This is a genomic window from Xenorhabdus sp. Sc-CR9, from assembly GCF_963897815.1.
Classification (GTDB): domain Bacteria; phylum Pseudomonadota; class Gammaproteobacteria; order Enterobacterales; family Enterobacteriaceae; genus Xenorhabdus.
Map to the genome: position 1 here is coordinate 1 of NZ_CAWQTY010000055.1, position 56,706 is coordinate 56,706.

The window sequence follows — 56,706 nt, forward strand, 5'->3', positions numbered from 1 at the left end:
TGAGGAATCAGCTAGAACTGATGCTACTCGATGGGCTGATTTCCTATTGCGGCAAAGGTTCATTACCTAAGTTAAGGATAAGCATCGTGACTACAGCATTAACTTTTAAAGAGCACGAAATCGTTCCGTTTGATAACGGCGACAGCAAGATTTGGTTTACGGGTAAACAGATGGCTGAGCTTCTGGAGTATGCTCGTGAAGATTCAGTTTCAAGGATTTATGATCGGAACAAAGATGAGTTTTCACCGGATATGACCACGGTCGTCAATTTGACGGTCAGCGGTGAAATCAATGGGTTACAGCATAAAGCAGTCAGGATTTATTCACTGCGTGGTGCTCACCTTGTAGGAATGCTCTCGAAAACCAAAGTCGCTAAAGCTCTTCGCAAATGGTTACTCGATCTGGCAGAGAAAGAGCATAAACCACAGGATTTAGCCCTGATGGATATGGAGAGTCTAAAAGAGCTGACTATTGGTGAGATGCAAAATCGTTTGGTGTCTGCCAATAAGTGGTCATATGAAAACTTTGGTCAGAAAGGCAGTGATTTAATGAACCTGCGTAAACGTCATCTTAAGAAAATCCGCAAGGCAGAAAAGGCCATCCTTGAATTATCACAGCTTACATTACCCGGCTTTGATGATTTTTCCGATGAAGGCGAACCCGCATGAACAATGAACAATTTATCGCGAAGAACGTACAGGCCGAGTTAACCAAGCTCGGCTTTTCTTCATCTATTGCAGGAATGGCGAGTGATAGAGCCGTAGAACACTATCACCGCTCGGGGTCAGCCAGCAGGAAAGGCAAGGCGTTTGATGATTGTCTGAATGTTGCCAAGGCATGGGCCAGTAAGTATTCAACAGAAAAGCCGAAGAGCAAGAGGGCTTGATGCAATTGCTCCGCAATTGTATCAGAGAGAACAGAACGAAAATTAAACGGAATACAAAATTCTCCAAAGCATCCTTTCGCGGGTGCTTGACAGAGGTTTGTATAAGTTTTGGGCTTCGGTGGTATCGCCCCGATAGGGGGTTATATAAATCGAACCAGTTGTTTGTTCTGAATCCAATTAAGGAGATAAGCAATGGCACAAAAGAAAACCGGTCGCCCCTCTGATTATTTACCGGAGGTGGCTGACGATATTTGTGCATTGCTCGCCGAAGGTGAAAGTTTAAGGAGTATTTGCCAGCGTCCGGGGATGCCCGCCAAGGCTACTGTGTTCAGATGGCTAAGGGAGCATGACAGCTTTCGAGACCAATACGCGCACGCGCGTGAGGTTCAGGCAGAAACGCTAATCGAAGAAACACTTGAGATTGCTGACGATTGCATCGCTGATCCGGCGGAGGTCGCTAAAGCAAAATTACGGGTCGATACTCGCAAATGGTTCATCACAAAAGTTGCACCGAAGAAATACGGCGAACTGGTGAAGCAGGAGATTGATCATAAGTCCAGCGATGGCACTATGTCCCCGAACAATATCGACCTCAGCCACCTGAGTTTTGAGCAATTGCAGGCACTGAGAAAAAAGCGGGAAAAGTAGTCCTATTTAACATAATGGCGGTTAGGCGAACACCCGGCTTTCAACTCAGGCAAATTTGCTATCCAAACGGGGAAAAGTCGCCATCTACTTACTTAATTCAGGGGTTTTATTTGTTACTCATTTGTTAACGAAAACGCGAAAATCATTTCATGGTGATTTTGGTGCGAACGGCTCATTTCTCTCACTTTTGGTGCTGACATGGATATTGATAATGCAATGCTGGATGACGCTATTGAGAGGGAGATTGCCCGACGCAGTTTGCACGAGTTCATTCAGTACATAAACCCTGAATACATTACCAGTGATTTCTCTCGGCAGGTTTGTGCGGCGCTGGACGAGTTTCTCATTGATATGATGGCGGGTGAGCGTCCGATCCTGATATTGGGTGCGCCCCCTCAGCATGGGAAATCGGATATTGTCTCGCGTTACCTGCCTGCGTATTTCTTCGGAAGGTATCCAGACAAACGTGTCGCTGGCCTGTCTTATGGTAAAGACCTTGCCTCAGACATGAACCGTGATGTTCAGCGTATCATGATGAGTGATGAGTACCGCAACCTATTCCCAGCATCATCGCTCAACCCGAAACGAGTTGTAACTATTGAGACGATGGCAAAGCGCAACAGTGACACGTTCGAAATTGTAGGTAATAAAGGCTCCTATATTGCGGCGGGTGTCGGTGGGCCATTAACGGGTAAAAAGGTTGATTTGGGTATTATTGATGACCCCATCAAGAACTCAAAAGAGGCATTGAGTCCGACGACCAAGAATGCCATTTGGAACTGGTATGTTTCTACCTTTAAAACCCGCTTGTCGAAAAACAGTGGAGAGATCATTATGGCCACCCGTTGGGCAACCGATGATCTCTCCGGCAAAGTAATTGAAATCACCCCCAAAGCTAAGGTGCTCGCCTTTCCTGCCATTAACGAACACGGTGGGGCACTCGTTCCCGAACTGCACCCGATAGACAAGTTGTTAGAAACGAAAGTCATTCTGGGTGATTACTTCTGGTCAGCCATGTATCAGCAGTCACCGAAACCCTCCGGTGGGACGATTTTCAAAGAGGACTGGATTAACTACTACCTGCCGAAAGATCTGCCTGAGAAGTTCGACAAGGTTATCCATAGCTGGGATATGACCTTCAAGGACAGTGAAGGCACGGACTATGTGGTCGGTCAGGTCTGGGGCAAAAAAGGTGCTAATGCCTACCTGTTACATCAGGTTCGGGCACGCATGAGCTTCACTGCTACCCTGAAAGCGGTTAAAAAGATGGCAGGTGATTTTCCCGAAGGCCGCCGTAAGCTGGTGGAAGATAAAGCCAACGGAACAGCGGTTATTGATACCCTCAAAAGCACGGTATCCGGCTTGATTCCCGTTGAGCCAGACGGCAGTAAGGTCGCCCGTGCCCACGCAGTGACCGCAGAGTGGGAAGCAGGAAATATCTTCTTGCCCCACAAAGACATTACCCCGTGGGTGACGCAGTTCGTGGAAGAAATCACCGCCTTCCCTGTGGGCGCGCATGATGATGTGGTGGACGCCATGACACAGGCACTGCGCGACCTGTACCAGAAGAAAGGGAGTTTCTTTACAACCAAGAGGTAATTTTTATGTGGCCGTTCTCAAAACGAAAGCCCGCCGCACTCCCCATTAAAAAATCAGCATTTTCAACAGACCTCTATCCGCGACTGGCAAAAGAGCGCGGTTTTAAGGGGCTGGACTTACCCCAGCCCACGATGGCAGGCGTAGCGATGGATTCCATTGATGGCACTATCCCGTCATTCAAAACCGGCAGCGTTTACGGCGTTCCCGAAGCACAAGCGGCGTGGTATGCCAATCAGATGTTTATCAGCAACAACATGTGTGCGGTGATCGCCAAGCACTGGCTGGTGGACAAAGCCTGTAACATGCCTGCCCGCGATGCCATCCGGCAGGGGTATGAAATCGACTGTGAAGACAGCGATGTTATCGACCAGTTGAAAAAGCAGGATAAAAAATACCGACTCCATCAGGCCATGAAAGAGTTGATACACTTCGGGCGCGTGTACGGTGGGCGTATTGCGTTATTTGTTATCGAGACGTCCAACCCCAAGGACTTCTACGAAAATCCGTTTAACCCCGATGGCATTGCGCGAGGCTCGTATAAGGGCATTAAGCAGATTGATCCCCAGTGGGTGACACCGGAACTCACCGCCGATAACGTGCAAGATCCGGCGTCGCTGAACTTTTATGAGCCGACTTACTACCAGATAGGCGGGCGGCGTTATCACAAGTCGCACCTGATCAAGTTCGTGCCGTTCCCTGTGCCGAATGTGCTTAAGCCGACTTATAACTATTTCGGCGTGTCGGTGCCTGAGCGCGTCTACGAACGGGTTTATGCCTCAGAGCGTACCGCCAATGAAGCTCCCCAACTGGCGATGACCAAGCGATTATTGACCATTGGTATGAATGATGCTGTAAACGCCGATAAAAACGTGATCGCGGAAAACATCGATTACTTTACTGCAATGCGCGATAACTACGGCGTTCAGGTCACCGGCAGTCAGGATACGGTTCAACAGTTCGATACCTCACTGGCGGATTTGGACGCGACCATCATGACGCAATATCAGTTGGTGGCGGCGGCGGCGAACGTGCCTGCCACTAAGTTGCTGGGAACGACACCCAAAGGCTTTAATGCCACCGGCGAATACGAAGAGGCCAGCTATCGCGAGGAACTGGAAAGTATCCAGGCTAATGACTTGGAAGATCTGTTACAGCGGCATTATGACATTTTGCTGCGCAGTGAGGGATTGCCGGTGGTGGATATCAGCATTTCATGGCAGCCACTGGATAGCCCGACGGCGGCGGAGTATGCCGAGATTGAGCTGAAAGACTCCCAGACCGCGGTTAACTACGCCAACGTGGGCGCGATTGATGGTCAGGATATCCGCCAAAAGCTGGCGGCGGATAAGGAATCCAGTTACTTCGGTTTAGAGATTAATGAGGATGAGTATGGCGAAGAAAATCCGCCTGAAATCGAAGCGGGAGCGCTGGGCAGTACAGCGACAGGCGGTCATGAAGGGCCAGCCGCTGCATTATCCGGCAGCCTCAGCCGACCGTTACCAGCGTGATTTGTCACGATTAATCAAACGGATGCTTAAGGATTACGAACAGGCATTAACCCAATTACAGGACGACTTCGAACCCGTGGCGACGGATGCCAGTATTGCCAGCCAGACCCGTATCTGGCTGAACCGGCTGAAACGTCGCTGGGACAGCATCTTTAACAAACAGGCCAATCGAATGGCTGATAAGTTTGTGAGTCAGGTCGATTTGAACACCCAGCGCAATCTGGAGGATTCCCTTAAGCAACTCTCCGGCGGACTGACCATCAAAACCCCTACGATGCCGGAGGCGATGAAAGACCGGATCACAGCAGCCACGGCGGAAAACGTCGCCCTGATTAAATCCATCCCTGAACAGTTCCACTTTCGTATTGAAGGGGCGGCGCTGCGCTCTATTAGTCAGGCGGGGGAAGGTTCGAAAACCTTGCTGGAGGAAATCCGGCACATTGGCGGCGTAACCGAAAAACGGGCGCAGTTTATTGCGGTAGACCAGACCCGCAAAATTACCACCGCCGCTAACTATGAGCGCATGAAGTCGGCGGGTATCCGTAAGGCCGTCTGGCATCACTCCGGCGGCAGTGCTGAACCCCGTCAGTTGCATCAGAAACTGGACGGCCAGATTTTCGATCTGGATAACCCGCCGATTATTGATGAACGGACAGGCCAGCGCGGTTTGCCCGGCGAATTGCCGAACTGCAAATGTTTCTGGACGCCGGTTGTGGATTTTGGAGAGAACGCATGACATGAGTAAACGAACCTATGACCTGAACGGCTGGCTGGAAGTGAAAGACAACCCCATTTCAAAAGTGGGGGTTTTTGATTATCTGGGGGCAGAAATTGGCGCGCCGAACCCTGACCAGTTGTATCGGGTACTCCGCCCACAAGCAGAACTGGAGAGCGAGGCCACCCTGAACTCGTTCAGACTGATGCCGTTTGTGGATGAACACGAAATGCTGGGCAGAGACGGCACACCCGCCGAGAAGAAAGGCATTGAGGGCGTGATCGGAGAAAACGTCTACTTCGATTACCCCTACCTCAAGGGTAATATCAAAATTTTATCCAATGCCGCCCTGAACCAGATTCAGAATGGCAAGATTGAGCTGTCACCGGGCTATCGCTGCCGTTATGAATTCACCTCCGGCCTGTTTGAGGGCGAACATTATGACGCTATCCAGCGGGATATCCGGGCGAATCACCTTGCACTGGTTGATGAGGGGCGAACAGGCCCCGATGTTGCCGTGCAGGATCACGTTATTACTATCGATACGAGGGAGTTAGTCACTATGGCTACCGAAGAGCAAGACAAGAAAGAGAACACCACTGACAACGGCTTTACACCGGAGCAACTCGAACAGTTACAGGCCTTGATTGCTGCGGCTGTCGCAGGTCAGGCACCGGCGAAAGATGAAGACCCCGATAAAAAAGAAGTCAGCGACGAAGATCCTGAACAAAAGCAGACGGATTCGGACGAAGAGAAAAAAGCCGAAGATGCGGTAGAAGAAGCCGAAACTGCCGCCGAAGCGGCCGAAACGGGTGAACCGGCCGCGGTGGAAAATGCCGAGATTGCGATTGAAGCGGCAGAGCAGGCGATCGAAGAAGTCAAAGAACATCTTGACCAAGCCACCACAGACAGCCTGAACCGTCGCGTTAAACGTCTGCGCCGGGGCATTCAGGCAATGGATGATATTGCCTTGCTGAAACGCAAAATGAACCGGCTGGAAAAAGCCAAGCCCACTCTGGACACGGGCGAGATGATTAAGCAACTGGCGGGTCGTGATGAACTGGCGCACAAGCTGATACCGTTTGTCGGGGTATTTGACCACAGCACCATGACCAAGAAGGGCGTGGCGGAATACGGCATAAAACAGCTCGGTATTCCCTGCCAGAAAGGGCAGGAAACCATTGCGCTGGATGCGTGGATGCACGGTCGTGTCCCCGATTCACAAAAACCCACCACGGCAATGGATGCAACAATCACCCAGCAATCGATTAAAGACAAGTGGAGTAAACAATAATGGCAATACCTAAGAGTATTCTCAACGGACTGGTTAGCGGCGTGGTCGGGGAAACCTCCCATTCTGGCCCCATCCGCGCAACCAGTGCCGTACTGTCCTCCCGGGATGAAACCAAGAACCTGTTCGGGCTGGCCTACACCTACCGCGATTTCAATGTTGAGTCGGTGCGGGTGGGCGGCAATGGCCCGTTTGCCGGGATCATGATTAACCCGAAAGCGTACCGTATTGGTGAGCTGTATGCACGTAACGGCACCACCGGCGAATTTCTGACGATGGGCGAAGTCAATGTGGTATTAGAAACCGGCATCTCGCGTATCAATGCCCCTATCATCTTTGATACCGACGGTAAATTACACGCCAAAGAAACCCCAGCCACCGGAGATCGGGTTATCGGCTTTGTGTCCCGTCATCTGGAGTCAGCCGAAAGCCCGCATCTGTGTGCTATTCGTCTGACTGAAATTCCATACCCAACCGCAGCAAAAGGAGAATAACATGGCGGTCAGTCAAGAGAAGTTTTATCTGTCAGGCAGAGAGATCCGCGCGAATGGCCCGTTGAATGTGACGGCTGACCAGAAGTGGACGTATGGCGAGCTGGCGCAAATCGGTTTTGGTGGGTTACATGCAATGGATTCGGCCTTAACCGGGCCAGCCGCCGCGGGGGGCTTTATCCAGCGCCATATGTTGCAGCATGTGTTGCCGGGACTTATCCGCACCGCGACCCGTATCCGCATTCTGGATGAAATCACGGGGGTGATGACGGCGGGAGAATGGCACCACGAAGAGATTATTCTCAATGTGTCCACACCTGTGGCGAAAGCCGAGCTGTACGGGGATCACACCAATATTCCGTTTGCCAGCTATGAAAACGATATTGAAAATCGCGGTATCGTGCGTTATGAGCAGGGTTTCAGGGTTGGCAAGCTGGAAGAAGCCCGCCAGAGTGCGGCCGGGTTTGAGTCAGCCGCCGAAAAACGCCATGCCGCCACTGAATCACTGGAAATGTCCCGTGAACGTACCGGTTACTTTGGTTTTAACAGTGCAGAAACACGGGTATTTGGTTTGCTCAATGATCCGAACCTGCCCGCCTATGAGACGGCCAAGAAGAAATGGCCGGCGGCGACCTTTGCCGAGATCACCGCCGACATTACCGCCATGTTCTCCCGGATTGAATTGTCATCGGGTGGACGCATCAAGGATGATACCGCGATTACGCAAGTGTTGCCGCTGGGGTATCGCTCAGTGCTGAATATTGCCAATCCGGTGGCGCGGGGGGAAACGGTGATGCAGTGGGTCAAAGAGAACTACCCGAACCTGCGATTTGTGTTTTCGCCAGAGTTCCGCGAAGCCAACGGCGGCGCGAACATTACCTACCTGTTCGCGGACAGCGTAGACGATGGCTCGACGGCAACCAATGCCACTCTGTTACAGGTGGTTCCGGTCAAATATCAGCTGCTCGGCTCGGAAAATGGCATCAAAGGCTATCTGGAAGATGCCACCAATGCCACGGCCGGTATTTTTGTGACCCGTCCATGGGCGATCACCCGCCTGACCGGTATTTGAATGGCGGCCCTCGTAAGGGGGCACGCTGTTTTTCAATTCAAGAGGAGTCTTTCATGTCCCAATCCCTCTATGTCTATTGCACCCTGTCCAACGACCAGAATTACGCGGTACGTGACGGGACAGTATTTATTCACGGTCAGGCCAATATCATGACCAAGGCCATGCATACCCCGCGCGGGCGGGTGACCGAAGTCAGTGCGGAACAGTACGCGCAACTGAAAGACAATCATGTTTTCCAGTTACACAAGGAAAATGGCTTTATCACGGTAGAGAGCCGTAAAGCTGATCCGGAAAAAGTGGCGTCCGATATGGAAGCCAGCGACCAGTCAGCGCCGGATACGCCGGAATCACTGGAAGCCGAAGGTAAGGACACACCGATAGCCAATAAAGGTAAGGGCAAATAATGACAACGGATACTTTCCCCCTGAAAGCGTTTCGGGTGTTGTATCCGCAGTTTGAATCCGCACCCGATGATGAAGTTTTTATTATTGCTGACTCTGCCCGTCACTACTTCTCGCCCTGCCGGAGAGTCTGTACCGATGAACTGTGGAGGCTGGTGGTGGCCCACATGCTGCAACTGCGGGCGCTTATCGCACAGGGTGAATCGCCTACGGGCGTCGTGACGGCTGCCACCATGGGCAGTGTTAACGTTTCGTTTACGGCACCGCCGGTGGGGTCGAACACGTCGCACTGGTTTAATCTTACGCCTTTTGGTCAGCAGTATCTGGCGTTGCTCAATCGCTGTGGCCGTGCGCCGTTCTATGTCGGCGGCGGTGGCGAGCGTTCAGCATTTCGCAGCGTGGGCGGGCGTTTTCCCAATCACGGGAGGGTATTGCGATGAACCCGAAACTGGCGCATTTGAAACAGGTGTATGACGAACTGGCTCGCAAGCAACTGAAAGTCGGTTTTTTTGAGAATGCCAAATACCCCGATGGCACCCCGATCGCTTACGTAGCCGCCATTCAGGAACTGGGCTACCCCGAAGGCGGCATTCCGCCCCGTCCCTTTATGCGTCCGGCGATGAGCGAGAATCAGGCCAAGTACGGTAATTTACTGTCACGTGCAGCTCAGGCGGCCATTAAGGGTGATATCTCGGTATCTGACGGGCTGGTACAGGTCGGCAGTGTCGCCGCCGGAGATATCAAGCGGGCTATTCAGGCGGTTGCTACCCCGCCGCTGAAAGACAGCACGGTCGCAGCCAGAGCGGGACGTCACAGCAAGGGCAAAGCGACGAATAAGCCGCTGGTGGATACCGGACAGATGCTACAGGCAGTGACATTCGCTGTGGAGGACAAATAATGTTTGGCAATTTACACCGGATAGCCTCGCGCTATATCCCGCAACAGACGGCGAGCTGGTATCGATTTAAGGCGCGTCAAGTAAACGATCTGGGGCAATGGGAGAATGTTTACCATGAACCTGTCACTGTTCGCGGAAGCTGGCAGGCGGTGGATACGCAGGATGTGCAGGAAATGGGGCTGGATACGGCGAAAGTCTACCGTAAGCTCTATACCTCCCATGATATCAGTAACATTCAACGGGGGGCGGCACCCGATTATCTGGTGTTTGCCGGGCGCCGCTATGATGTTATGGGGGATGCCGACTGGTACGCACAAGACGGCTGGAAATCAGTGATCTGCATCGAGGCCGGTGACCATGACGGATAACGAGGTCTATATTGCCATTCGCGCACAACTGCTAAAACAGTTAAATGAGGCCGGGATCGCTGTTCCGGTGGTGGCGGGCTTCCAGTCCACCAAGCAGGGGCGGGAAGACAGCTTTGTGATGTTCTTTCCCATTGAGGAAGCCGCACAGGGCTGGCAGGGGCGAAATTATCACGTTGTCGGGCGCGACGCCAATCACCGCGAAACCCAGTGGGTGGAGAAAACGCTACAGGTACAGGGGGTCGGCACGGTTCAGGCATTGACCGCCAATGATATCACCGCGACGGTACGCATGATGGTTAACTCGCTGCCTTTTGTGGAAGCGCTGCGCAAACAGCATATTGGTGTCCAGCGCGCCGGCAACCTGCGCACCCCGTTTTTTATTAACGATCAGGGTAACTATGAAATGTCACCCTCCTTTGATGTGAAAATCACCCATTCACGCGAAATCAAACCTAACACAGCCGCCGTTAACGCGCTGTATCCCGATATTTACCGAATCTAAACTCATAAGGTTTCGTTATGCCCATTAAACAAACCCGATATGTCGATATCGCCAGTGCGGTGATCGGCGCATCCAGCGTACCCATGCGTAAACTCACGGGTCGGCTTTTTTCGACTCATCCCAAAATTCCGGCGGGCAAGGTACTGGAATTTTCCAGCGGTCAGGTTGATGAACTGCTGGGTGCTGGCTCGCTGGAAGCCAAGTTCGCACGTCAGTATTTCAGTTACGTCAGCCCCGCGCCGGTGAGCAAGCCGAAAGAATTGCAGATTGCTGCGTATGAGCCGATAGGCCGTGCACCGGCTGTCTATGGGGCTAAAGCGGCCCCGTTGGAAGAACTTAAGACGCTGGTGGACGGCACCATCACCGTGACCATCGGCGGGATGATGAAGGTGTTCAGTGACATTGACTTGTCCAAAGTCACCTCTTACGCCGATGTCGGCTCCGCCGTACAAGCTAAGCTGAACGCCGAGAAAACGCCCCAGTTCGCCAATGCCTATATCACCTTTAATGCGATGGACAGCGCCTTTGTCTTGACTGGCGGTGTGCAGGAAAAAGCGGACATCGATGTGATTTACTCCGTGCTGGCGGAGGCGATGGGGCTGTCTTCCGGTCAACGCTCCTTCGGCAATGCGGCACAATCCCCTTTGGATGCTTTTATGGCGGCGGAAAAAGTATCTGACTCCTTCGGCAGCGCTACGTTCCTCACGGAACTGGCCTTACCGCAGGCGGCAGAGCTGGCGCAATACATCGCCGGGGAAAATGTCAAATATCAGCTACATTTGACTGTCACTGCTGAAAAAGCGGAGGACTGGAGCGCGGCATTGATGGGGACGGCTTCAACAGGGCTGAACCTAAAAACCGACGATGACCACTTTGTACAGGCGTTACCCATGGCGATCATGGCAGCGACCGATTACGACCGCACTAACGCCACCACTAACTATATGTACCGTCAGTTTGGGGTGACATTCCCGTCACAAATCCGTACCGATTTGGATGCCAATAAGCTGGATAAGCTGCGAGTGAACTATTACGGCGAAACGGCGGTGGCGGGGTCGCAAATCCGTTTCTACCAGCGCGGCTTTTTGTGCGGCGGAGCGTCTAATCCGCTGGATATGAGCGTCCATGCCAATGAGCAGTGGCTGAAATCCTATATCACCCAACAATGGTTCTCTCTGATGATGGCGACGCGCGGTATCCCGGCCAATAAAGACGGGGAAGCCCGTGCGCTGGCCGTCATTGCGGGAGCGGTGACCAAGGCGCTCAATAACGGCACGATTTTACCCGGCAAAACCTTAACCGAAGTGCAGAAAATCGCCATAGCGGATGCCTCCGGTGATGATTTGGCGTGGCACGACGTGCAGGACAAAGGCTACTGGTATAACACCCAGATTGTGGAGAACACGGGCGTCTCCGATTTACCCGAATATGTGATGAAGTACATATTAATTTACGGCAAGGGCGACTGGGTGCGCAAGGTCGAAGGCGCTCACAACTTGGTATAAGGAACAGAGAATGAATGATGTATCAGCCACGGGCCTGAGTCTGGTTATTCAGGCCACCAAAACCTTTCCGTCGGGCATTCAGATCACCCAGTTTGCTGACGATGCCGACCCGCTGGACTTACCCGCGGTCGATATTGCGCAAACGGGGATGGATATCAACGGTAATCTGGTGGCCTGGTCAGCTCCGACCCCACAAGCCGTCACTATCAATGTACTGGCGGGCAGCGAAGAAGATGAAAACTTGTCGATATTGCTGGAGGCCAATACCGCTAAGCGGGGACGCCGGCATGCAGGGGACATTATTACGATAGTCGCCTCATATGGCGATGGTTCTACTACCACCGCCCGTAACGGCAAGATCACCAACGGCAGCCGGGGCAATTCGGCCGCCAGTGCCGGACGGCTCAAAAGCAAACAGTACACCTTTGTCTTTCAGGACTTCGACCGCACGCGGGCGCGTTAATCGCTTTTTCTGGCGGGGTTTCCCGCCTTTTTTACTGAGGTTGCCATGTTAATCAAGCCGAAAGAAATTATCGTCACGGATGCAGACCGTGAAGAGCATACGTTTATTATCAGCCGCCTGCCTGCCACGGTCGGGCGGGAGATTCTGGCGAAATACCCGCTGTCCAATGCACCAAAGATTGGCGACTACGACATCAGCCATGAAGCGATGCTGAAAATGCTGCGCTATGTGGCCGTTGAACGGGACGGACAGGAGATCCTACTCAAAACCCAGACCCTGATTGATAACCATGTTCCCGACGGCGAAGCCCTGATCCGTCTGGAACTCGAAATGCTGCGGTACAACACCAGTTTTTTCGGGGGCGACGGGAGCCGCGGTTTCCTCCAATTCCTGCTGGACAAAATCAAAGGTTCACTCCCGTCGATTATCCAAACGCTGATGGCTTCTTTGCCGTCATCGTCAGCGCAGGATATGCCACCCTCACGGAACTCAAAACGTCAATAGATTTAGAAGAGGCGTTTGATCTGTGGGAAATCGCCATTACTAACCGTTATAACGAAGCGCTGGCGGCTTCAAAGGAGCGATAAATGTCCCTGATGGATACGTTTGTCCAGATATTTGAATTTGATACCCGTCAGGCCGATGATGCTTTTGATCGTTTCCGACGTTCAACCGATGACATCATTGCCGATATGCGACGCGCACAGGAAGCCGCGGAAGCGGGGGCGGGTGGCTTCGGTACTTTTGTACAGGAACTGGCCGCTTCATTACAGGCGGTCTCCGGTGGCGAGTCATTTGACATTGACGTCAACATCAGTGATACCAACGAAAAACTGTCATCGGTACGTACGCGTATCAGTGAACTGGAGGGCGCTATTTCAGCCCTTGATAGTCAGCGCGAACAGGCCAGCCAGGGCATGCAGAACAGCGGTGAGACCCTGGCGCAACTCAATACCCAATATGGACAATTGCAGGGGGAATTGGCCGCCCTCAATGGCGAACTGACCACGCTGACAGAGGCTGAGAAAAAGAATGCCAAGGCCAAGGAGTCCGTTGAGGCCATTGTTGAATCGCTACAGGCAGACTACAACAAATTCATCGAAACCATGCGTACCAAAGGTGTTCAGGCCGCCATTGATGAAGCCAAGGCGCAAAGCCATTTACAACGGATGTTGACGGAAACGGAAGGTAAATACAAAGCCGCAGGGGAATCGGTCGCCGGTTTCGCCACCAAGGCGCTGGGCGCCGTCGGCATTGTGATGAGCATTGGCGCAATTTTTTCGGATGCGGTATCACGTTCGCAGGAAATTGAAGCCCTCGATAAACTGGGTCAGAAAATTGGGATGGCGACCGCCGATGTGGATGCGTTCGGCGGCGCACTGGCTGAGCTGGGCGGTTCGCGTGAAGCGGCACAGTCTGATTTAGAAGCGATGGCGAAATCATTCGGTCACACCACGAATGCCATGGAAAAAATCCTCGCCACCGCCGATAAAGTGAAGGGGATGAAATTCGACAAAGCCAAAGCCACGCTTGCCGGGCTGGGGGTGTCCGATGAGAAAACCGTTGAACTGATGATGAAAGGGCGCAAGGAACTGGCGCGCACCCTGACGGTTCAGAAAGAGTACGCTGGCATCACCAAAGAGAGCATTGAGAAGTCCATCAAATTCAATGCGGCGATGAACAAATTTCGGCAGTCTTCCGGCTTGCTGAAAAACAGCTTTCTGGAGATGGTGATCCCCGTCCTTGTCAAAGGCATGGAATGGCTGTCGACGTTTATCGATTTCTGCAAGGCCAACAAGCACCTGATTATCGGTTTCTTTCTGGCGGTGGGTATTGCGGTGGCGGCTTACTATGTTCCCCCGATGTTAGCCGCCGCCGCTGCAACACTGGCGGCCACGTGGCCCATTCTGGCCATTGTTGCCATCATTGCATTGCTGGCGGCCGCGTTCGCTCTTGTTTACGACGACATCATGAATTTTATCGCCGGCAATGATTCGATGATCGGACGCCTGCTTGATAAGTACCCGATGCTGAAGAAAGTCATCATGATCTTGTGGGAAGCGTGGCAGTTGTTGTTTGGCTATCTCAAAAGTGCGGTGAAGTTCGTCGCGGATTTGGTGGTCGATGCATTCAATTACATGGACAAGAAGCTGAGTGCGTTCTTTAAATGGCTGCTTGAACAGATTGCCCCTTTGATTGTCTGGGGCAGCCAGTTCAGCGGCGTGTTTGATACCGTTTCTGATGCCGTGGTCGGTGCATTCAAATGGATGTGGGATCAGGTCAAGACAGTGATTGGCTGGATTAGTGATGGATTGGATGCCGTTTCGACAGGTATCAGTACCGTGAAAGGCTGGTTTGGTTTTGGCGATGACAAGAAAGTCGAAGTGGTGAAACGGTCTGTCAATGAAGACGGTCAGATTGCCACAGCTATCCCGCCGCCTGATAACCGCGAACAGGCCGAGAAAAACGCGTTCCGTACCGATATGGAAAAATTAAATCAGCAGCTTGCCGCCGCCTCAAAGGATCCCCTGAACCCGATGACCAGTCAGGCCATCAGTAACCAGTCACACCAGACCAATGAAAACAATATCCAGATAGGAGAAGTGAACGTCAATACACAAGCCACGGATGCGCAGGGGGTGGCAAAAGATATCAATGGGGCACTGGCGAACCAGATGCAGAACTTGGGCCAGCAAACCGCTACGGGAGTTGCCAAATGATCACCGAAGTGAAAATTTTTAATGTCAATACCTTTGCCACGTTGTTTGAGAGTGCCAGCCCGGTACAGGTCAGCGTGCGGGATGAGCATAAAGTCACAAAATTTCAGGTCGAGAACGGGGAAACCCGCAGCGATCATATTGTGGTGGCAGCGGTCGAGATTGGCATGGAGTTGCTGCTCACCGGTGAACTGAAAAACAGCTTTTCGGCCATGCAACAGGCGTATGACACTCATCAGTTAGTGGGTATCCAGACGCGGGTTAAAACCTACCAGCCGATGATACTGGTGAACTTCTTTCATGATGAAGTGCCGGAAATGGCGGACGCGGTCAAGCTGTCCCTGCGGTTCAGCGAGTGGCGCACGGTCGAGCCGGAATATGGCGAACTGCCGCCGCGCCGGGTGGCGAAAAAAACGCAGTCAGGCACGGTCAACCGGGGCAATGTCCAGACCAAAGACGTGGCAGGTCAGAAAAAATCGGTGGCGGTGAAAATTCTGGACGGCGATCCCCTGTTCGGAGGTAAATGATGCGCGAAATTCCCTTGCGGGCCATCCCCAACCAGCGGCTGGCGGTGACCCTTGACGGCGTGAACTGGGTCATTACCCTGAAAGCCGCCCGTCACACCATGCTGTGCGATATCCAGCGTGACGAAGTGTCCCTGATCCAAGGCGCGCGGCTGGTGGCGAATGCCAGCCTGATCCCTTACGCCTATTTGAGTCCGGCAGGCAACTTTGCTTTGCTCACGGAAAACCACGAATTGCCGTGGTGGGAGAAGTTCGAATCCACCCAAACCCTGATTTACTGGAGTGATGATGATAGACCTAAGACGGATCCGGCTGGGAATTGAAGTCGGCGGGCGGCTCAACTGGTACGAAGGGATGCGCATCTCGGCTTCCGGCACCAAGTACGCCAATCCCCTGCAAAATGAGTGCTCGGTCAATATCGACGGCCTGAGCAGCGATACCCGCAATTTTCTCCTGACCCAAACCAGCCCTTACACCAAAAGCAAGCAACCCCGGCGTCTGATACTGGAAGCCGGTCGGCTCAATACGGGGTTATTCCGGGTGTTTGTCGGCGATATCGTCAGTGCGGAAATTGCGTCCCCGCCCGATGTGACCCTGACCCTGAAAGCCAAAACGGGGAACAGCCACGCGGGTACGATTGTTTCCTCATCCGGGGGTGCGATGAAGAAGTTGTCTGAGATTGCGCAGGGCATTGCCGACGACTGTAAAGTGAAGCTGGATTTTCAGGCTACGGATAAAAACATTGCCAACTGGTATTACTGCGGCGCGGCATTGTCCCAAATTGCACGGTTGCAGGAGTCCGGTCATGTCAAAGCCTTTATTGACGATGAGGTGTTGTATGTCAAAGACAGCCACCAGCCCCTCAAAAACCGCCTGCGTATTCTGACCATGAAAACCGGCATGGTGGGCATTCCCAAAGCCACCGAAAAGGGGCTGGATGTCAGTTTTCTGATTGACGGTGAATCTTTTCTCGGCGGGATGCTGCGCCTTGACAGCAAACTGAATAAATCCCTGAACGGCGATTATATTATCGAACAGCTTAAATTCGATATCGCCTCCCATGATGATGCTTTTTTCTATACGGCAACCTGTAAGCGAGCGTAAACCATGAATCAACCGAATAGCGATATCGCGAGCGAAGGCAGCCTCGCGGGGCAGTTTATGGCGGCCTTTCGTAACCTGATGCTGAATGTGGAGGACATGCTGCCTGCCACGGTCGTGAGTTATGACGACCAGACCAACCGAGCCGTGATTAAGCCGCTGGTGATGATGGCCACCACGGAAGGACAAACGGTCTCCCGTGCGCCCGTGTATAACATTCCGGTCTTTCGTTTTGGCGGTGGCGGCTTCTTTGTGCGCGTGCCGCTGAAACCCGGTGATGTTGGCTGGCTGAAAGCCAATGACCGCGATATCAGCCTGATATTCCAGCGCGGCGGGCAGGAAGACCAGCCCAACACTGCCCGGCTGCATTCGTTCAGCGACGCGATGTTTTTCCCTGACACGATTAAGAGCTGGGCGATTGACGGCAACAACTTGAATGCACTGGTCATTCAGTCAATGGACGGTTCGGTGTGCCTGTCTCTGCACAGCGATAAAGCGGTATTGGATACGCCTAGGTTTGAAGTCAACGCGCCGGAAACGCTGTTTACGGGCAATGTCACCATCAACGGCAATCACGCGGTCAACGGTAACAGTGACTCTTACGGCGGCACGATGCGCCATAACGGACGCAATATCGGCGATACCCATCAGCACAGCGGTGTACAGACTGGTAATGGCAACACAGGAGCACCACTATGATCACCTTTGCCGTGGATGAGAACAACGACCTGATGCTGGGGGATGACGGCAATCTGGCCGTGGTGCGTGATGCACACGCCGTTGAAAACCTGTGCCTCCACTATGCCCGCGCCTTACGGGGGGAAATGCTGCACAAGGTGGATAAGGGCATTCCTTACTGGAAAACCACGTTCGGGCGTCACGCGGATATTCCGATGTTCGAAGCGGCGTTCCGTGAACGCATACACGAAGTGGCCGGGGTGGAGGAAATTGTTTCCTTTCAGGCAGAGATTGCGGAGAACGAATTATATTACCGTGCCGTGATCCGCTCAATTTACGGGAGTTTTACCCTCAATGGCTGATTATCACTACATTACCCGGCAGGGCGTCATTGTGCCGGATACCGCCGCGCTGCGCGAGGATGTCGAGGATGATTTTCACGCCGCGTTCGGTCAGGACATTGATCTGTCACCGGAGACCCCGCAAGGCGTACTGGTGACGATGGAGACCGAGAACCGTGACGCGATGGTGCGTAATAATGCCGAACTCGCCAACCAGATTAACCCGGATATCGCCGGTGGTATCTTTTTAGATGCGATCTGGGCGCTGATGGGGGGCAGCCGGTTTGCGGCCACCCGCTCCTACCTCGCCAATGTTGCTTTTGGTGGTGTGCCGGAGACGATTATCCCCCAAGGGGCGCAGGCCGAATCGGTGACCGGTGCCCTGTTTGAAACCCTCAGCACCCTGATTATCGGCAAGGACGGCAAAACCACCGGCGATATGCGGGCGGTCAGGCCGGGTGCGATTGAATGCAAGGCCGGGCACCTTGAACGGGTCGCCAGTTCGGTGTTGGGCTGGGAGACGGTCAATAATCCGGCTCATGCCGTGGTCGGGCGGGAAGCGGAATCCGATATCAGTGCCCGGCGTCGGCGCAAGCAGACACTGGCAAAAAATACCGTCAGCGTGGGGGAGGCGATCACCTCGTCCCTGTTTGAGCTGGAGGGGGTAAACTCCCTGTCGTTCCGGGAAAATTATGCGCCCCAGATTATCACGGTCGATGGTATCAAACTGTTGCCGCACAGTGTCTATGTCTGCGTGGAAGGCGGCGACCGCGAAGAAATCGCCCGGGCGTTATTGCGCACCAAAACCATTGGCGCGGCCTATAACGGGCAGGAAGTGGTGAACGTCATAGAACGGGTCAGCGGGCAGGAGTACGAGATCCGCTTTGACCGCCCGTCTGAGCAGGTTATTTTTTGTCGGGTAACGGTGAAAAAATCCACTATTGACGCCCAGAGCCTGATCCCCTCTGCCGTGGAACAGTGGGTACGGGGGGAAATTGACGGCGATAACGGGCTGGTGGTCGGACGTGAAGTCTCCCCGTTTGAAATTGCCGCCGCCATCAATGCCATTGAACCGCGCCTGTTTATTACCAATGTTGAACTGTCATCCGATGGCAAAGCGTGGGGAGTGGGGGTTATCCCCATCAAAATGAATGAAGTGGCGCGGCTGCATCGTGGCTCGGTACAGGTGGTGATCACATGAAGATACAGACACTGGATTTTCATTCTGACCTGCTACGGGCAATATTGTGGCAGTACGAAAACGCGCCAAAGCTGAACACACTGGCGACCCGCAAAGCCGCCTACTTTGAGCAAAGTAACGTGGCGTTTTGGCGTAACTGGTATCACGATGTCTTCAATATTGATACCGCCAATGACTTCGGGCTGGCGGTCTGGGCGCGCATTCTCGATGTATCGCTGGGCATTGATGTTTCCCCCAGTGATAAAACTAAAATTGGGATTGGGTTCGGCAAAAAACGCAACTTCGCGGGAAATTTCCGGCGCAACGCGGATTACACCCTGATGCTCACGGCGGAACAAAAACGCCTCATCATTCGTATGCGTTATTTCAACCTGACGCAAAGCCCGACCGTCACCAATATCAATCTCTTTTTAGAGCGCTTCTTCTGGCGTAATGAGAGCAAAGTCTTTGTGCTTGACCCGCTCGACATGACCTATATGTATTACGTCTTCAACTTCAACCCGGATGAAAACTTGCGGGTGTTGCTGGAGAACTTTGACCTGATGCCCCGTCCCTCTGGCGTCGGCGTGAAATACCGCATTGTCACCAAAAAAGCCTTTGGCTTCGGCCGCAAACACACCAACTACTTAAGCAGTAACTTCGGAGCATAAAGCATGACCAAAACATTCAAAACCCCCTTCGCGGCGCAAGGGGACAGGGTTTCTATTCCCAATGAAGTCCAGCCAGACGGCTCGGTTTCCTACACACAGGGCTACGGCTACGATTACGAACGTGACCAGAACACCGATCCGGCTGCGAAAGATATCGAACGGGAAAAGATGAACGGCATGTTCCACGATATCACGGAAGCCGTCGGAGAAATGCAGGTGTACGGCGCGGCACAGTGGACAACGGAAGCCCAGCCTTACCCTGTACGCGCGGTGGTGTACCACAAACAAAAACTCTGGCAATCACGGATAGAAAATAATAAGGAAGAGCCGAAAACCGGCAATGCGTGGGTGGAACTGAAAGCAGATCTGACCGCGGATGATGTGGGGGCGTATGACAAGGAAGAGGCGAATCAAAAGTTTCAGCCGCTGGGAAACTATACCCCTGCGGGCTACAGTTATGGCAAGGAGGAGTCCGATAACCGTTTTCAGCCGAAAGGGAACTACCAGAGCGCTGGGAACTATGCACTGAGAGGGGATAGTTACACCAGAGGGGAAAGTGATGGCAAATACCAACCGAGGGGGAATTATCAACCAAAAGGGGATTATGCGACAAATGCCATTGTGAATGGGAAACTGGATAAATCTGCGATTGCGCAGAACACCGGACAAAATGCCTCTCTGGTCATGAGTCAAAAAGCGGTCACTGACGCATTAGCCAGAGCTGTTTCTATTGACCTATTGTATCCTGTCGGGATTGTTTTGTGGTTTGCACAGAATAAAAATCCAAATAATTTATTTCCGAGAACATCATGGAAATATATTGGTGAAAATAGAACTATTCGATTAGCTGCGGCTAATGGTTCGAATTTGTTATCAACTGGGGGGAGTGATACGAAATGGCTATCAGTTAATCAATTGCCGAAGCATGGCCATACTTTTAGTGCAAATACAAGTAATACTGGTGGGCATAGTCATAACAGAGGCAGCATGAATATTACTGGATACCTACCGAGTGTTATTAGTCATGGGAACGATATTTTTGGTGGGGCATTTGCTAGAAATGGTCAAAGTCAACCGGGAGTGGAATACACTGATAAATGGAAAGAACGGACTACATTTGATGCATCCCGAACTTGGACAGGAAATACATCATGGAATGGTGATCATACTCATAGTATTAATGGCACGACATCAGAAACGGGTAGCGGCAACGGAGTTGATGTTGTCAACTCCTATATTATGCTAATGGGTTGGTATCGAACAGCATAATTAGGAAGACCTTAGTTACTTACTAAGGTCTGATTTTCTTCATCCAAGATCGAATGGAAATTCGCCATAGAGCCAATTTTATTTGGGTGATAATTGCACGCTTCCGATTGCTTTTGTCTAAGTCTGTTAGGGCGTGTTTTCTTTTCCCGATCGAAGAATTTGAAGAGAAAAGGGAGGAATGATGAATTACTGGAGGGACGATCCCTTTTAATTTAATGATACCCCGTTCTCTAAACAACTTCCATTCATCGGCAGCAAATCTAACAGGCCGTAGATATTGATATAGTTTTTTAGCTGCGGTTAAGTTCAATACATACCCAAATGTACCAGCTGAATCAATTACATTGACAATATCGTAGTTATCAATTAACGGTTCTTTGAATGAGTTAAAATACTCATTGGTTTTATTCAATAAAAAAACATATGGATTTGAACTAAAAGATTGAGAGTCTTTATCTAAATGAGATAATACTGATACTAAACTATTATCAAAAATTACATCATCTTCTAATATGAGGGCAATAGGTATATTTTTATCTATCATATCTTTATATATACTAATATGGCTCATTGAGCACCCAACTTCACCAAGAGTCAGAGATATTTTATCAAAATCAGGGCATGCCTTGTGGAGTTGCTCATTGGTAAGCCCTTTTCCATATACTGCATTGATAAATTCAGCATTCAGATTTACCTTTTGTAACTGATCTTGTATTGATTTTCTTCTATCGTTATCTTTTTCAAGGTTAATAACAAAAATTTTCATCTTTTCCCCTTCCTGAGTGCTGTAATTCATATTAATTAACTTTACTTAATATGTGATCGATGCTTTCTTAATCTGTGATACGCGCACGTAATTACATAATTAACTGTTTTTGAATGGGATTATTGTTGAATGGAATTAACGCGAGGTTGCAACCACTGCATCACTGGTGGGGTGGGTGGATTAGATTCTTGATATCCTGTAAATGCTGACATCAGATCGCTAAACCATTTCTATCACGTTTTCATCTTGTTTTAGTGTGAAGCTCTATTATAGATAGAAAAATCACATTGGAATAACTGTGTCAAAACTGTGACACAAAAAAGGCAGAATGGCACAAGGAATAGCAAAATATGACATACCGAGTATTGCGAGGCTGGCGTATACAGTGGCGTTAATAGCTATTAGAATGTGCAAATTTTTGTAATACATCAGACTGTTTTTCTGATGTCTGGAGGTTAAGTGAAATTTGAGTTACAAAAGACGGATGGAAAGGCTCGTCGCGGTCGTCTGATTTTTGATCGTGGTGTGGTGGAAACCCCTGCGTTTATGCCAGTGGGCACTTACGGTACAGTAAAAGGAATGACACCGGAAGAAGTGAAAGAGACAGGAGCACAGATCCTGTTAGGAAATACTTTCCATCTTTGGTTGCGCCCGGGGCAGGAAATCATGAAATTACATGGTGACCTACATGATTTTATGCAGTGGCAGGGACCTATTCTGACCGATTCTGGTGGTTTTCAGGTCTTCAGTCTCGGAGCGATGCGAAAAATCAAGGAAGAAGGCGTTCATTTCCGCAACCCAATCAATGGAACGCCTGTTTTCCTCAGCCCAGAAAAATCGATGGAAATCCAATATGATTTGGGTTCCGATATTGTCATGATTTTTGATGAATGTACGCCATATCCGGCAGATTGGGATTATGCGAAGCGTTCTATGGAAATGTCATTGCGCTGGGCCGCGCGTAGTCGTCAACGCTTTGATGAACTGAATAATAAAAATGCCCTGTTCGGCATTATTCAGGGCAGTGTTTATGAAGATTTACGTGACGTTTCCGTAAAAGGGCTGGTGGAAATTGGTTTTGACGGCTACGCTGTGGGTGGTCTGGCTGTTGGTGAGCCAAAAGAAGACATGCACCGAATTCTGGAACATGTATGCCCGCAGATCCCACAGGATAAGCCTCGCTATCTAATGGGTGTCGGCAAACCGGAAGATTTAGTTGAAGGTGTTCGTCGTGGCATTGATATGTTTGACTGTGTAATGCCAACACGTAATGCCCGCAATGGTCATCTGTTTGTGACAGAAGGGGTTATCAAAATCCGCAATGCCAAACATAAAGAAGATACTTCTTCGCTGGATGAACATTGTGACTGTTATACTTGTCGGAATTATAGCCGCGCATATCTCCATCATCTTGATCGTTGTAACGAAATTCTTGGTGCAAGGCTGAATACAATACATAATTTAAGGTATTATCAGCGTCTGATGGCCGGAATTCGCAAAGCCATTGAAGAAGGCAAACTGGAACAGTTTGTTGAAGAGTTTTATCAGCAGATCGGTAAATCCGTTCCGCCGTTAAATATATAATTTGACGTGACTAATCAGCCTCAATATGTGTAGCATATTGGGCTGGTTTTTGATCGAGAAACTATCGATTTTTCGATAGTCATATTTTCGACAACAATATTTTTAACAACAATATTTTTGACAACATATCTTCGATAACAATGTCTTTAATAGCACTGTCTTCGATAACAATGAGGGAAATTTGATGAGTTTTTTTATTTCTGAAGCTGCGGCTGCGGCTGGTGCACCAGCGCAAGCTCAGGGTAACCCATATTCTCTGATTATCATGCTGGTTGTTTTCGGTCTGATTTTCTATTTCATGATCCTGCGTCCACAACAAAAACGCACTAAAGAACATAAAAAACTGATGGATTCCATCTCCAAAGGGGATGAAGTACTGACTTCTGGTGGTTTGGTTGGTCGTGTCTCTAAAGTGTCTGAAACTGGCTATGTTGTGATTGCCCTGAATGAGACCACAGAAATAACTGTCAAACGTGACTTCGTTGCTGCCATTTTGCCGAAAGGTACAATGAAAGCTATTTAATTTCCGATTTTCCCGAAGGGAACTGCCGTGTTGAACCGTTATCCTTTGTGGAAGTATCTGATGCTGATCGCTGCGATCCTCATCGGTTTGCTTTATGCACTTCCCAACCTTTATGGTGAGGATCCGGCTGTACAAATCACTGGCGCGCGAGGCATCGCCGCCAGTGAAAAAACGCTGGACCAAGTCCGTAATGTTTTAGAAAAAGATCAAATCAAGAGCAAGTCCATTGCGTTGGAAAATGGAGCAATCCTTGCTCGTTTCAATAGTTCTGATGTTCAGCTCCGTGCCCGTGAAGCACTGGTCTCAGCGTTGGGTGAACAGTATGTTGTGGCATTGAACCTTGCTCCCGCAACGCCTGTCTGGTTAAGTAAAGTTGGTGCTGAGCCGATGAAACTGGGGCTTGACTTGCGTGGTGGTGTTCACTTCTTGATGGAAGTGGATATGGAAACCGCACTGAGCAAGTTACAAGAACAGAATATTGATAGTCTACGCATTGAGTTACGTGATCAGGGCATAGCTTATTCTACTATCCGAAAAATTGATAATTACGGCGTTGAAGTTCGCTTTCGTGACAACGATGCACGTTCTAAAGCGGAAAGCTATCTTGAACCGCGTCATCGTGATTTAGTGTTTTCTACTGGTGCAAACAATACGCTGAAAGTTGTCATGAGTGACGAACGTCTGCGTGAAGCCCGTTCTTATGCCGTCCAGCAAAACATCACCATCCTGCGTAACCGTGTTAACCAGCTTGGGGTTGCGGAGCCACTGGTTCAACGTCAGGGCGCAGACCGTATTGTTGTTGAATTACCTGGTATCCAAGATACTGCCCGCGCGAAAGAGATCCTCGGCGCAACTGCAACTTTGGAATTCCGTCTGGTAAATACCAATGTTGATGAAAATGCTGCGCTTTCTGGCCGCATTCCGGCTGATTCAGAACTGCAATATACCCGTGATGGAAACCCTGTAGTGCTGTTCAAGCGCGTTATCCTGACAGGGGACCATATCACTGACTCTACCTCCAGCACAGATGAGAACGGCTATCCTCAGGTGAATATTTCTCTGGATAGTGCTGGTGGTACTGCGATGTCTAATTTCACCAAAGATAACCTGCAAAAACCAATGGCAACGCTGTTTGTGGAATACAAAGACAGCGGCAAGAAAGATGCCAATGGTCGTGCGACTTTGGTTAAGAAAGAAGAAGTTATTAATATCGCTACCATTCAGTCGCGTTTAGGTAACAGTTTCCGCATTACGGGTATTGGTAACCCGGCCGAAGCCCGCCAGTTATCATTGTTATTGAGGGCCGGGGCATTAATTGCACCAATCCAGATTGTGGAAGAACGCACTATTGGGCCAACTCTGGGCTTGCAGAATATTGAGCAGGGCCTTGAAGCGTGTTTGTGGGGCTTGATTGCTTCCATTCTGTTTATGGTGATTTACTATCGCAAGTTTGGTCTGATTGCGAGCAGTGCGTTGCTGGCTAACTTAGTCCTTATCGTCGGTATCATGTCTTTGCTGCCGGGAGCAACTCTGACTATGCCGGGGATTGCCGGTATCGTTCTGACACTTGCTGTAGCCGTGGATGCGAACGTATTGATCAACGAACGTATCAAAGAAGAGTTGCGTAATGGCCGTACAGTTCAGCAGGCAATTCATGAAGGTTACAAAGGCGCGTTTTCCAGTATCATCGATGCAAACCTGACTACGTTGATTACTGCGATCATCCTATATGCAGTGGGCACTGGCTCTATCAAGGGCTTCGCGATCACCACGAGTATTGGTGTGGCGACTTCAATGTTCACTGCTATTGTGGGAACACGAGCAATCGTGAACTTGCTGTACGGTGGCAAGCGTATCAATAAGTTGTCAATTTAAGGAGCACGTTGTGGCACAGGATTATACTGTTGAACAATTAAACTATGGGCGTAGAGTCATTGACTTTATGCGCTGGGACAACGTTGCCTTTGGGATTTCGTTCCTGCTTTTGGTGGCTTCCATCGTTACGATGGGCGTTCGTGGGTTTAACTGGGGGCTTGATTTTACCGGTGGGACGGTCATTGAGATTAACCTGAGCAAGCCTGCGGATCTGGACAAGATGCGCCAGAGCCTGACACAGAATGGTTTTTCTGATGCGCTTTTGCAAAATTTCGGCAGCAGTCGGGATGTGATGGTGCGTATGCCTCCGGTGGCAGGTAACGCAGGACAGGAACTGGGTAATAAGGTTATTTCCGTTATTAACCAGAATATTGATAACGATGCTACGGTTAAACGCGTAGAGTTCGTCGGTCCGAGTGTAGGAAGCGAACTGGCGCAAACCGGAGCAATGGCGCTATTGGTTGCATTGATCTGTATCCTGATTTATGTCGGTTTCCGCTTTGAGTGGCGTTTGGCATTGGGAGCAGTGATTGCTCTTGCACATGACGTAATTATCACTCTGGGTATTCTGTCGTTGTTCCAGATTGAGGTTGACCTGACTATCGTTGCATCATTGATGTCCGTTATCGGTTATTCATTGAACGATAGTATTGTTGTGTCGGATCGTATTCGTGAAAACTTCCGCAAGATACGCCGTGGTACCTCTTATGAGATCATGAATGTTTCATTGACCCAGACTCTGAGTCGTACAATCATGACTTCAGCCACAACATTGCTGGTTGTGTTGATGCTGTACATTTTCGGTGGGGAAATGCTGAAAGGCTTCTCACTGGCAATGTTAATCGGTGTTTCCATCGGTACAGTTTCTTCCATCTATGTTGCTTCTGCATTGGCCTTGAAGCTGGGTATGAAACGTGAACATATGATTCAGCAGAAAGTTGAGAAAGAAGGGGCTGATCAGCCTTCCATACTTCCCTAATGTATTTAGCATGATCGAGTTTTGATAGCGTCTAAACACCCTGTGAGTACTCACTGACAGGGTGTTTTTCATTATCACTTCAAGGTACACTGTCATTCTCCCTTCGGTTAACTGTCAGGAAACGATATGCATTGCCCATTTTGCGCAGCCGTTGATACTAAAGTTATTGATTCCCGCCTGGTTGGGGATGGCTCACAAGTGCGCCGTCGCCGTCAGTGCCTGGAGTGTCATGAACGCTTCACTACGTTTGAAATCGCAGAACTGGTGATGCCACGAGTTATTAAGAGTGATGATATTCGGGAGCCTTTTGACGAAGAAAAGTTGCGTCGTGGTATGCAAAAGGCACTGGAGAAGCGCCCTGTCAGTTCTGATGATGTGGAAACAGCGATTAGCCATATTAAATCTCAGGTGCGGGCAACGGGAGAACGTGAAATCCAATCCAAAATGATTGGAAATTTTGTCATGGATGCACTGAAAAAACTTGATAAAGTGGCCTATATTCGTTTTGCATCTGTTTACCGTAGTTTTGAGGATATCCGAGAATTTGGCGAAGAGATTGCCAAACTACAAGATTGAGAACGCTGGTTTTCAAAAATGATATCTTTCAAGAAATCTCATTATGCTACAAATACGGCTACCAAAAAATTATGACACTTGATGAAATTTATATGTCCCGGGCGCTGGAATTGGCGTATCAAGGGCGTTTTACAACATCCCCTAACCCGAATGTAGGTTGTGTCATCGTTAAGGATGATCAGATAGTAGGGGAAGGTTTTCATTTATGTGCAGGTGAGCCTCATGCAGAGGTACATGCCCTGCGTATGGCTGGTGAAAAAGCCAAAGGAGCCACCGCTTACGTGACGCTTGAACCATGCAGCCATCACGGTAAGACTCCTCCCTGTGCTGATGCCTTGATTGCCGCCGGTCTAAGCCGTGTTGTGGTCGCCATGCAAGATCCCAATCCGCAAGTAGCCGGACGTGGTTTGTATAAATTACAGCAGGAAGGTATAGCTGTCGAACATGGTCTGATGATGAATCAGGCAGAATCTTTGAATAAGGGATTTCTCAAACGTATGCGTACGGGGTTCCCTTATCTGCAATTAAAGCTGGGGGCATCATTGGATGGCCGCACCGCGTTATCATCTGGGGAAAGTAAATGGATTACTTCACCACAGGCGCGTGAAGATGTGCAGAAATTTCGGGCACAGTGCAGCGCAATTTTGAGTTCGAGCGCAACAGTATTGGCTGATGATCCTTCACTGACTGTTCGTTGGAATGAACTGGATGCTGAAACACAATCGGTTTATCCCCAAGAGCAGCTTCGTCAACCCATCCGTATCATAACTGATAGCCAAAATCGTGTCACACCGCAGCATCAAGTTGTCCAGCAAACAGGGCAATGTTGGTTAGCACGTACTAACAAAAACGAACAGCAATGGCCTGATAATGTCGAACAGATTTTATTGCCGGTACATGGTAATGGTGTTGATTTGGTTCTGCTGATGATGCAGCTGGGCAAGCGTCAGATAAATTCAGTTTGGGCGGAATGTGGCCCTGCTTTGGCCGGTGCTCTATTGTCCCTGGGGCTGGTCGATGAATTAATCCTTTATATTGCACCTAAAGTACTGGGAAATAGTGCCCGTGGATTGTTCGATATCCCAGAATTGCAAAGACTCTCGGATGCCCCTGAATTCACTTTGTTTGATGTAAAGCAGATTGGGTCTGATGTACGTCTCCGCTTACGCCCGGTTTAGGTTCTGATTTAAGTTTGGACATAAACCAAGACGCAGAGAAAAATAATGTGATAAGATCCGCGCCCCTGCGGATATGAATAAAAATATAAGGAAGGCTATGAACGTAATCAAAGGTGTTGTTGCAGCCCCTGAAGCCCGCATTGCAATTGCAATTGCCCGCTTTAACAACTTCATTAATGACAGCCTGCTGGAAGGAGCCGTAGATGCACTGGAACGCATCGGTCAGGTTTCTTCAGATAATATCACCGTAGTATGGGTTCCAGGTGCCTATGAATTGCCATTGACGGCTAAGGCACTGGCTGAAACCAATAAATATGATGCGGTTATCGCTTTGGGGACTGTTATCCGCGGCGGTACAGCTCACTTCGAATATGTTGCTGGTGAATGCAGCTCTGGTTTATCCAGCGTAGCAATGTCCAGTGATATCCCTGTCACGTTTGGTGTTCTGACGACTGAAAATATTGAACAGGCAATCGAACGCGCAGGTACCAAAGCAGGTAATAAAGGGGCAGAAGCTGCCTTGACCGCATTGGAAATGATCAATGTAATCAAAGCCATTAAAGGCTGAATTTTTAAGTGTTAATTAAGGGGAATCTTGTGAAACCTGCTGCTCGTCGTCGTGCTCGTGAGTGTGCTGTTCAGGCAATTTATTCATGGCAATTATCCAATAATAGTATTGCTGATGTTGAATTGGATTTTCTGTCAGAGCAGGACGTAACTGGTGTTGATATCACCTATTTTCGTGAATTGTTATCCGGGGTAGCGGTCAATGCTGCAAAATTGGATGCCTTGATGGCACCTTATCTTTCTCGTCAGCTTGAAGAGTTGGGGCAGGTCGAAAAAGCCATCTTGCGCGTTTCGATGTTTGAACTAAGCTTTCGTGATGATGTTCCCTACAAAGTGGCTATCAATGAAGGTATCGAACTGGCGAAAACGTTTGGCGCTGAAGATAGTCATAAATTCGTGAATGGGGTATTGGATAAAGCTGGTCCGGCAGCACGCAAGAAAAAGTGATTGCTTGCCAGGAGTTCCCCATTATAACTTGATGATTTTACGCATGAGGCCGGTAATCCGGCCTCATGCGCTCATCGTCAGTCACTTTCTGGAATTCTATTATGGCATGTGGTGAATTTGACCTCATTGCACGTTATTTCAATCGCCATATCATCCGCCGACGTGATGTAAATCTAGGGATTGGTGATGATTGTGCGCTGATGACCGTTGCAGATAAACAAGAACTAGCGGTAACAACCGATACTTTGGTTGCTGGTGTTCATTTTCTTCCTGAGATCTCACCGGAAGATTTGGCCTATAAGGCATTGGCTGTCAATATCAGTGATCTGGCTGCCGTTGGTGCAGATCCTGCCTGGGCATCGCTGGCATTAACATTGCCCGACATCAATGAAGATTGGTTAAAGCGATTCAGTGACAGTCTGTTTGAGCAACTGAATTATTACGGTATGCAATTGATTGGTGGGGATACCACAAAAGGTCCCATGAGTTTGACGTTAACCGTACATGGTTTAGTTCCGGCTGGCCGCGCGTTACGCCGCACTGGTGCAAAGAACGGTGACTGGATTTATGTAACCGGAACATTGGGTGACAGTGCCGCAGGCCTTGCTCTGTTGCAAGATCGTCTGACCGTGGAAGATACGGCAGTCCACAACTGGTTGGTTAAACGCCATCTACGCCCGCAGCCACGGGTTCTACAAGGACAGGCACTTCGTGCTCTGGCTTCTTCGGCGATTGATCTGTCCGATGGCTTGATTTCTGATCTCAACCATATCTTGTCTGCCAGCCAATGTGGTGCGCATATTAACCTGGATGCGTTGCCTTATTCTGAAGCAATGCAGCAATATGTTGCTTCTGAACAGGCGTTGAAATGGGCGTTGAGTGGTGGGGAAGACTATGAATTGTGCTTTACTGTACCTGAGCTTAACCGTGGTGCATTAAATATGGCGTTGGCTCACTCTGGAGCCAGTTTCTGTTGTATTGGGCAAATCAGGCCAGAATCAGAAGGTATCCGCTATTTTAACAACAATGAAGAAATTCAGCTGGATCTGAAAGGCTTTAACCATTTTAAAACCGATAAAAAACCAGTAGCCCCTTTTTCGGCAGAACAGCAAACAGAAAATGATCATACGGAGGGAACACATGGATGATGCAAAACGTCACTTAAAAATGAGCAATCCGTGGCATTTATTGGCTACGGGGTTCGGGAGCGGCTTATCACCAATAATTCCGGGCACGATGGGCTCAGTGGCGGCGATCCCTTTCTGGTTACTGCTAATGCAGTTGCCGACATGGGGAATATGGTTGGTTATCTTACTGGGAACGGTCATTGGATGTGTGATTTGTCAGAAAGCCGCTGATGCAATGAACGTGGAAGATCCGGGCTGTGTGGTTTGGGATGAATTCATTGGCATGTGGATTACTCTGATGGCGATCCCTGTGCTCAACTGGCAGTGGGTTTTAGTTGGTTTTGTGGTATTCCGCATTTTCGATATGTGGAAACCGTGGCCGATCCGTTGGTTTGACCGCTATGTAAAAGGCGGGGTTGGCATTATGCTGGATGACATTATCGCGGCGATTTTTGCAGTTGCAGTTATCTGGTTGCTGAATTTCTACCAACTGTTACCTTTCTAAAAACAGTTTCTTTTCTAAGTTAATTAGCCACTGGCATTCAGTGGCTATCTTCTCAGTTTGTTGTCCCACCTATAACCTCAATATCCTTTTCGTTTTTCAATGTTGATTGAATAGCTATTTTCAAGGCTGTTGACATCATTTCTACGCCCATACTTGGCTTATTTGCATGTTTTACCGCCTGTTCTGGCAAATAAGGAAGATGAATAAATCCGCCACGCACAGAAGGGTAATATTGGTTCAGATAATGCTGTAAACCGTACATGATATGATTGCAAACAAAGGTGCCGGCAGTTTGGGAAACTGTTGCGGGAATTCCGGCAAGTCTTAATTCATTGACCACGGTTTTAATGGGCAGGGTAGAAAAATAAGCCGCAGGGCCATCGACAATAACCGGTGTATCAATGGGTTGATTACCAGCATTATCAGGAATACGAGCATCGTTAATATTGATTGCGACCTGCTCTACCGTGATATCTGGCTTACCCCCTGCTTCTCCGGTTGAAATGACCACTTCCGGTTTAACTCTCTCAATTGCGGCATAGAGGTGTTCCAGAGAGTGATTGAAAACACAGGGTAACTGGCAGACTTCAACATATGCATCCGCAATTTGGTACCCTTGTAATGACTTGATGGCTTCCCATGACGAATTTATCGTCTCACCGCCGAAAGGTTCAAAGCCTGTGACTAGAATCGTTTTCATAATATTTCCTTATCGTTGTTTATAAGAACATTAGAAAATAGAGTAAGAACACATTAGTAATCAGTAAAGTACAGCCTGTGGGGATTTGTGCTTTGATAACTGCATTGCGATCGGGCAGTTCCAGCAGCGCAGCGGGAACAATATTGAAATTAGCAGCCATTGGAGTCATTAACGTACCACAATAGCCTGAAAACATACCGATGGCAGCCATAACCGCCGGATTGCCACCATGTTGCAATATCAAAATAGGAATACCAATACCGGCGGTAATGATAGGAAAAGCGGCAAACGCATTACCCATTATCATCGTTAGCAGCGCCATGCCAAAAACATAAGTGACCACAGCGATAAATCGATTATCGACAGCTAAATAATTTTCGGTCAGATGGGAAACCAAAGTACCTACACCAGCGGCGGCAAACAACAATCCGAGCGTTGCCAGAATTTGTGGAAGAATAAAGACACAACCAATTGAATCCAGCAGGCGTCGGGTCTCTTGTATTGGCTGTGTAATGGCATCATGGCTCATGCGTAGCGCAATGATTAATCCAATCAAACAGCCAAGTGTAATGGAAAAGAGAGTCACCAGAGTAGAATGATTCCCTGTTCCAAAAACAGCTTGTTGTAAACCGGGAATATGGTTAAACGCTAGCACGCCAAACATTGTCACAATTGGGATTAGCAATGCTGGCAGAAATAACCGACTACCAAGACGTTGTGCACTTTTTTGCCGCTGTTCTGGTGTGCGTTGATGGTAATTTCCCAGACGAACACCACCGAACCCGGCCAGTAAAGCCATAATGATTACCAACATACCAACACCGATATAAGCGGTTTTTTGGGCGTAGTTTTCATCATTGATCCAGAGAGACACAAGGTGTCCGCTCCATTTCCCCGCAAGAAAGATTAAACCGTACAGTGCCCAGAATAGGCCTGTTGTTATGCGACGAGGGTTAGCTTTATCGCTCCATGACATGATAGCAACAGCTAATAAGAGAAGTCCTGCCAGCACATAGAGGTATTGTAATTGAAACATTATTTCTCCCCCTTGCTATTTGAGCTGGCATGCTTCAAAGAATTAAGTTCATTGGCAAGGTGGTAATCAAGGCGATATAACCGAACAGAGTGGATCAGGAAAGCACAAATTGCAGTGGGAATTCCCCAGAGGGCGATATGCAGAGGCTCGGTTTGAATTCCACCTGATTCCAGCATGAAATTGTGCATAAAGATAATCGCGCCAAAAGCGACAAAAATATCTTCACCAAAAAACAAACCTGTATTATCTGTTGCGGCTGACATGGCCCGAATACGATGACGGACTGAATCTGGTAATGCACCATACTGGTTTTCAGCAGCACCTTCTGCCATAGGAGCCAGTAAAGGACGAACCATTTGCGGATGCCCGCCTAAACTGGTTAACCCCAGAGCGGCAGAAGTTTCACGTATAAACAGATAGATAATCAGTAACCGCCCGGTAGTGACAGTTTTAATATGAGCAATAGATTTCTGGGCTTGCTCTTTTAATCCATGCCTTTCCAGCAGGCCAATGATGACCAATGGAAAAAGGATGGTCAGTGATAAATTTAATGTATTAATAAACCCGGAACCCAGTTTCTCCAGAATATTGATTATCGACATATTGGCGGCTAACCCAGTGATAAGGCCAGCAATAGTGACAACCAGCACAGGGTTAAACTTGATGATAAAACCAATGATAATGACGGCGATCCCGATTAATGGCCAGAAATTGATAGTGTGCTGCATATATTATTTCCTCTTAGAAATATTTTATTTAATCATTGTTGGTTTAAGTTGTGCGCATTGTTGACTTATTGTTCTTATATTGTTTAACAATAAATGGATTATGATCAAAAATCAGACAGGTGAAATTGGTGTTAAATTTTAAAAATGGAATGAAGATCACTTAATTACTTGCCATTTTTCAATTTTCGATCACACATGAGGTTTCATTTCAGCAATGCCAAAAGCACATTTTTAAAATTTTCATTGATAATGGGAAAACGCCAATGCAGGTAAGTACTTTTGCCTGTAGTTGGGATCAATCAGATTCGGACTGGATTATATTTAGTGTGTAGACTCTCGTATCCAGATGTGGCAGGTGCCTAATAGAAACAGGGGTAACTGTCCCCTGTTTCTATTGTGGGGGTTATGGAAATTTGTTATTCATGTAATCGGTTTCATGGAGTGTGAGAATGTGATTCTAGTCACAATTTTTGTTCTTGCATTGTCAATCCAGATTGTAGCAATGGCTGGCTCATTGGATTTCATAAAAGTAGTTCTCCCATCAGCAAAGCCATTAGATATCCTCTTTACTTCCTCAAAACACCAAGGCTAGAAAATACCGTTGTAAGGTCTATATCACCCTTCCTTCAAGTTGCATCTTTGTTGGCTACACTTGCTCATCCCAGTCACCGTTTTTATAAATATACGGTTATCAATGGCTCCCGAGAATTCACTCCCTTGCCGCCTCACACTGGCATTTATCATTGTCTGGCTATCGATATGTATTGCATAGCTTTCACTCTCTTGATCTATAATACCGCCCCTTTTGTAACAAATTTTAAAAAACATGGAACGCTTTCTCGAAAACGCTATGTATGCCTCTCGTTGGCTACTTGCACCCGTTTATTTTGGTTTATCATTGGGACTACTTGCTCTTGCGGTTAAATTCTTTCAGGAAATCCTGCACATCCTGCCGCATATTTTTTCCATTACAGAATCTGACCTGATCCTGACACTGCTTTCTCTGATTGATATGACGTTGGTTGGTGGGTTGTTGGTGATGGTGATGTTTTCTGGCTATGAAAACTTTGTTTCAAGTTTGGATATCCACGAGAGCAAGGAAAAGCTGAGCTGGCTGGGAAAAATGGATGCAACTTCACTCAAAAATAAAGTTGCAGCCTCAATTGTCGCTATTTCCTCCATTCACCTCCTGCGTGTTTTTATGGATGCCAGAAATATGCCGGACAATAAACTTATGTGGTATGTCATTATCCACCTCACCTTCGTTTTGTCCGCATTTGTCATGGGATATCTTGACAAACTTACGCGCCACAACCATTAAGCGTCCTTTCAAGCCATAAAACATCACCCTGATGCCAGTTAAATTCAACTGGCTGGCATTATGGGTTTTTCCGTTTAGGTAAATGACTGTTAATAGTTTCTTTCAGCAGATTCTCAATAAACCTGTCTACGACCATTTCAACCACTTCACTTCTGGTTGTCTCAAGCCGATTAGACAAGCCATCAATTTTTCTGATCACTGACATTCTCAGGGAGAGAGAAACAGGCTTTTTCTTCTCTTTATCAAGAAAGACATGGCTGGTTGCTTCTTCGGCTTTTAAACTGAGATGCTGAACGAGTAATTCTTCGATCCTTTTGGCATCTTTTTTAGTCAGCATCCCTTTATCAACCAGCTGATAAGTATTGCCTATTTTACTAAACCGAACATCAGCACAATAAAGATCCCTCAATTCCCGAAGGGCACGGAGCAATGTTGGTTCCGAACAATTGAGTTCCTGGATGATTTTAGCCTTGCTAACCGGTTTGCCATGCGAAAGTAATAAGGTTAACTTGAAATTTCTAAATTGTTTGGGACTGAGCAACATTTTTTAATTACCAAGCGAGGGATAACAAAACCAAAATTTCCTGCTGTTAACTCCTATTGTTAACTACAAGGATGACTTTCAGCATAGCCTTTATCACAGTTAAATCAATATCAAAACAGATTAAAAAGCCTTATAGCTCTCCCCGTAGGTTTCAGCTTCTATTCAGCCTCTGGCACTATACCGCTTCTGGAACTATGCCGTTTCTGGAACTATTCCATAGTGCTCCGCCCGTTCAAGGATATTTATCGCCCAACGTTGATGAGTAGCTGGTTCACACATGACTCCCTGAGATTTGAAAACCGCCTGCTTTGAATTAAGAATATTCAGCGCATCGGTGTAATCGTGGGCACTGACCATAAGCGATCGGTGGATACACTCAATCTGATTTGGGTGGATGGCAGTTTTTCCCACCAAACCGTGGGCAATATCCAATACCAGCTCTTTCTCAAGTAGTTTCAAGTCATCAATATGCTCGCAAACCGGTGCCGTCAGAGCGAATCCCCGCGCAGCAAAAACAGCCACCAGCATCTTAATAATATATCCCATCGGCCCGTCATAGAGAGTGAAATCCCGCGAACGCCGCAGGGACATCATATTCATCAGATCATTACCGCCGATACGAAGGGCAATAATTCGCATCTTGCAAGGGTGCGCTTTGAGGGCATCAGCAAGCTGATTCATTTTTTGAACATCAAAGGCCTCTTCTGTCTCCAGCGTGGGCATGATACAAAGATGAGTTGCGCGAATAATCTCCCACCAACCGGCTAACGAAGCGTAAGTAAATTTGGGTAAAACCAGTCCATTAATGGCACTGAGATTCATAGTGGCGATCAATTGTCTTGCCATCATCTCGTTGCGTGGCCGGATAAAAATCAGGGGATGATTACGCTCAGTACCTAAATGTGGTCTATCAGCTTCTGCCAGTAACTGGAGAACACCACTGAGATTTTCGATAGCGGCGGGAATATCCTGCTCACTGACAGCATCTTCCAGACAAATAACCAGAGAACGCAGGCCGGCAATTTTATTCTGTAGTATAATTTCTGCAATATTTTGGCGAGTAGCCGGCATATACAGAGTTGCACCAAGCTGGTGTGGAGAAGGAATAAACATCATCATGCTACCTTCTTAATAATAGTCACTGCACGATATTGACCAATCAAATCACCGACTTCGGTAATAACAACATTTTTTTGGCGAGCCAAATGCACTAATAGGGCAACATCAGGATCATCTTTTGAACGCACAAGGATATGTTCCGGTACACGTCGTAAGACAGCACGAGTTGCCTCAGCAATACCGGGTTTAATGCGATTAATACTGTCAATTTGGTATTTTTCAGCCAGATTGGCAATCACTGTTTTACTCAATTGCAATAAAAAATGTTTTTCCTGCGGCCGCCAAAAAACGGCTGGAGGTATAACATTCAGATCCAACCGATCACGGCACTCAGCAACTGTATCCACCAACATGCGGCTACACTCATACGCAATCAAGTGCTCACACTTCACACAGCTATGCAGCCCTTTGTCACTCCAGACAGAGCGTGATATCAAGCCCGATACCGGCGCTCCCATAATGCCAAAAGGGATCAACCAATCATCATCACTGGCAGTCAACCATGAACAGCCATAAGGATCAGCCAATACCACCAGGCGAGGGATTCCCGAATAACCTGCCCTCCCCGCCAAAGATCGCGATAGCTCTGTGGTAATCGCCCCTTTGCCTGTCCAACCATCAACAAAAACTAGTCCATCAGTACCATGTTGTTGTTCAATGTATGACAGCGCAGCATTATCAATACCTCGATCCCGGATAATACTGACCCCATAATGATAAGAACGCTTGCCCATCCTCCTGAGAGTCTGATGCAGCATAACCCCTAACGGTACGCCAGCCCTGACTAAACTTACCAACACAATCGGCTGGTCATCAAAACGTGATATCAGCGCCTTAGCAAGCATAACAACTTCCGTTGCCAATCTGGTTGCGCCTTGCCCAAGCGCTTTCTTAAACAACTCAAGATGATAAGACGTCGGCTCCGGTTCCTGACTCAGCATATCTGAATAATGGCGGACACCAGACTGGATCAACTGTTCCTTAACATCAACAGGTGTCATCTCAATTTGAACAGGTTTTAACAGAAATTGAACATCATCAGAGGCATAACTCCCCGAAAAAAGAGGAAAGCTATTCATTATTTACAGCTCCAAATAAGGTAGTCATTAATGTGTCAGCAAACTGACCTTTCTGAGGCATACCAAACCAATCGCACAATTGCATGAAGCGATAATCACTCAGACTATCCCCCAGACCAATGACTGGAAAAATACCTCTCTCAGCACGGAGCCTTTGCAAAAGGTGACGAGTTGCCAGCCCCTTGTCAACACAGTTCGGCAGCAAAGTAAGGTTGTTATTGTTGTGATGGATATAAAAACTTTCCTGAATATGAACGTTTTGATCGCGATGGAAATCATTTTCCTGAATCAAGGCTTCAGCCAGTACATTAAGTTCATCCAGCCTATCGTGGTTTTGGTGCTTAATGATTAAGAAAACAGGCACATCACCATACTCATAATCGATACGCACCCGGGCATCTATGCCATGAAATGCAATTAAGCGTTCGCTCAATTCTTCCAGTGTCCGCAACTGATCCCGGTACGGCATCAATTCCGCTAGCATATGCGATTGCCAGCACTCGTCAACCAAGCCTTCCGGCGTCAGGATAACCGCACCATGTGAAACAATACGCCAAGAGTTGAAAGGAAGCTGCACACGGCCGAATTGTTCGGTATTTCTGGCCGTTACAGGAATAACTTCCGCATGAGTCAGCAGCCAATCAACCAACATAAACTGTTCTTCGGTCATATAACTATGGGGAGAAGATTTTCTATCCAACGCGCCAACACGCAAAAGCGATGCATCCAATATATTTTTCAATTTTCTGCGGGATTGAAATAACGTGTCATCCAGATCAGTTAAAAAGACGGGCTTAATCATAGGAGACGATCTCTACAGCCGGAGAAATACGAGCGAGTTGAGCTACCAAATCCGGATCAACGGCTGTTTTCGGGGTTTCAAGGCAGAGCAATATACGGTCAAACTGTTGATGAGCAACATTGTAGAGAAAATTCGGAATACCGAGTCCGTAGTTATCGGTAAATGCCATCACAGATTGAATGGCATGACCACAAGAGATCGGAGAGCGGGTTGTTGAGCCAAATATCACCAACGCTCCTTCTTTCTCAAGGCGTTCTGCCAGCAGGAACGGTTGCCAAACAAATTCGCTGGAACCCAATACAAGTACTTTCTCGCCCGCTGTAGCGTGAATGTCAGCACCGATATCACATTGGATTTCATCCAAACCCAAGCGTCCCCAACTCTGTTGGCCAATAATGCTGACTTTTCCCCGTGCTGTGACATTCACTTGAGGCATAACAGGAACAGGGGCAGAAATATCCGCAGCCCATTGCCAATTTCCCTCAATCAGGGAAACCGCAGAGACTGGCAATAGGCTGCGTTTCATCACCGACTCACCACTCCAGTCAGTCAAGGTTACCGTAACAATACGTTCAATATGCCCAAGTCCCGCGTTGCACAACGCTTCCAACAGGTTGATAAACGTATTGCCGGTTGTTGCTTCATCATCAATTAAAACCAAAGTACGGGCATCCATCACTCGCTGGCGCAATCGGCTTTCTGTTGGCCAGTAAATCAAATGATCTGTTGCGTGGCTGTGGTTCTCCTTAAATTCACACAATAAATCCCCATCAACCGGATGACGTGTTGAAGTCAGGAATACAGGAGCCTCAACCTTATCATGCGTTTCATGAAATACGCCGGCAGCCAGGCCAACCGCCGTTTCTGCCATGCCAATATACAAGACAGGGCCGGGAAGATTAGCGGGAAACCGCTCGGATAATTGCCGATAAACCGAGCGCATAACTGATGGGCTGACAGGAATATGCCGCCCCAATACTTTACTGACAAACAAAAATGCCCTTTTCGGATTACGGCGTTCGGCAATATCAAACAGCGTCTCCAGAGAGACATATCCACGGGATGCACTTACCGTCAACGTCCCGCTGTTCAATTTTTTCTGATAAACCTGTTTTTGATCAACGTAAGTGCTATTCAATGCGGTCATGTGATGCCTTTTTAAAAATTCCAGCTTCAATGAAATATTCGCCGCAGTCTAGAGTTGATAATAAATCAGTGTCAATCATATTATGATTTTTTAGTGCAAAATTAGTTTGACTTTTTTGCATGGAAAAGAAATTATAAAAAATAAAGCCAGATTGTTTCCTATCATGCAGTTAACGACGACATACACTGTTTCTGGGAATCATAATATGACAAATTCAGGCTATCTATTTGTCATATTATGATTTTTTAATATGTGAAATTACCGTGATCCACCGACAAACAGAATAGAGGTGTCATTAATGGTTTCGTTAAGCAAAAATCAGTCAGTTTCGCTCTCTAAACAGAGCGCTTCACTGGCTAAAGTAGATTTTGGTCTGGGCTGGGATCCTGTAACTAAAAAGAAAGGCTTTCTGGCGAGTTTACTCGGCGGCGGCAATGATGAAATTGATCTAGATGCGAGCTGCATCCTGCTTGATAAATCAGGTAATGCCATCGATACAGTCTGGTTCGGTCAACTGAAATCTAAATGTGGTTCTGTACAACACACTGGCGACAATCTGACAGGTGAAGGCGATGGGGATGACGAAATTATCCGTGTTAACCTGATCAAATTACCCGCCAATGTTGAATATCTTGCTTTTACCGTTAACAGTTTCCGCGGTCAGACTTTCAATGATGTTGAAAATGCCTTCTGCCGTGTTGTTGACCAAAGCGGTAAAGAGCTTGCTCGCTATCAGTTGCATGAACAAGGTGCCCATACCGGCGTTATTATCTCTTCCCTGCGCCGCAATGACGGTCAGTGGGATTTCACTGCACATGGCGTTCCTTGCCGTAGTCGTACCATTGACGCAATGTATCCGCAGATTGTTGAGACGGTGGTGCGTTAATGAATCTGACACCCGGGGGAAATGCCCCCGTTGCCAACCAGACACTCACCATACGGGTTCTGTCAGGTTCCGCCGTTGATGTCTCGGCTTTCCGTTTGTATGCCGATGGTAAAGTGAAAGGCGATCCGGACATGATATTCTACGGTCAGCCTGTCAGTGACGACAATACCATCCGGCTGGCTGGCGGTAACATCAATACTTCATTCTTCGTCAACTTGCCCGCATTAGGTCAGGATGTTCAGAAAGTGTCGTTTACCGCCACCTGCGACGGCAATCAAACTATCTCCAACCTGCGCAGCCTCAGCATTCAGGTTGAACTGAACAGCAGTGTGATTTTACAAGGCAATATTGAAGTGCAAGGCCGAACAGAAGCCGCCTTAATCCTCGGTGAACTCTATCGCCGCAATGGGGAATGGAAATTCCGCTTTGTTGCTCAGGGTTTTAATGGTGGACTCAAACCACTGGCGGAACATTTTGGTGTGGATATCATTGATGATACGCCGACTTCAACACCAGTCCCTGCGCCAGCACCAGCCTCGGCTCCGGGTAGCATTAATCTGAGCAAAGTTTCTCTGACCAAAGAAAAACCCGCTATCAGCCTGAGCAAACGTGATAACTACGGTAAGATTCGCATTAACCTTAACTGGAATCAGACTTCCTCCTCCTCAAAAGGCATTTTGCAGGGTATGTTCGGCTCAAACAAAGGTGTGGATCTGGATCTTGGCGCATTTGTCCGGCTGCAAGACGGAGAGCAGGGCGTTATACAAGCATTGGGAAACAGTTTTGGCGATTACCGTTATGAACCGTATGTTGAATTACAGGGCGATGATCGTACCGGTCGTGTGAGTGATGGTGAATGGCTCCATATCAATGGCCTTGAATGGAAAAACATCCGTGAAGTTTTGATCTACGCCTTTATCTATGAAGGCGTGCCTAGCTGGGACAAAACCGATGGTGTCGTCACGATCCACGTCCCTGACCAGCCCCCGATTGAAACACGTCTGACAGAAGGGCAAAACAACAAGGGAATGTGTGCCATCGCCCGTCTTGTCAATGAAAACGGTGCCATCAAAGTAGAACGCATCAATCAATACTTCCGTGGACACAAAGAGATGGACCGTGCATTTGGATGGGGCTTTCGCTGGACATCGGGAAGTAAATAACGGTTATTTTACTCAAACGGAGGGACTTATGTCCTTTTTAAATAAAATCAAATCCGCGTTCAATGCAGGACGTGAAGAACTGACCAACCAAGTTGGTCGTTTCAAGAACAGAAAGTTCATGGAAGGCACTGTCGCGGTATGCGCACATGTTGCAATGGCAAGCAACGGCATCAGCTCAGAAGAAAAACAGAAAATGATCGGGTTCATCAAAAGCTCCCCTGAATTGAAAGTATTCGATACCGCTGAAATTATCGAGTTCTTTAACAAGCTGGTCAGCAGCTACGAATTTGATGCTGACATTGGCAAAGGTGAAGCCATGAAATTTATCATGGCACTGAAACAACAACCGGAAGCGGCACAACTTGCTTTGCGCGTAGGTATCGCAGTCGCCAAGAGTGATGGTGACTTTGATAACGACGAAAAGCATGCTGCCCGTGAAATTTGCTTAGCCCTCGGCTTTGCACCGGCTGATTTCGGACTGTAATCGCAGATAATTTAAGAGGCTTATTTCATGGTATCCACGCACATTGGTTTTCCGATGGAAACCGTTGCTGTATTTATTCTTCTGTCGGTTGGTGCGCTCTTTATCGATCTCTTTATGCATCGTGATGATAAGCCGATTTCGCTGCGTAGTGCCGCACTTTGGTCTATTTTTTGGATCGCCATTGCTTTTGTTTTCGCAGGCTTTCTGTATATTCATCACGGCGCGGAAACCGCCAGCCTTTTTGTCACAGGCTATGCACTGGAAAAAGTACTTTCCGTCGATAACCTGTTTGTCATCATGGCGATTTTCTCCTGGTTCGCTGTTCCGGATCGCTATCGCCACCGTGTCCTGTACTGGGGGATTATCGGTGCTATCGTTTTCCGTGGAATTTTTGTTGCCATCGGGACAAGCCTGTTATCACTCGGGCCGTGGGTTGAGGTAGTGTTTGCGGTTATCGTTGGCTGGACTGCGGTTATGATGCTGAAAAGCGGTGACGATGACGATGAAATCGAAGATTATTCACAGCATCTGGCTTATCGTCTGGTGAAGCGTTTCTTCCCAATCTGGCCGAAACTGCGTGGTCATGCTTTTATACTGAACCAAAAAGAAGTGGACACAGAACTGGCAAAACAGGAAAACGCCGATGTGAAAGTGGGTCGTGCAGGTAAGGCGGCGCTTTACGCTACGCCACTGATGCTGTGTCTGGCAGTGGTTGAACTGTCTGACGTGATGTTTGCTTTTGATTCTGTCCCTGCGGTGATTGCTGTCAGCCGGGAGCCATTGATTGTATACAGCGCCATGATGTTTGCTATCTTGGGCCTGCGTACACTTTACTTCGTACTTGAAGCGTTGAAAAAATATCTGGTGCACTTGGAAAAAGCAGTCATTGTCCTGTTGTTCTTTATCGCCATCAAACTGGGCCTGAACGCTTCTGAGCACATATTCCACCACGGTTACTCGATTTCGGCGACAACCAGCCTGCTTGTCGTGATTGGGGTACTGGTGGCGGGTATTCTTGCCAGCCTGCTGTTCCCACAAAAAGAAAACGCAAGCTAAATCTGGTGAGCTATACAATGGATTTCAAGATGCAGCCAACAAAGCTGCAACTTGAAAAATGACGGGTATAAATCTCAACAATTAATTAATAGACTAATAGAGGAAATAACAATGGGTGTATCTCTTTCTAAAGGCGGTAACGTTTCTCTGAGCAAAGAAGCGCCAAGCATGAAAAACGTTCTGATCGGTCTCGGCTGGGATGCCCGTTCGACTGACGGACAAGACTTCGACCTCGACGCATCTGCTTTCCTGCTGACGGCAAACGGCAAAGTGCGCAGTGATGCCGACTTCATTTTCTACAACAACCTGAAATCCTCTGATGGCTCCATCATGCACACTGGCGACAACCGTACCGGTGAAGGAGATGGCGATGATGAATCACTGAAAATCAAACTGGATCAAATTCCTGCCGATGTAGATAAAGTGGTATTCGTGGTCACTATCCATGATGCACAAGCTCGTAGCCAGAGCTTCGGTCAGGTTTCCGGTGCTTTCATCCGTCTGATCAACGATGACACGCAGGTTGAAGTGGCTCGCTACGATCTGACTGAAGACGCATCTACCGAAACCGCCATGCTGTTCGGTGAACTGTATCGCCACAATGCGGAATGGAAATTCCGTGCAGTAGGTCAAGGCTACGCAGGTGGTCTGGCTTCTGTTTGTGCACAGTATGGTATTAATGCTGCTTAATTTGAGTATTGCTCAAAGAGTTTCAGTGTGAAGATTTAATTCATCATGCTGAGATTAAAAGCCCTGTTTGGTAATATAAGCAGGGCTTTTATTGTCTTCTCTGACTCATCCTAAATAAGGTTGACACTTTTCGTCTTTCAACAGGTTTATTCAGTTAGCACATCAATGAATAATCCGATTTACAAGTTAACATTTAGTACCAAACTGTTAACTCCATTGATTTTATCTTTTTTAAACTAACTATTTTTTTCTCATTAGCAAAATATTTTTTCAACTCTATGATCAGTAGAGTTTAATTAACAGCATTAATTTTCTATATAATTACCAAGAAATTCATAACTCATTTCTATAATTTCATTCCAAATCATCATTAAAAATTCCTGTTTCGATATCGAAAGACAAAAAAACTGATTTGTTGTAAATTAAAGATTTAATATATTGTAATTTTATATTTTAATAAGTTAATCTACATGGGTTAACAGTTTGGTACTAAATGTAACTCTTTTTCGCTTCCCTCTTGCCCGCCAAATTCCATCAAAGCGACCAGCGTTACTCGCGGTATACCTGACTGTATGACGAATATTGCGATGACCTAAATAGTCTTGAATCAATCGCGTATCAACACCATTATCCGCTAACGCATAACCGCAAGAATGGCGCAACATGTGCGGATTCGCGCAAATCGCAATTTGTGCATTGATACTTGTGTTTCTGATGATTTTATAGAACTGTTGTCGTGACAAAGGCTCACCGGTTCGGGAAATAAATAACCATTCACTCTTGCCGAATTTTTCCAGTTTCTTACGCATATTCAACCACTTACGAATTAATTGAATTTCTTTTGAAACCATGGGATGAATTGTAGAAAAACCATTTTTCAAACGGTTAACACTCAAACTACGGTCACGTAGATCAACATCAGATATACGCAATCTCAACAGCTCAGAAACACGAAATCCGTGAATAAATCCCATAAAAAGCATACAAATATTACGCTCTGCATTGGCACCTTTTTCTAATTCAGCCAATAATTGCTCAATTTCAGATTGAGTTAAATATTTACGTTTTAACATAATGAGTTACTCTCTGTGGTAGTTAATTGTCTTATCTTTAATTAAAACTATTCATAAAACGAAAGTCTTAAAATTTAATTATTTATTTCAGGAATTAAATCTTTGCAAAAAAACCGAAAAAGAAGATTTTTAACATGATTATTGACAACACACGAAAACCATTAAATCATTTTTATTTTAAAAAAAATCATATTAACCACCTCTCATAAAAATACAAAAAATCATCAAAAAATACGTTATACAGTTAGATTATTATTTGCATTATCAGTGATCACCAAAAATAGTGTAGAAAACCTGATATATTAAATAATGCGACAAATAAGACAGTCAGGCAATCTCTTTTAGTCATCTGACATATAAAAAGATAAAAAATAACCATTGCTGATCTAATATACTGAAAATAAATAAAATAGGATATTAGAGATGAAATTAATAACAGTTACACGACTAATTCATGTCATAAATATGACAACGTACTTATATGATAATATACACAATGCATGTCAAGATTCAGCCAACAAAGCTGCAACTTGCAAGATGACAAGTATATATCGCTGAGAAGGGTAAACGCAGCTAACAAAGCTGCGGATTGAAGGATTGAAGGATTGAAGGATAAAAATATAATTGAGTGAAGTAACTTGTTCACTAATTATCACATATCTGAAATCGGTTTCAGCCTCGCCATAAAATGACGTAATATCGGTGGTTCATAGGTAAAAGTTAATCCCTTGATGCTCGATGCCCTCGCCTTCAATTCCATAAATGCTTCAACAACATAATCCATATGATCATTGGTATAAACACGGCGAGGAATAGTTAATCTCATCAGTTCCATTGGTGATTCTCTTTGTTTGCCTGTTTCGGGATTACGCCCCAATAACAAAGAGCCAATTTCCACACTTCGGATACCTGCTTCCAGATATAATTCATTGTTCAATGCATGAGCCGGGAATTGATCGCTGGGTATATGGGGCAAAAATAATTTCGCATCAACAAAAACAGCATGGCCTCCGATGGGATACTGAACAGGAATCCCCACTTTTCTTAGCTGTTCCCCCAGATAAGTTACCTGATTAATACGGTAAGATAGAAAATCTTCATCCATCCCTTCTTCAAGACCTATCGCCAACGCTTCCATATCTCGCCCACTCAATCCTCCATAAGTTACAAACCCTTCCATCGGAATACAGCGAATACACACTTCATTAAACAATGCCTCATTATCACGAAAACTACAAAGACCACCTATATTCACCATCGGATCTTTTTTCGCTGACATTGTAAGCATATCGCCATATTGATATATTTCTTTGATAATTTCCTTGATGGATTTATCTGCGTAACCTTCTTCCCTTTGTTTAATAAACCACGCATTTTCACAAAAACGTGCTGAATCAATCACGACAGGAATATCATATTGTCTTGCTATCTCATATACCGCTTTCATATTGGCAAGAGAAACGGGTTGCCCTCCCGTACTATTACAGGTAATAGTCGTTATAATCGCTACAATATTATCTTCACCGTATTCCCTGATAGTCTGTTTGAGCATCTCGATATCAAAGTTACCTTTCCAATCATAATAATTATTTGTATCAAAGGCTTTATTGGTAACAACATTGACCGCTTTAGCACCATTTAATTCAACGTGTGCCATAGTCGTATCAAAATGAAAATTAGAAATAAATACAGGATGTTTCGCGCCACTTTTTAATTTGTTACGGGCAATCAAAGCAGGAAATAAAATTTGCTCTGCACCACGTCCCTGATGAGTGGGAATAGTATATTGGTAACCAATCAATTCTTTGACTTTATCAGCTAAATGGTAATAGTTACGAGATCCTGCATAAGATTCATCCCCCATCATCATGCCCGCCCATTGATGATTACTCATTGCTCCTGTTCCAGAGTCAGTCAGAAAATCAATATAAACCATATCAGAAGGCAGCATAAATGGATTATATCCTGCCATTTCCAATGCAGCTTCACGCTCTGAGCGGTTTGTCATTCTAATATTTTCTACCATTTTAATGCGAAAAGGTTCTGGAATACGTTTCATTCAAATTTACCTATTAAAAAAATGCAATAACAATTATTCACATAAATTAAATCATTGGGAACTCATTAATGAAAATACCAAAAGATCCCTATTATTCATATACCCACCGTCTTTCAAATGATAGTTTTGTCGGTTGTATCCCAATATCCATTGGGTATACATGAAATATTTCATTTCTAATAAAATAATAAACATAATAATGTTAAAACCAATTAAAAAAGTATACCAGGGAAATAATAACTATAAAAAATAACTATAAAAAATAACTATAAAAAATAACTATAAAAAATAACTATAAAATCATTCAAAAAATATGACTAAAATAAATCAAATTATAATCTGCCAAATAAATCCCCCTACTATTACGTTATGTCGTCTATTTAAAAAATGATTTCGCAATGTAATTGAAACAAAATATTTAATATTGTATAAATATACAGTAATTTTTTGCGAGTCACTTCTCAAAGAACAACATTGTCGATAGCATGTTAGTCAACTAAACGCTAGGGTAGATATCGATCATTAATCAATGAGTGCGGTACAAATAAAAACACATATAATTCCGCGGTGCAGTGCGGGCAAAGTGCTGATAAAGTATCGTCGTACACCCAAATAACACAAGGAACGTATAAATGAGCCTTCATGTTTCATTTCGCCAGACTGACATTGATATTCCGGAATTAATACTTAATGGCTGTGAACTCCGCGATGCTGGATTTACCGCAAATGAGTTATTTCACATATCACAATTTTCCAATGGTCTCATTATCTCTCTCGTTGCTCCCAATATAGATTTAGTCAGTTTGATCAAAGAAGTAGAAGATAATCCCTATGAAGGGATCGATAGCATTCGTGAGAATGGTGAGCTTTATATCGCGGGGGACTGGTTAACAATCAGCAACTTAATAGAACAGCCTATTCATATTGAGGTGGAACCCGGCAAGATTACTCTTAAGCCAAAGTTGATGGAAATGCGGGCTTAATACTATTGTCAATTTAAAACCACGGTTCATTTAAATGATGTTATCTGTTTAAAAACCTTCTATGTTTAAAACCTGTGTTTAAGGCAATATATTTAAAATCTATGTATTTAAAATCATGCAGTTAAAACCATGTATTTGAAACCACATGTTTAAAATAATTAGCCGGAAAATCATTGAGAGAATTCCGGCTTACGGAACCCGGATATGTCCCATCAGTCTCAAGTTGCTGCGTGGCAATCTATGCCCACAATAATGTTTATTTCCCACCAGCCAAGTCAATAAAATTGCCCGTAACATATGATGATTCATTCGATAGCAGCCATGCAATGGCCTGAGCAACTTCTTCTGGCTGACCACCGCGTTTCATCGGCAAAAAATCCTTGATTCTATCAACGCGTTCAGGCTCCCCACCATCAGCATGCATGTCAGTATAGATAAACCCCGGACGTACTGTATTTATTCTAATACCCTGTGCAGCCACTTCTTGTGCCAACCCTATTGTCATTGTATCAATGGCACCTTTCGATGCCGCATAATCAACATATTCATGAGGAGAACCCAGTCTGGCGGCAGCGGAAGACATATTCACGATTACGCCACCGTGTCCACCATGACGAAAAGCCATTCTTTTGACAGCTTCGCGGGAACAAAGAAAAGTACCGGTAATATTCGTTGCAAAGATTTCATTTAACCTTTCCGCAGTTAACTGCTCAATAGTCGCTTGAGGCTTTAAAATTCCGGCATTGTTCACTAATCCAGAAATGTACCCCAGCTCCTTTTCCGCCCGCTGGAATAACATCATGACTTGTTTTTCATCTGCGATATCCACTTGAACTGCCATTGCTGGCTGCCCAAGAGCACGGATCATATCCACCACTTCATTAGCTTGTTCTTCATGGCTACGATACCCAATGCAGACATGATGACCCCGTTTTGCCAAACAAAGCGCGGTAGCCTTACCAATACCCCGTGAACCTCCTGTAATGATTGTCACTTTTTGCACAATGTCATTCTCCTCATTTTCAGTGTTATTTTTTACCTCAAAATCCTGAGCACGCACTAGTTGACTCATCGATTTCAAATCAGCCATCAGAGCATCAAAATTGTATCCGTGACTTCCCGTTATCCAACTGCCTTGAATAAGTCGCATCGCAAACCTGTCAGTAGAACAAATACAGGAAATAATTAGCTAAGTGATCGCTTCCCCAAGGTTTCCATGCAAGGCTAATTGCATAGATTACGTATTCATGGAGTAATTCTGTTGTGAAATTAATATAACGATATGGAAAATAACAAATATTATACGATTTTCACTATTTATTTAAAACATATACCTCTCACGATAATTGTTATCCCATTCCTCAGCAATCTGTAATATTTATTTGATTTTCCTTGTCTATTTCAATGCGAAAATAGTAGGGTAAAATGTAAATACAATTAGTTACCGATAAAAACGATTTAATAATTAAAAGTAAACATCTATAAAATTATTACCTATATCAAATTTACAATCATATCATTCAAAACTATACTCCAGATTGCAAGAGTAGATTTCGTATTTACGTACTCTAACCAGAGGATATAAGTGATGAAAAGCTTGAAGTTATCAGTTACCGCATTACTGGTGTTATTTTCAAGTACAGTACTTGCAGCACCCGCGGTATCCACCTCATCTGAAGCCGTTTCAAAAACCGCAACAGCAGTTGAAAATAATGTTAAATCCACAAAAAACAAAGTTAACTCGCCAGAGAAAAAAGTAACCAAAAAAGCAAAAAAGCAAAAAGCATCCAAGAAGAGTAATAAACCCGCAAAAAAAGGCGCCAATACGGCACTTTGTAAAGACGGGACTTATAGCAAGAGCAAATCTAATAAAGGAGTCTGCTCTCGCCACGGCGGCGTTGCTAAGTGGTTATAATATGATATTTATCTTTCATAATGCATAATCAGGGAGATTAAGCTCCCTGATTCTTTTTGCATCTTAACTTCATTTTTTTAATCGAATCCATTAAGAATAATTCACTTCTTAACCAGAAAAAATTGGAATGATAATGCTATTTACTGGTGATGATAAAATAAGAAAGCCCATAATTAAGTTACTTACCTATAACTGAACACTCCATTCTGTTCAAGAACTTTGCATTAGTTAAAAATTAAACCAGAGATGATTTTACCAACTGGCTAAAGGGTATAACTTATGAATTTATTGATTCAATAAAAAATATAATAATACTTTTCATTACCATGACTATATTTTAATTTCTCAGAATCACAAACTAAATCATTCTTTACAACTACACCCAGTCACCGTTTTTATAAACATATGGTTAGCTATGCTTTTGAGGAATCGCATAGAACACAATCTGGAGATCAAATCTTGCTTTTCACTTTTAATATATAAACCCGAATTCTGGATAAGAAATTGACGAGAAGCCTGTTCCAGGAGCAATGTTTTGGTGCTCGCCGGAACATGAAAGCACAAACGCAGACAGAGTGGGATAGCATAATGTTATTAAAGCGGTTTATTATCGAAATAATTAATGGTCAATTGAAGCTTATTCCTCAAATAGAGCATTCTCGCCACCGAATTATAGAAGGATTTCAGTTGACCGTTTTAGGTGGATCGCTTGCTTACTGTGTTAAAGAAAAGAAACCGTCACCAAAGATTTTCTACTCAGATGACGATTTCCCAGCAGCGACTTAAGCAGAATTCGGGTTATACAATTAAATAATATTTATTTTTTCCATTATTTCCTTTTCATACTTAATTAACTTAATTTATATATAAATATCATGTTAAGAAAAATTCTCTAGAGAAAATTCAAAGGTACAACGCATAATCAATAAAAAATATCTCAAAATTATCATGTTCTTAATGAACTAAAATTGAGGTGAAACATCAATAATAAGCTCTGTTTTCAGGAAGAAATCAAAGTTACACATAGAATCAACATAAACAAATTTATATACAAAAAATGTATATAACTTTATGTTAAAATAAAAAAACAAAATCCATCATAGATATGAAAAAATAACGAATAAAAACAAAATATTAAATATAAAATCCAGAGATAGAAAATAAAGTTCCAAAACAAAAACATTGACTTTATAGTTAAAATCGCCAGATAAAATTACAACAATCATTACATTAACTTACCATACACCATAAAAAATATAGATATTTGTCAGTAGAGTGCTAATATTCGTTACAGAAACTAATTTTATGAATGACGAATAACAGTAGCCATATATTGTTTGCCCTGCTAATATTCGTTTGTTTTTTTATCCATAGTAATAAAACATAGTAATAAAACGAGGAGAAGCAAATGCCCTCTCGAATGATGAGGACAACTGCGGTCTTCGCTTTCTTTATCTCATTAATCTTTACCGGTCTGAGCGATGCCTCGACCAGTACCACAGAAATGAAAGAGTATTCTCACAATGGCATTCAGAAAAATTTGCCCGATTTGCGAAAATACCCTTCAGGTACACCCCGGAAGAAAGCGTTTTTAAATATTGTTGTCCCTGTAGTTGATCAGCATAACCAAAAAATTATGCAAGACCGCAAATGGCTCCTGTCACACCAGAAAACAGTCCACTGGTCTGTACAGGATATCGATCGGCTAAAAAAAATCTGTATAGATTATAAAATGACCTGCAATTCACCAAGACAGGTCAATTGGGATAGACTGCTAAGTCGGGTTGACATTATACCGACCCATTTTGTTGCCACTCAGGCGGCGGCAGAATCAGGCTGGGGAACTTCGGAGCTTGCCCAGAAAAACAATAACCTGTTCGGAATGCGTTGTGCTTCTTGTGGCAAGATCAAAGGAAAGATCAAAGGTTATTCTGTTTACCATACGATTGACGATTCTGTCGTTGCTTATATGAAAAATCTGAATACTCACCGTGCCTATGAGTCACTACGCTCTTCACGGGCAAACCAGAGAACAACGCAGAAAACACTGAATACCAGTAAATTGATTGATAATCTCAATGGTTATTCCGAACTGGGTGCTAACTATAATCGATATTTACACCGGGTATTTAATGGCAATAAAAACCTGATTTCGGAAGTACAGGAATTAGCACTCTAATAAATGCAGATAAATTCTCCAAAAACAATCTGTTAAGGAGAATATATTAAGGATAACATGCTAAAAATGACTTGCAGTTTAATGCTCACTCATTATTAGACAAAAAGGCGATGGAATCGCCTGTGCAACAGTCTCTCTACCATCCACTTTGTATTATTTACAAAGTGGATTTTTTTATAACTCTCCATATTAATTACCTATTGTAAACATAGGTAAATTCCATATTATAATGTACCCCAAAATTACGTTTCTTTTCCCAACGATATGGTTAGCCAGAGCCTAATATGAATTTTTTTTCTTTTGAGTTTCTTGGATCGTTTGTGATTCTGCTTCTTGTTTACTGGCTTTTACAAAAAGCCCCTAAGCTACAGAATAGCTTGTTGATTTTAGTTAGTTATTTATTTTTATTCTCTTTCTCAGCAAAATTCGCCTATATTTTATTCTCTTATACTCTATTTATTTACTTTTTAGCGAATATTCTTAGCCGTTATTTATCCAATAAAATCATATTCACTCTCCTGACATTTGGTATTCTCAGCTGCTTCACTGCCTTCAAGTATTACTCTTTCTTCCAAGAGACAATTCAACAATCATTAGCCAATATTGGAATTACCGTGGAATTGCCTGTTCTTGAATTACTGATGCCATTAGGATTGTCATTCTATGCATTCCATTCAGTCAGTTATGTTGTATCAGTGTGTAAAAAAGAGCTGCCCGCAGCTCCGTTGTCTGATGTTATTTTGTATCTTTGCTTTTTCCCCAGTATTGTCGCTGGCCCGATTAACCGGGCCAAAGATTTTCTACCGCAGATTCAGGCATCATCGAGAATGATGCTGGAACCGTTCAAGGCGCTATTATTGATCGCATTCGCTATCATAAAACTCTTTTTGCTCAGTTCGACGCTGTCTGAAAATTTTGTCAATCCCGTTTTTGAAGACCCGACAAGTTACCATGCCGGTCAAATCCTTGTCGCAATTTATGCTTACGCCTGGAATATCTATTTTAACTTTTCCGGCTATACCGATCTTGTCACTGGTATCGCTCTGTTATTGGGTTTTAATGTACCACGCAACTTTGATGCTCCTTATCTCGCAGAGAATTTACAGGCATTTTGGCGACGTTGGCATATCAGTCTGTCAACCTTCATCCGCGATTATGTCTATATTCCACTGGGAGGGAACAAAAAAGGCATATTCCGCAAAAACCTGAATATGTTTACGGCGATGGTGATTTCCGGCTTATGGCATGGCGCAGGACTCTGTTTTATTATCTGGGGAGCCATTCATGGCTTAGGGTTAATTCTCCTGAATATTAAAAATGCGCTGTTTCCTGTTGCAAAAAAATATAATGAACAACAAACGAAAAACCCTGTTTCTCTATTTTTATCCCGTGTGGTGACATTCCATTTTGTCTGCTTTGCCTGGGTCTTTTTTCGTAGCCCAACCTTTAATGATGCTTTAGCTATCCTGGTTCAACTGTTTTCAGGAGAGACTTTTGCGGCTTTGTTATCCAGCGGTGGGTTATTAATGGCTTTCTGGTCGTTCTTTATTATCTATCCGTGGCTCGTGAATCTCAGAAACAAGATTGAACAGAGACATAATCTGATTTCCTGGGCTTATTACCCAATTTCCTTAGCACTGATCCTTACTTTGGTATTTATTTTGTCACCTTCTGGAATGCCGGGATTTATTTATGCCAACTTCTGAATTTAAATCTAATCTTAAAAAAGTCGGACAAATCACTAGCGTTATTATCTTAACCAGCTTAATGCTGATCTGGCTGAATCAAGGTTCGTTGGATAATTTCTGGCAACAGAAATACCACCGCAACAGTCCCTGGGCATCTATCAAAGGAGAGCCACTGTGGGATTTAGGCCATAATATTCAGCAAGGCGCAATTGCAGCCAGTAAGACATTTATGGCATATGCGAAGGGTAAATATCAGGATGATCCATCACACTCCATGAATATCAATGCCACCCGAACGGTATTTCTCCCTGATTTCCAGATAGGTTTGCGCTTTCTGGAAGGTTATGTGCATCCCATCAAAAACCTTTCTTTCACATTTCCGGAGTTACTGCAAAAAAATATTAAGCTCGTTCAGTCCCCATTACTCCGAAACGGTACTGTGCAAAGCGCTGCCGTTGAAATTGTCCCCAAAATTCATGTCAGTCTGGGTATAAAAGACAAGGTGCTATTTGCCGGTGATTCCATGATGCAGGGAGTCGCCCCACACTTAAAACGTCGTCTTACTAAAGAATATGGTATTTCCAGTATTAACTTAAGTAAGCAAAGTACAGGCTTGTCTTATCCCAGCTTCTTTGATTGGCCGAAAACCATCAGTAATGCCTTAAGAGAGAACGCTGATATTAAATTGGTCGTGATATTTTTAGGCCCGAATGATCCGTGGGATATACCGACAAAACGCGGTGGTGCCTATTTGAAATTCGCCAGTGAAGATTGGGAAAATCTTTATCGCCAACGTATTGAAACAATATTAAATGACGCTCGCCAGCGTCAGGTGGATGTCATTTGGGTTGGGCCGCCTAATATGCGTCAGAAAAAACTCTCCAGCAATATGGTTTATCTCAATAAGCTGTATCGGACAGAGGTCGAAAAAATGGGAGAGATATATGTTGCCGTTAATGATATGTTCAAATATCAGTCAGATAATTATTCAGATTATGTTGGTGATGGCAGCAGCAGGTTCAAACTCCGCAGCGGAGACGGCATTCATTTCAGTTTAAGCGGGCAACAAACCATCTCAAATTATCTGTTTTCATTGATCACATTTATTCAGGAGCCAGTTAAAGAAGATGCAACCATTTAAAAGATTCCGTTGGTTTTACCGGATAATGGGTGCAGGTCTGGTTATTGCGTTCTCTGTGAGCCTATTATCATGCCACTGGAAAAAATCCAAGCCCTTATCAGAACTCCAAATAACGCAGACATACCGTCAGCATCAACTAGCAGATTTTGGTGATCCGAATTTCGTATTGCTGACCAATAAACTGCGCCATAGTGATACTCGACAGCTTCATTTTGTACAATTGGGTGATTCACATACCGCAGCCGATTTTTTTACCGGCAAATTACGCAGCTTATTGCAGGATCGTTATGGCGATGCCGGGCCTGGTTTTATCCCCCCAATGAATATCCCCGGACAGCGTACTGCTACAGTGAAATTTACCGAAGATAAAACAGGATGGTGGCTTTCAAGCAGCCGAAAAGATAATCGGGCAGATTATCCTCTGGGCGGATTTATTGCCATTCCAGAAAGTACCAACAGTGCCATGCGAATGGACTCTCCCTCTGCGCGTGGTAAATACTGGCTAAGCGTGCTCTATCAATCCCATGACTCAACTGAAATTAAAACGCCGGCTGCCACAATGAATTTACCTGCAACACAAAGTGAGTGGCGTTTCTCGCCTGTGCAGGATGTTCGTTTTCCAGTCAATCTTTACCCACAGGATACACAATTGAAAATCGGCGGCTGGCTGATAAAACGTCAGAATCCCGGCATCATGTTATCCGCATTGGGCATTAACGGTGCCACCATTAATATGCTCGATAAGTGGCAGCCAGAGTGGATTGATACACTATCGCAAATGAAACCCGATATGGTGCTCCTCGCCTACGGCACCAATGAAGCTTTTAACGATACACTGGATTTGGCTACTTATCAGAGAGATCTGACAGCCAGAATACAAGATATTCGCAAAGCAATGCCACAAGCTGTGATCCTGCTGATTGGGCCGAATGATTCACTGAAAAACAAAACCGCAACAGGCTGTGGAGAGCAACAATCAACCCTGCTCGATAATGTGATTCAAATTCAGCAAGCCGTTGCTAAAAAACAGCACACTTTGTTCTGGGATTGGCGGGAATATATGGGCGGGCCGTGTTCAGTCAGGGGATGGAAACAACAAAACCTCGCCCGTCCTGATTATGTTCATCTTTCCGCTGCCGGCTATGAGCGCAGTGCTGAAGCGCTTTATAGGCAGTTTATTGGGTTGGTTGATTCCTTATGATTTATACACGAACCATATAAGTCTTTAAACAATGCTTTTAAAGATGCTATATTGAATAAAATTTCAACAAGGAAAGCAATATGTCTTATCAGATCCTGACAACAATAGCAGCCAGCATTACCGATTTGAAACGCAATCCAATGGGAACAGTAGCTGATGGTGAAGGTGGGGCTGTCGCTATCCTTAATCGTAATGAACCTGCATTCTATTGTGTTCCGCCGGAGCTTTACGCTTACTATTTAGAACTTGCAGAAGATGCCGAATTAAATCGGATTGCAGATGAACGGATGAAATCCGCTGAATTTGTGAGCGTCAATCTCAATGATTTATAGTCTCAAATTTGAAAAGCGGGCACTAAAAGAGTGGGAAAAACTAGGGCATCCTATCCGTGGGCAGTTCAAAAAGAAATTAGCTGAACGTTTAGAAAATCCCCATATACCTTCTGCTCGATTGAGTGGCCGCAATAATCGCTACAAAATCAAATTACGTTCTTCTGGCTATCGTTTAGCATACGAGGTCAATGACCATGTTATTGTTTTGTTAGTAATCGCTATTGGTAAAAGAGCTGGAAATCAGGTTTACTTAGCCACTGACGAACGAGAATAACACAGGAAAAAATAAAAGAATTTAACAACAAAAACAGCGCCTTAATCAATCATTAAAGCGCTACTAAATATTTTGCAAAAAAGACTTTAGAACATCACAGCATTGCGAAGTAAATCATGCCGACAACTGCGCCAGTGGTGCCGAGAATGGT

64 protein-coding genes (1 of these 64 only partly in view) are annotated in these 56,706 nt (G+C 45.8%); 51 read left to right on the top strand and 13 right to left on the bottom strand.

Features of this window, described 5'->3' with window-relative positions; all coding sequences use genetic code 11:
* From AACQ81_RS02805 to AACQ81_RS02930, 26 genes are all read left to right on the top strand, one after another.
* A partial coding sequence (locus AACQ81_RS02805) for a BRO family protein (protein WP_336885670.1) occupies nt 1-668 on the top strand: 668 nt, incomplete at its 5' end.
* Nucleotides 665-886, top strand: coding sequence for a hypothetical protein (locus AACQ81_RS02810; RefSeq protein ID WP_237386212.1), 222 nt, complete (start codon nt 665-667; stop codon nt 884-886). The genes AACQ81_RS02805 and AACQ81_RS02810, both read left to right, overlap by 4 nt.
* Before the next feature lie 192 nt (nt 887-1,078).
* A complete protein-coding gene (locus AACQ81_RS02815) occupies nt 1,079-1,534 on the top strand; it encodes a terminase small subunit-like protein (RefSeq protein ID WP_237386213.1) in 456 nt (151 codons plus the stop codon).
* A gap of 198 nt (nt 1,535-1,732) precedes the next feature.
* On the top strand, nt 1,733-3,133 hold the full coding sequence (terL, locus tag AACQ81_RS02820; protein WP_237386214.1) for a phage terminase large subunit: 1,401 nt from the start codon (nt 1,733-1,735) through the stop codon (nt 3,131-3,133).
* Nucleotides 3,134-3,138: 5 nt separating this feature from the next.
* Nucleotides 3,139-4,641 (top strand): phage portal protein, encoded by a 1,503-nt coding sequence (locus tag AACQ81_RS02825; RefSeq protein WP_237386215.1) that lies wholly within the window; start codon nt 3,139-3,141, stop codon nt 4,639-4,641.
* A 22-nt stretch (nt 4,642-4,663) separates the two neighbouring features.
* Nucleotides 4,664-5,377: a phage head morphogenesis protein gene (locus AACQ81_RS02830; RefSeq protein WP_336885671.1), complete on the top strand. Its 714-nt coding sequence runs from the start codon at nt 4,664-4,666 to the stop codon at nt 5,375-5,377.
* 1 nt (nt 5,378) lies between these two features.
* Nucleotides 5,379-6,650, top strand: coding sequence for a DUF2213 domain-containing protein (locus AACQ81_RS02835; protein WP_237386217.1), 1,272 nt, complete (start codon nt 5,379-5,381; stop codon nt 6,648-6,650).
* A complete protein-coding gene (locus AACQ81_RS02840; protein ID WP_237386218.1) occupies nt 6,650-7,141 on the top strand; it encodes a structural cement protein Gp24 in 492 nt (163 codons plus the stop codon). The genes AACQ81_RS02835 and AACQ81_RS02840 overlap by 1 nt, the downstream gene beginning before the upstream one ends.
* Before the next feature lies 1 nt (nt 7,142).
* A complete protein-coding gene (locus AACQ81_RS02845; protein WP_237386219.1) occupies nt 7,143-8,210 on the top strand; it encodes a major capsid family protein in 1,068 nt (355 codons plus the stop codon).
* Between the two features lie 53 nt (nt 8,211-8,263).
* Nucleotides 8,264-8,614 carry a hypothetical protein gene (locus tag AACQ81_RS02850; protein ID WP_237386220.1) on the top strand — a complete coding sequence of 117 codons (351 nt, stop codon included), beginning with the start codon at nt 8,264-8,266 and terminating at the stop codon, nt 8,612-8,614.
* On the top strand, nt 8,614-9,051 hold the full coding sequence (locus AACQ81_RS02855; RefSeq protein WP_237386221.1) for a DUF4054 domain-containing protein: 438 nt from the start codon (nt 8,614-8,616) through the stop codon (nt 9,049-9,051). The genes AACQ81_RS02850 and AACQ81_RS02855 overlap by 1 nt, the downstream gene beginning before the upstream one ends.
* Entirely contained in the window at nt 9,048-9,509 is a 462-nt protein-coding gene (locus AACQ81_RS02860; RefSeq protein ID WP_237386222.1) for a hypothetical protein, read from the top strand. Before AACQ81_RS02855 ends, AACQ81_RS02860 begins: the two co-directional genes overlap by 4 nt.
* The gene (locus tag AACQ81_RS02865; protein ID WP_237386223.1) at nt 9,509-9,877 is read left to right on the top strand and encodes a phage collar protein; all 369 of its coding nucleotides are present in this window, start codon (nt 9,509-9,511) and stop codon (nt 9,875-9,877) included. Before AACQ81_RS02860 ends, AACQ81_RS02865 begins: the two co-directional genes overlap by 1 nt.
* Nucleotides 9,867-10,379, top strand: a complete 513-nt coding sequence (locus AACQ81_RS02870) for a phage gateway protein (RefSeq protein ID WP_237386224.1) — start codon at nt 9,867-9,869, stop codon at nt 10,377-10,379. The genes AACQ81_RS02865 and AACQ81_RS02870 overlap by 11 nt, the downstream gene beginning before the upstream one ends.
* Before the next feature lie 17 nt (nt 10,380-10,396).
* Nucleotides 10,397-11,884 carry a DUF3383 domain-containing protein gene (locus AACQ81_RS02875; RefSeq protein ID WP_237386225.1) on the top strand — a complete coding sequence of 496 codons (1,488 nt, stop codon included), beginning with the start codon at nt 10,397-10,399 and terminating at the stop codon, nt 11,882-11,884.
* 10 nt (nt 11,885-11,894) lie between these two features.
* Nucleotides 11,895-12,347: a phage tail fiber protein gene (locus tag AACQ81_RS02880; protein ID WP_237386226.1), complete on the top strand. Its 453-nt coding sequence runs from the start codon at nt 11,895-11,897 to the stop codon at nt 12,345-12,347.
* A 45-nt stretch (nt 12,348-12,392) separates the two neighbouring features.
* Complete coding sequence (locus AACQ81_RS02885) at nt 12,393-12,851, top strand: hypothetical protein (protein ID WP_237386227.1); 459 nt, start codon at nt 12,393-12,395, stop codon at nt 12,849-12,851.
* 83 nt (nt 12,852-12,934) lie between these two features.
* Complete coding sequence (locus tag AACQ81_RS02890; RefSeq protein ID WP_237386228.1) at nt 12,935-15,067, top strand: hypothetical protein; 2,133 nt, start codon at nt 12,935-12,937, stop codon at nt 15,065-15,067.
* Complete coding sequence (locus AACQ81_RS02895; RefSeq protein WP_237386229.1) at nt 15,064-15,591, top strand: phage baseplate protein; 528 nt, start codon at nt 15,064-15,066, stop codon at nt 15,589-15,591. The genes AACQ81_RS02890 and AACQ81_RS02895 overlap by 4 nt, the downstream gene beginning before the upstream one ends.
* On the top strand, nt 15,588-15,911 hold the full coding sequence (locus AACQ81_RS02900; protein ID WP_443089529.1) for a phage baseplate plug family protein: 324 nt from the start codon (nt 15,588-15,590) through the stop codon (nt 15,909-15,911). The genes AACQ81_RS02895 and AACQ81_RS02900 overlap by 4 nt, the downstream gene beginning before the upstream one ends.
* Nucleotides 15,877-16,692, top strand: coding sequence for a baseplate hub protein (locus tag AACQ81_RS02905; RefSeq protein WP_237386230.1), 816 nt, complete (start codon nt 15,877-15,879; stop codon nt 16,690-16,692). The genes AACQ81_RS02900 and AACQ81_RS02905 overlap by 35 nt, the downstream gene beginning before the upstream one ends.
* A gap of 3 nt (nt 16,693-16,695) precedes the next feature.
* Nucleotides 16,696-17,388, top strand: a complete 693-nt coding sequence (locus AACQ81_RS02910; RefSeq protein WP_237386231.1) for a Gp138 family membrane-puncturing spike protein — start codon at nt 16,696-16,698, stop codon at nt 17,386-17,388.
* Nucleotides 17,385-17,729 (top strand): hypothetical protein, encoded by a 345-nt coding sequence (locus AACQ81_RS02915; RefSeq protein WP_237386232.1) that lies wholly within the window; start codon nt 17,385-17,387, stop codon nt 17,727-17,729. Before AACQ81_RS02910 ends, AACQ81_RS02915 begins: the two co-directional genes overlap by 4 nt.
* Nucleotides 17,722-18,909 carry a baseplate J/gp47 family protein gene (locus tag AACQ81_RS02920; RefSeq protein ID WP_237386233.1) on the top strand — a complete coding sequence of 396 codons (1,188 nt, stop codon included), beginning with the start codon at nt 17,722-17,724 and terminating at the stop codon, nt 18,907-18,909. Before AACQ81_RS02915 ends, AACQ81_RS02920 begins: the two co-directional genes overlap by 8 nt.
* On the top strand, nt 18,906-19,559 hold the full coding sequence (locus AACQ81_RS02925; RefSeq protein ID WP_237386234.1) for a DUF2612 domain-containing protein: 654 nt from the start codon (nt 18,906-18,908) through the stop codon (nt 19,557-19,559). The genes AACQ81_RS02920 and AACQ81_RS02925 overlap by 4 nt, the downstream gene beginning before the upstream one ends.
* Nucleotides 19,560-19,562: 3 nt before the next feature.
* The gene (locus AACQ81_RS02930) at nt 19,563-20,828 is read left to right on the top strand and encodes a phage baseplate protein (protein WP_237386235.1); all 1,266 of its coding nucleotides are present in this window, start codon (nt 19,563-19,565) and stop codon (nt 20,826-20,828) included.
* A gap of 22 nt (nt 20,829-20,850) precedes the next feature.
* Here AACQ81_RS02930 and AACQ81_RS02935 read toward each other — a convergent pair whose 3' ends face one another.
* On the bottom strand, nt 20,851-21,594 hold the full coding sequence (locus tag AACQ81_RS02935; RefSeq protein ID WP_237386236.1) for a glycosyltransferase family 25 protein: 744 nt from the start codon (nt 21,592-21,594) through the stop codon (nt 20,851-20,853).
* Nucleotides 21,595-22,053: 459 nt separating this feature from the next.
* Between AACQ81_RS02935 and tgt the strand changes: the two genes are divergently transcribed.
* The 10 genes from tgt to pgpA all read left to right on the top strand — a co-directional run bounded on the left by tgt (nt 22,054) and on the right by pgpA (nt 30,955).
* Entirely contained in the window at nt 22,054-23,178 is a 1,125-nt protein-coding gene (gene tgt, locus AACQ81_RS02940; RefSeq protein ID WP_237386237.1) for a tRNA guanosine(34) transglycosylase Tgt, read from the top strand.
* Between the two features lie 184 nt (nt 23,179-23,362).
* The gene (yajC, locus tag AACQ81_RS02945; protein WP_237386238.1) at nt 23,363-23,701 is read left to right on the top strand and encodes a preprotein translocase subunit YajC; all 339 of its coding nucleotides are present in this window, start codon (nt 23,363-23,365) and stop codon (nt 23,699-23,701) included.
* 27 nt (nt 23,702-23,728) lie between these two features.
* Entirely contained in the window at nt 23,729-25,576 is a 1,848-nt protein-coding gene (secD, locus tag AACQ81_RS02950; protein WP_237386239.1) for a protein translocase subunit SecD, read from the top strand.
* 10 nt (nt 25,577-25,586) lie between these two features.
* The gene (gene secF / locus AACQ81_RS02955; RefSeq protein WP_237386240.1) at nt 25,587-26,555 is read left to right on the top strand and encodes a protein translocase subunit SecF; all 969 of its coding nucleotides are present in this window, start codon (nt 25,587-25,589) and stop codon (nt 26,553-26,555) included.
* Nucleotides 26,556-26,681: 126 nt separating this feature from the next.
* Nucleotides 26,682-27,131, top strand: a complete 450-nt coding sequence (gene nrdR, locus AACQ81_RS02960) for a transcriptional regulator NrdR (protein ID WP_237386241.1) — start codon at nt 26,682-26,684, stop codon at nt 27,129-27,131.
* A gap of 71 nt (nt 27,132-27,202) precedes the next feature.
* Nucleotides 27,203-28,309 (top strand): bifunctional diaminohydroxyphosphoribosylaminopyrimidine deaminase/5-amino-6-(5-phosphoribosylamino)uracil reductase RibD, encoded by a 1,107-nt coding sequence (gene ribD / locus AACQ81_RS02965; RefSeq protein WP_237386242.1) that lies wholly within the window; start codon nt 27,203-27,205, stop codon nt 28,307-28,309.
* A gap of 97 nt (nt 28,310-28,406) precedes the next feature.
* Nucleotides 28,407-28,877 carry a 6,7-dimethyl-8-ribityllumazine synthase gene (gene ribH / locus AACQ81_RS02970; protein ID WP_237386243.1) on the top strand — a complete coding sequence of 157 codons (471 nt, stop codon included), beginning with the start codon at nt 28,407-28,409 and terminating at the stop codon, nt 28,875-28,877.
* A gap of 29 nt (nt 28,878-28,906) precedes the next feature.
* Nucleotides 28,907-29,323: a transcription antitermination factor NusB gene (gene nusB, locus AACQ81_RS02975; RefSeq protein ID WP_237386244.1), complete on the top strand. Its 417-nt coding sequence runs from the start codon at nt 28,907-28,909 to the stop codon at nt 29,321-29,323.
* A gap of 101 nt (nt 29,324-29,424) precedes the next feature.
* Nucleotides 29,425-30,471: a thiamine-phosphate kinase gene (gene thiL / locus AACQ81_RS02980; RefSeq protein WP_237386245.1), complete on the top strand. Its 1,047-nt coding sequence runs from the start codon at nt 29,425-29,427 to the stop codon at nt 30,469-30,471.
* The gene (pgpA, locus tag AACQ81_RS02985) at nt 30,464-30,955 is read left to right on the top strand and encodes a phosphatidylglycerophosphatase A (RefSeq protein WP_237386246.1); all 492 of its coding nucleotides are present in this window, start codon (nt 30,464-30,466) and stop codon (nt 30,953-30,955) included. Before thiL ends, pgpA begins: the two co-directional genes overlap by 8 nt.
* Nucleotides 30,956-31,007: 52 nt before the next feature.
* On the opposite strand, the gene pcp is transcribed toward pgpA, so the two are convergent.
* The 3 genes from pcp to AACQ81_RS03000 are packed head-to-tail and all read right to left on the bottom strand — an operon-like array spanning nt 31,008 to nt 33,419.
* Nucleotides 31,008-31,655: a pyroglutamyl-peptidase I gene (gene pcp, locus AACQ81_RS02990; RefSeq protein ID WP_237386247.1), complete on the bottom strand. Its 648-nt coding sequence runs from the start codon at nt 31,653-31,655 to the stop codon at nt 31,008-31,010.
* A gap of 19 nt (nt 31,656-31,674) precedes the next feature.
* On the bottom strand, nt 31,675-32,694 hold the full coding sequence (locus tag AACQ81_RS02995) for a DUF979 domain-containing protein (RefSeq protein ID WP_237386288.1): 1,020 nt from the start codon (nt 32,692-32,694) through the stop codon (nt 31,675-31,677).
* On the bottom strand, nt 32,691-33,419 hold the full coding sequence (locus AACQ81_RS03000) for a DUF969 domain-containing protein (RefSeq protein ID WP_237386248.1): 729 nt from the start codon (nt 33,417-33,419) through the stop codon (nt 32,691-32,693). The genes AACQ81_RS02995 and AACQ81_RS03000 overlap by 4 nt, the downstream gene beginning before the upstream one ends.
* 826 nt (nt 33,420-34,245) lie before the next feature.
* On the opposite strand from AACQ81_RS03000, the gene AACQ81_RS03005 reads away from it, so the two are divergent.
* Entirely contained in the window at nt 34,246-34,740 is a 495-nt protein-coding gene (locus AACQ81_RS03005; RefSeq protein ID WP_237386249.1) for a TIGR00645 family protein, read from the top strand.
* A 58-nt stretch (nt 34,741-34,798) separates the two neighbouring features.
* Here AACQ81_RS03005 and AACQ81_RS03010 read toward each other — a convergent pair whose 3' ends face one another.
* The 5 genes from AACQ81_RS03010 to AACQ81_RS03030 form a co-directional block, all read right to left on the bottom strand.
* A complete protein-coding gene (locus AACQ81_RS03010; RefSeq protein ID WP_237386250.1) occupies nt 34,799-35,284 on the bottom strand; it encodes a tellurium resistance protein TerW in 486 nt (161 codons plus the stop codon).
* A gap of 192 nt (nt 35,285-35,476) precedes the next feature.
* On the bottom strand, nt 35,477-36,400 hold the full coding sequence (locus AACQ81_RS03015) for an HpcH/HpaI aldolase/citrate lyase family protein (protein ID WP_237386289.1): 924 nt from the start codon (nt 36,398-36,400) through the stop codon (nt 35,477-35,479).
* Nucleotides 36,400-37,482, bottom strand: a complete 1,083-nt coding sequence (locus AACQ81_RS03020; protein WP_237386251.1) for a cysteine protease StiP family protein — start codon at nt 37,480-37,482, stop codon at nt 36,400-36,402. Before AACQ81_RS03020 ends, AACQ81_RS03015 begins: the two co-directional genes overlap by 1 nt.
* Complete coding sequence (locus AACQ81_RS03025) at nt 37,475-38,284, bottom strand: hypothetical protein (protein WP_237386252.1); 810 nt, start codon at nt 38,282-38,284, stop codon at nt 37,475-37,477. The genes AACQ81_RS03020 and AACQ81_RS03025 overlap by 8 nt, the downstream gene beginning before the upstream one ends.
* On the bottom strand, nt 38,277-39,431 hold the full coding sequence (locus AACQ81_RS03030; RefSeq protein WP_237386253.1) for a phosphoribosyltransferase domain-containing protein: 1,155 nt from the start codon (nt 39,429-39,431) through the stop codon (nt 38,277-38,279). The genes AACQ81_RS03025 and AACQ81_RS03030 overlap by 8 nt, the downstream gene beginning before the upstream one ends.
* A 298-nt stretch (nt 39,432-39,729) precedes the next feature.
* Here AACQ81_RS03030 and AACQ81_RS03035 point away from each other — a divergent pair, with 298 nt between their 5' ends.
* From AACQ81_RS03035 to AACQ81_RS03055, 5 genes are all read left to right on the top strand, one after another.
* On the top strand, nt 39,730-40,317 hold the full coding sequence (locus AACQ81_RS03035; RefSeq protein WP_237386254.1) for a TerD family protein: 588 nt from the start codon (nt 39,730-39,732) through the stop codon (nt 40,315-40,317).
* Complete coding sequence (locus tag AACQ81_RS03040) at nt 40,317-41,480, top strand: TerD family protein (RefSeq protein ID WP_237386255.1); 1,164 nt, start codon at nt 40,317-40,319, stop codon at nt 41,478-41,480. The genes AACQ81_RS03035 and AACQ81_RS03040 overlap by 1 nt, the downstream gene beginning before the upstream one ends.
* Before the next feature lie 28 nt (nt 41,481-41,508).
* On the top strand, nt 41,509-41,964 hold the full coding sequence (locus AACQ81_RS03045) for a tellurite resistance TerB family protein (protein ID WP_237386256.1): 456 nt from the start codon (nt 41,509-41,511) through the stop codon (nt 41,962-41,964).
* A gap of 27 nt (nt 41,965-41,991) precedes the next feature.
* Nucleotides 41,992-43,020, top strand: a complete 1,029-nt coding sequence (locus AACQ81_RS03050; RefSeq protein ID WP_237386257.1) for a TerC/Alx family metal homeostasis membrane protein — start codon at nt 41,992-41,994, stop codon at nt 43,018-43,020.
* A gap of 111 nt (nt 43,021-43,131) precedes the next feature.
* The gene (locus AACQ81_RS03055; RefSeq protein ID WP_237386258.1) at nt 43,132-43,710 is read left to right on the top strand and encodes a TerD family protein; all 579 of its coding nucleotides are present in this window, start codon (nt 43,132-43,134) and stop codon (nt 43,708-43,710) included.
* A gap of 461 nt (nt 43,711-44,171) precedes the next feature.
* Here the strand turns inward: AACQ81_RS03055 and AACQ81_RS03060 are convergent, their stop codons facing one another.
* Nucleotides 44,172-44,783: a tyrosine-type DNA invertase gene (locus AACQ81_RS03060; RefSeq protein WP_237386259.1), complete on the bottom strand. Its 612-nt coding sequence runs from the start codon at nt 44,781-44,783 to the stop codon at nt 44,172-44,174.
* A 652-nt stretch (nt 44,784-45,435) separates the two neighbouring features.
* Nucleotides 45,436-46,842: a tryptophanase gene (gene tnaA / locus AACQ81_RS03065; RefSeq protein WP_237386260.1), complete on the bottom strand. Its 1,407-nt coding sequence runs from the start codon at nt 46,840-46,842 to the stop codon at nt 45,436-45,438.
* Between the two features lie 632 nt (nt 46,843-47,474).
* Between tnaA and AACQ81_RS03070 the strand changes: the two genes are divergently transcribed.
* Nucleotides 47,475-47,825, top strand: a complete 351-nt coding sequence (locus AACQ81_RS03070; protein WP_237386261.1) for a SymE family type I addiction module toxin — start codon at nt 47,475-47,477, stop codon at nt 47,823-47,825.
* A gap of 256 nt (nt 47,826-48,081) precedes the next feature.
* Here AACQ81_RS03070 and AACQ81_RS03075 read toward each other — a convergent pair whose 3' ends face one another.
* Entirely contained in the window at nt 48,082-48,828 is a 747-nt protein-coding gene (locus AACQ81_RS03075; RefSeq protein ID WP_443089530.1) for an SDR family oxidoreductase, read from the bottom strand.
* 585 nt (nt 48,829-49,413) lie between these two features.
* Here AACQ81_RS03075 and AACQ81_RS03080 point away from each other — a divergent pair.
* The 8 genes from AACQ81_RS03080 to AACQ81_RS03115 all read left to right on the top strand — a co-directional run bounded on the left by AACQ81_RS03080 (nt 49,414) and on the right by AACQ81_RS03115 (nt 56,555).
* Entirely contained in the window at nt 49,414-49,740 is a 327-nt protein-coding gene (locus AACQ81_RS03080) for a DUF3761 domain-containing protein (RefSeq protein ID WP_237386262.1), read from the top strand.
* Nucleotides 49,741-50,229: 489 nt separating this feature from the next.
* On the top strand, nt 50,230-50,526 hold the full coding sequence (locus AACQ81_RS03085) for a transposase (RefSeq protein WP_443089531.1): 297 nt from the start codon (nt 50,230-50,232) through the stop codon (nt 50,524-50,526).
* Between the two features lie 622 nt (nt 50,527-51,148).
* Nucleotides 51,149-51,919: a protein bax gene (locus AACQ81_RS03090; RefSeq protein ID WP_237386263.1), complete on the top strand. Its 771-nt coding sequence runs from the start codon at nt 51,149-51,151 to the stop codon at nt 51,917-51,919.
* A gap of 284 nt (nt 51,920-52,203) precedes the next feature.
* On the top strand, nt 52,204-53,625 hold the full coding sequence (locus AACQ81_RS03095) for an MBOAT family O-acyltransferase (protein ID WP_237386264.1): 1,422 nt from the start codon (nt 52,204-52,206) through the stop codon (nt 53,623-53,625).
* Nucleotides 53,612-54,748, top strand: coding sequence for an SGNH/GDSL hydrolase family protein (locus AACQ81_RS03100; RefSeq protein WP_237386265.1), 1,137 nt, complete (start codon nt 53,612-53,614; stop codon nt 54,746-54,748). The genes AACQ81_RS03095 and AACQ81_RS03100 overlap by 14 nt, the downstream gene beginning before the upstream one ends.
* Nucleotides 54,735-55,949, top strand: coding sequence for an SGNH/GDSL hydrolase family protein (locus AACQ81_RS03105; RefSeq protein WP_237386266.1), 1,215 nt, complete (start codon nt 54,735-54,737; stop codon nt 55,947-55,949). The genes AACQ81_RS03100 and AACQ81_RS03105 overlap by 14 nt, the downstream gene beginning before the upstream one ends.
* Nucleotides 55,950-56,029: 80 nt before the next feature.
* Nucleotides 56,030-56,281, top strand: coding sequence for a type II toxin-antitoxin system Phd/YefM family antitoxin (locus AACQ81_RS03110; protein WP_237386267.1), 252 nt, complete (start codon nt 56,030-56,032; stop codon nt 56,279-56,281).
* Nucleotides 56,271-56,555, top strand: a complete 285-nt coding sequence (locus AACQ81_RS03115; RefSeq protein ID WP_237386268.1) for a type II toxin-antitoxin system RelE family toxin — start codon at nt 56,271-56,273, stop codon at nt 56,553-56,555. The genes AACQ81_RS03110 and AACQ81_RS03115 overlap by 11 nt, the downstream gene beginning before the upstream one ends.
* Before the next feature lie 94 nt (nt 56,556-56,649).
* Here the strand turns inward: AACQ81_RS03115 and gntU are convergent, their stop codons facing one another.
* On the bottom strand, nt 56,650-56,706 hold the 3' portion of the coding sequence (gntU, locus tag AACQ81_RS03120; RefSeq protein WP_237386269.1) for a gluconate transporter. The gene runs 1,281 nt beyond the window's last position; only the last 57 of its 1,338 coding nucleotides appear in the window; its start codon lies off the right edge, out of view; its stop codon occupies nt 56,650-56,652.

Excerpts from the sequence above, each read along its gene's own strand:
- AACQ81_RS02810 (WP_237386212.1), top strand. The coding sequence starts at position 665 with ATGAACAATGAACAATTTATCGCGAAGAACGTACAGGCCGAGTTAACC.
- AACQ81_RS02815 (WP_237386213.1), top strand. The coding sequence starts at position 1,079 with ATGGCACAAAAGAAAACCGGTCGCCCCTCTGATTATTTACCGGAGGTG.
- terL (WP_237386214.1), top strand. The coding sequence starts at position 1,733 with ATGGATATTGATAATGCAATGCTGGATGACGCTATTGAGAGGGAGATT.
- AACQ81_RS02825 (WP_237386215.1), top strand. The coding sequence starts at position 3,139 with ATGTGGCCGTTCTCAAAACGAAAGCCCGCCGCACTCCCCATTAAAAAA.
- AACQ81_RS02830 (WP_336885671.1), top strand. The coding sequence starts at position 4,664 with ATGCTTAAGGATTACGAACAGGCATTAACCCAATTACAGGACGACTTC.
- AACQ81_RS02835 (WP_237386217.1), top strand. The coding sequence starts at position 5,379 with ATGAGTAAACGAACCTATGACCTGAACGGCTGGCTGGAAGTGAAAGAC.
- AACQ81_RS02840 (WP_237386218.1), top strand. The coding sequence starts at position 6,650 with ATGGCAATACCTAAGAGTATTCTCAACGGACTGGTTAGCGGCGTGGTC.
- AACQ81_RS02845 (WP_237386219.1), top strand. The coding sequence starts at position 7,143 with ATGGCGGTCAGTCAAGAGAAGTTTTATCTGTCAGGCAGAGAGATCCGC.
- AACQ81_RS02850 (WP_237386220.1), top strand. The coding sequence starts at position 8,264 with ATGTCCCAATCCCTCTATGTCTATTGCACCCTGTCCAACGACCAGAAT.
- AACQ81_RS02855 (WP_237386221.1), top strand. The coding sequence starts at position 8,614 with ATGACAACGGATACTTTCCCCCTGAAAGCGTTTCGGGTGTTGTATCCG.
- AACQ81_RS02860 (WP_237386222.1), top strand. The coding sequence starts at position 9,048 with ATGAACCCGAAACTGGCGCATTTGAAACAGGTGTATGACGAACTGGCT.
- AACQ81_RS02865 (WP_237386223.1), top strand. The coding sequence starts at position 9,509 with ATGTTTGGCAATTTACACCGGATAGCCTCGCGCTATATCCCGCAACAG.
- AACQ81_RS02870 (WP_237386224.1), top strand. The coding sequence starts at position 9,867 with ATGACGGATAACGAGGTCTATATTGCCATTCGCGCACAACTGCTAAAA.
- AACQ81_RS02875 (WP_237386225.1), top strand. The coding sequence starts at position 10,397 with ATGCCCATTAAACAAACCCGATATGTCGATATCGCCAGTGCGGTGATC.
- AACQ81_RS02880 (WP_237386226.1), top strand. The coding sequence starts at position 11,895 with ATGAATGATGTATCAGCCACGGGCCTGAGTCTGGTTATTCAGGCCACC.
- AACQ81_RS02885 (WP_237386227.1), top strand. The coding sequence starts at position 12,393 with ATGTTAATCAAGCCGAAAGAAATTATCGTCACGGATGCAGACCGTGAA.
- AACQ81_RS02890 (WP_237386228.1), top strand. The coding sequence starts at position 12,935 with ATGTCCCTGATGGATACGTTTGTCCAGATATTTGAATTTGATACCCGT.
- AACQ81_RS02895 (WP_237386229.1), top strand. The coding sequence starts at position 15,064 with ATGATCACCGAAGTGAAAATTTTTAATGTCAATACCTTTGCCACGTTG.
- AACQ81_RS02900 (WP_443089529.1), top strand. The coding sequence starts at position 15,588 with ATGATGCGCGAAATTCCCTTGCGGGCCATCCCCAACCAGCGGCTGGCG.
- AACQ81_RS02905 (WP_237386230.1), top strand. The coding sequence starts at position 15,877 with ATGATAGACCTAAGACGGATCCGGCTGGGAATTGAAGTCGGCGGGCGG.
- AACQ81_RS02910 (WP_237386231.1), top strand. The coding sequence starts at position 16,696 with ATGAATCAACCGAATAGCGATATCGCGAGCGAAGGCAGCCTCGCGGGG.
- AACQ81_RS02915 (WP_237386232.1), top strand. The coding sequence starts at position 17,385 with ATGATCACCTTTGCCGTGGATGAGAACAACGACCTGATGCTGGGGGAT.
- AACQ81_RS02920 (WP_237386233.1), top strand. The coding sequence starts at position 17,722 with ATGGCTGATTATCACTACATTACCCGGCAGGGCGTCATTGTGCCGGAT.
- AACQ81_RS02925 (WP_237386234.1), top strand. The coding sequence starts at position 18,906 with ATGAAGATACAGACACTGGATTTTCATTCTGACCTGCTACGGGCAATA.
- AACQ81_RS02930 (WP_237386235.1), top strand. The coding sequence starts at position 19,563 with ATGACCAAAACATTCAAAACCCCCTTCGCGGCGCAAGGGGACAGGGTT.
- AACQ81_RS02935 (WP_237386236.1), bottom strand. The coding sequence starts at position 21,594 with ATGAAAATTTTTGTTATTAACCTTGAAAAAGATAACGATAGAAGAAAA.
- yajC (WP_237386238.1), top strand. The coding sequence starts at position 23,363 with ATGAGTTTTTTTATTTCTGAAGCTGCGGCTGCGGCTGGTGCACCAGCG.
- nrdR (WP_237386241.1), top strand. The coding sequence starts at position 26,682 with ATGCATTGCCCATTTTGCGCAGCCGTTGATACTAAAGTTATTGATTCC.
- ribD (WP_237386242.1), top strand. The coding sequence starts at position 27,203 with ATGACACTTGATGAAATTTATATGTCCCGGGCGCTGGAATTGGCGTAT.
- ribH (WP_237386243.1), top strand. The coding sequence starts at position 28,407 with ATGAACGTAATCAAAGGTGTTGTTGCAGCCCCTGAAGCCCGCATTGCA.
- thiL (WP_237386245.1), top strand. The coding sequence starts at position 29,425 with ATGGCATGTGGTGAATTTGACCTCATTGCACGTTATTTCAATCGCCAT.
- pgpA (WP_237386246.1), top strand. The coding sequence starts at position 30,464 with ATGGATGATGCAAAACGTCACTTAAAAATGAGCAATCCGTGGCATTTA.
- pcp (WP_237386247.1), bottom strand. The coding sequence starts at position 31,655 with ATGAAAACGATTCTAGTCACAGGCTTTGAACCTTTCGGCGGTGAGACG.
- AACQ81_RS03000 (WP_237386248.1), bottom strand. The coding sequence starts at position 33,419 with ATGCAGCACACTATCAATTTCTGGCCATTAATCGGGATCGCCGTCATT.
- AACQ81_RS03005 (WP_237386249.1), top strand. The coding sequence starts at position 34,246 with ATGGAACGCTTTCTCGAAAACGCTATGTATGCCTCTCGTTGGCTACTT.
- AACQ81_RS03010 (WP_237386250.1), bottom strand. The coding sequence starts at position 35,284 with ATGTTGCTCAGTCCCAAACAATTTAGAAATTTCAAGTTAACCTTATTA.
- AACQ81_RS03015 (WP_237386289.1), bottom strand. The coding sequence starts at position 36,400 with ATGATGTTTATTCCTTCTCCACACCAGCTTGGTGCAACTCTGTATATG.
- AACQ81_RS03020 (WP_237386251.1), bottom strand. The coding sequence starts at position 37,482 with ATGAATAGCTTTCCTCTTTTTTCGGGGAGTTATGCCTCTGATGATGTT.
- AACQ81_RS03025 (WP_237386252.1), bottom strand. The coding sequence starts at position 38,284 with ATGATTAAGCCCGTCTTTTTAACTGATCTGGATGACACGTTATTTCAA.
- AACQ81_RS03030 (WP_237386253.1), bottom strand. The coding sequence starts at position 39,431 with ATGACCGCATTGAATAGCACTTACGTTGATCAAAAACAGGTTTATCAG.
- AACQ81_RS03035 (WP_237386254.1), top strand. The coding sequence starts at position 39,730 with ATGGTTTCGTTAAGCAAAAATCAGTCAGTTTCGCTCTCTAAACAGAGC.
- AACQ81_RS03040 (WP_237386255.1), top strand. The coding sequence starts at position 40,317 with ATGAATCTGACACCCGGGGGAAATGCCCCCGTTGCCAACCAGACACTC.
- AACQ81_RS03045 (WP_237386256.1), top strand. The coding sequence starts at position 41,509 with ATGTCCTTTTTAAATAAAATCAAATCCGCGTTCAATGCAGGACGTGAA.
- AACQ81_RS03050 (WP_237386257.1), top strand. The coding sequence starts at position 41,992 with ATGGTATCCACGCACATTGGTTTTCCGATGGAAACCGTTGCTGTATTT.
- AACQ81_RS03055 (WP_237386258.1), top strand. The coding sequence starts at position 43,132 with ATGGGTGTATCTCTTTCTAAAGGCGGTAACGTTTCTCTGAGCAAAGAA.
- AACQ81_RS03060 (WP_237386259.1), bottom strand. The coding sequence starts at position 44,783 with ATGTTAAAACGTAAATATTTAACTCAATCTGAAATTGAGCAATTATTG.
- tnaA (WP_237386260.1), bottom strand. The coding sequence starts at position 46,842 with ATGAAACGTATTCCAGAACCTTTTCGCATTAAAATGGTAGAAAATATT.
- AACQ81_RS03070 (WP_237386261.1), top strand. The coding sequence starts at position 47,475 with ATGAGCCTTCATGTTTCATTTCGCCAGACTGACATTGATATTCCGGAA.
- AACQ81_RS03080 (WP_237386262.1), top strand. The coding sequence starts at position 49,414 with ATGAAAAGCTTGAAGTTATCAGTTACCGCATTACTGGTGTTATTTTCA.
- AACQ81_RS03090 (WP_237386263.1), top strand. The coding sequence starts at position 51,149 with ATGCCCTCTCGAATGATGAGGACAACTGCGGTCTTCGCTTTCTTTATC.
- AACQ81_RS03095 (WP_237386264.1), top strand. The coding sequence starts at position 52,204 with ATGAATTTTTTTTCTTTTGAGTTTCTTGGATCGTTTGTGATTCTGCTT.
- AACQ81_RS03100 (WP_237386265.1), top strand. The coding sequence starts at position 53,612 with ATGCCAACTTCTGAATTTAAATCTAATCTTAAAAAAGTCGGACAAATC.
- AACQ81_RS03105 (WP_237386266.1), top strand. The coding sequence starts at position 54,735 with ATGCAACCATTTAAAAGATTCCGTTGGTTTTACCGGATAATGGGTGCA.
- AACQ81_RS03110 (WP_237386267.1), top strand. The coding sequence starts at position 56,030 with ATGTCTTATCAGATCCTGACAACAATAGCAGCCAGCATTACCGATTTG.
- AACQ81_RS03115 (WP_237386268.1), top strand. The coding sequence starts at position 56,271 with ATGATTTATAGTCTCAAATTTGAAAAGCGGGCACTAAAAGAGTGGGAA.